Annotated in this window: 55 protein-coding genes, 1 tRNA gene, 4 pseudogenes and 1 riboswitch (2 of these 61 only partly in view); of the genes and pseudogenes, 46 read left to right on the forward strand and 14 right to left on the reverse strand. The window is 64.2% G+C overall.

All coding sequences use genetic code 11. The features are described from left to right. The 3 genes from AC629_RS27515 to boxB all read left to right on the forward strand — a co-directional run. Positions 1 to 270: the final stretch of an alpha/beta fold hydrolase gene (locus AC629_RS27515; RefSeq protein WP_143199483.1), read on the forward strand. The gene continues 546 nt to the left of window position 1, outside the view; the window shows 270 of its 816 coding nt (coding positions 547-816); its start codon lies beyond the left edge, outside the window; the stop codon is at positions 268 to 270. 231 nt (positions 271 to 501) lie between these two features. After that, on the forward strand, positions 502 to 2,190 hold the full coding sequence (boxC, locus tag AC629_RS27520) for a 2,3-epoxybenzoyl-CoA dihydrolase (protein ID WP_084808039.1): 1,689 nt from the start codon (positions 502 to 504) through the stop codon (positions 2,188 to 2,190). A gap of 148 nt (positions 2,191 to 2,338) precedes the next feature. Continuing rightward, positions 2,339 to 3,790, forward strand: coding sequence for a benzoyl-CoA 2,3-epoxidase subunit BoxB (gene boxB / locus AC629_RS27525; RefSeq protein WP_084808040.1), 1,452 nt, complete (start codon positions 2,339 to 2,341; stop codon positions 3,788 to 3,790). A 206-nt stretch (positions 3,791 to 3,996) separates the two neighbouring features. Here the strand turns inward: boxB and AC629_RS27530 are convergent, their stop codons facing one another. Both AC629_RS27530 and AC629_RS27535 read right to left on the reverse strand, forming a co-directional pair. After that, complete coding sequence (locus AC629_RS27530; protein WP_084808041.1) at positions 3,997 to 4,806, reverse strand: SDR family oxidoreductase; 810 nt, start codon at positions 4,804 to 4,806, stop codon at positions 3,997 to 3,999. 105 nt (positions 4,807 to 4,911) lie between these two features. Beyond that, positions 4,912 to 5,970, reverse strand: coding sequence for a polysaccharide deacetylase family protein (locus AC629_RS27535; protein WP_084808042.1), 1,059 nt, complete (start codon positions 5,968 to 5,970; stop codon positions 4,912 to 4,914). Between the two features lie 164 nt (positions 5,971 to 6,134). On the opposite strand from AC629_RS27535, the gene AC629_RS27540 reads away from it, so the two are divergent. From AC629_RS27540 to phoB, 13 genes are all read left to right on the forward strand, one after another. Further along, positions 6,135 to 7,529, forward strand: a complete 1,395-nt coding sequence (locus tag AC629_RS27540) for an OmpA family protein (RefSeq protein WP_084808043.1) — start codon at positions 6,135 to 6,137, stop codon at positions 7,527 to 7,529. 2 nt (positions 7,530 to 7,531) lie between these two features. Then, positions 7,532 to 7,828, forward strand: a complete 297-nt coding sequence (locus AC629_RS27545; RefSeq protein WP_084808044.1) for a hypothetical protein — start codon at positions 7,532 to 7,534, stop codon at positions 7,826 to 7,828. A 121-nt stretch (positions 7,829 to 7,949) separates the two neighbouring features. After that, the gene (locus tag AC629_RS27550; protein WP_084808045.1) at positions 7,950 to 8,540 is read left to right on the forward strand and encodes a TetR/AcrR family transcriptional regulator; all 591 of its coding nucleotides are present in this window, start codon (positions 7,950 to 7,952) and stop codon (positions 8,538 to 8,540) included. After that, complete coding sequence (locus AC629_RS27555) at positions 8,537 to 9,469, forward strand: haloalkane dehalogenase (RefSeq protein ID WP_084808046.1); 933 nt, start codon at positions 8,537 to 8,539, stop codon at positions 9,467 to 9,469. Before AC629_RS27550 ends, AC629_RS27555 begins: the two co-directional genes overlap by 4 nt. A gap of 11 nt (positions 9,470 to 9,480) precedes the next feature. Continuing rightward, entirely contained in the window at positions 9,481 to 9,708 is a 228-nt protein-coding gene (locus AC629_RS27560; protein WP_084808047.1) for an Rdx family protein, read from the forward strand. 475 nt (positions 9,709 to 10,183) lie between these two features. Beyond that, a complete protein-coding gene (locus AC629_RS27565; RefSeq protein WP_084808048.1) occupies positions 10,184 to 11,239 on the forward strand; it encodes a lysylphosphatidylglycerol synthase domain-containing protein in 1,056 nt (351 codons plus the stop codon). 32 nt (positions 11,240 to 11,271) lie between these two features. Next, positions 11,272 to 12,570 carry an ATP-binding protein gene (locus AC629_RS27570; RefSeq protein ID WP_084808049.1) on the forward strand — a complete coding sequence of 433 codons (1,299 nt, stop codon included), beginning with the start codon at positions 11,272 to 11,274 and terminating at the stop codon, positions 12,568 to 12,570. 144 nt (positions 12,571 to 12,714) lie between these two features. Next, positions 12,715 to 13,728 carry a phosphate ABC transporter substrate-binding protein PstS gene (gene pstS / locus AC629_RS27575; protein WP_084808107.1) on the forward strand — a complete coding sequence of 338 codons (1,014 nt, stop codon included), beginning with the start codon at positions 12,715 to 12,717 and terminating at the stop codon, positions 13,726 to 13,728. A gap of 128 nt (positions 13,729 to 13,856) precedes the next feature. After that, positions 13,857 to 14,846: a phosphate ABC transporter permease subunit PstC gene (gene pstC, locus AC629_RS27580; RefSeq protein ID WP_084808050.1), complete on the forward strand. Its 990-nt coding sequence runs from the start codon at positions 13,857 to 13,859 to the stop codon at positions 14,844 to 14,846. A gap of 1 nt (position 14,847) precedes the next feature. Beyond that, positions 14,848 to 15,693, forward strand: a complete 846-nt coding sequence (gene pstA / locus AC629_RS27585; protein ID WP_084808051.1) for a phosphate ABC transporter permease PstA — start codon at positions 14,848 to 14,850, stop codon at positions 15,691 to 15,693. Then, positions 15,690 to 16,511 carry a phosphate ABC transporter ATP-binding protein PstB gene (gene pstB / locus AC629_RS27590; protein ID WP_084808052.1) on the forward strand — a complete coding sequence of 274 codons (822 nt, stop codon included), beginning with the start codon at positions 15,690 to 15,692 and terminating at the stop codon, positions 16,509 to 16,511. Before pstA ends, pstB begins: the two co-directional genes overlap by 4 nt. 11 nt (positions 16,512 to 16,522) lie before the next feature. After that, positions 16,523 to 17,239, forward strand: a complete 717-nt coding sequence (gene phoU / locus AC629_RS27595; protein WP_084808053.1) for a phosphate signaling complex protein PhoU — start codon at positions 16,523 to 16,525, stop codon at positions 17,237 to 17,239. A gap of 22 nt (positions 17,240 to 17,261) precedes the next feature. After that, complete coding sequence (gene phoB, locus AC629_RS27600; protein WP_074122952.1) at positions 17,262 to 17,969, forward strand: phosphate regulon transcriptional regulator PhoB; 708 nt, start codon at positions 17,262 to 17,264, stop codon at positions 17,967 to 17,969. 229 nt (positions 17,970 to 18,198) lie between these two features. On the opposite strand, the gene AC629_RS27605 is transcribed toward phoB, so the two are convergent. Then, positions 18,199 to 18,711, reverse strand: coding sequence for a GcrA family cell cycle regulator (locus AC629_RS27605; RefSeq protein ID WP_084808054.1), 513 nt, complete (start codon positions 18,709 to 18,711; stop codon positions 18,199 to 18,201). A 457-nt stretch (positions 18,712 to 19,168) separates the two neighbouring features. Here AC629_RS27605 and AC629_RS27610 point away from each other — a divergent pair, with 457 nt between their 5' ends. The 3 genes and pseudogenes from AC629_RS27610 to AC629_RS27620 all read left to right on the forward strand — a co-directional run bounded on the left by AC629_RS27610 (position 19,169) and on the right by AC629_RS27620 (position 22,537). Further along, positions 19,169 to 20,377 carry an aspartate aminotransferase family protein gene (locus tag AC629_RS27610; protein WP_084808108.1) on the forward strand — a complete coding sequence of 403 codons (1,209 nt, stop codon included), beginning with the start codon at positions 19,169 to 19,171 and terminating at the stop codon, positions 20,375 to 20,377. Then, positions 20,377 to 21,298: pseudogene (argF, locus tag AC629_RS27615) on the forward strand (ornithine carbamoyltransferase). The gene AC629_RS27610 and the pseudogene argF overlap by 1 nt, the downstream one beginning before the upstream one ends. Before the next feature lie 231 nt (positions 21,299 to 21,529). Beyond that, positions 21,530 to 22,537, forward strand: a complete 1,008-nt coding sequence (locus AC629_RS27620; protein WP_084808055.1) for an Hsp33 family molecular chaperone — start codon at positions 21,530 to 21,532, stop codon at positions 22,535 to 22,537. A gap of 348 nt (positions 22,538 to 22,885) precedes the next feature. On the opposite strand, the gene apaG is transcribed toward AC629_RS27620, so the two are convergent. Then, a complete protein-coding gene (gene apaG / locus AC629_RS27625; RefSeq protein WP_084808109.1) occupies positions 22,886 to 23,278 on the reverse strand; it encodes a Co2+/Mg2+ efflux facilitator ApaG/CorD in 393 nt (130 codons plus the stop codon). A gap of 179 nt (positions 23,279 to 23,457) precedes the next feature. Here apaG and AC629_RS27630 point away from each other — a divergent pair. From AC629_RS27630 to AC629_RS27640, 3 genes and pseudogenes are all read left to right on the forward strand, one after another. Beyond that, positions 23,458 to 24,700: pseudogene (locus AC629_RS27630) on the forward strand (OpgC domain-containing protein). Between the two features lie 95 nt (positions 24,701 to 24,795). Then, positions 24,796 to 25,479, forward strand: a complete 684-nt coding sequence (locus AC629_RS27635; protein ID WP_502693057.1) for an SGNH/GDSL hydrolase family protein — start codon at positions 24,796 to 24,798, stop codon at positions 25,477 to 25,479. A 12-nt stretch (positions 25,480 to 25,491) separates the two neighbouring features. Further along, on the forward strand, positions 25,492 to 26,481 hold the full coding sequence (locus tag AC629_RS27640) for an SGNH/GDSL hydrolase family protein (RefSeq protein ID WP_084808057.1): 990 nt from the start codon (positions 25,492 to 25,494) through the stop codon (positions 26,479 to 26,481). A gap of 126 nt (positions 26,482 to 26,607) precedes the next feature. On the opposite strand, the gene AC629_RS27645 is transcribed toward AC629_RS27640, so the two are convergent. After that, complete coding sequence (locus AC629_RS27645; protein WP_084808058.1) at positions 26,608 to 27,795, reverse strand: O-succinylhomoserine sulfhydrylase; 1,188 nt, start codon at positions 27,793 to 27,795, stop codon at positions 26,608 to 26,610. Positions 27,796 to 27,868: 73 nt separating this feature from the next. Beyond that, positions 27,869 to 27,948: riboswitch (SAM riboswitch) on the reverse strand. A 108-nt stretch (positions 27,949 to 28,056) separates the two neighbouring features. Between AC629_RS27645 and AC629_RS27650 the strand changes: the two genes are divergently transcribed. From AC629_RS27650 to AC629_RS27670, 5 genes are all read left to right on the forward strand, one after another. Continuing rightward, entirely contained in the window at positions 28,057 to 29,163 is a 1,107-nt protein-coding gene (locus AC629_RS27650; RefSeq protein WP_084808059.1) for a 2'-deoxycytidine 5'-triphosphate deaminase, read from the forward strand. Positions 29,164 to 29,328: 165 nt separating this feature from the next. Beyond that, positions 29,329 to 29,742, forward strand: a complete 414-nt coding sequence (locus AC629_RS27655) for a PAS domain S-box protein (protein WP_084808060.1) — start codon at positions 29,329 to 29,331, stop codon at positions 29,740 to 29,742. A 103-nt stretch (positions 29,743 to 29,845) separates the two neighbouring features. Further along, complete coding sequence (locus AC629_RS27660; RefSeq protein WP_084808061.1) at positions 29,846 to 30,898, forward strand: hypothetical protein; 1,053 nt, start codon at positions 29,846 to 29,848, stop codon at positions 30,896 to 30,898. A 167-nt stretch (positions 30,899 to 31,065) separates the two neighbouring features. Next, complete coding sequence (locus AC629_RS27665; RefSeq protein WP_084808062.1) at positions 31,066 to 32,511, forward strand: MATE family efflux transporter; 1,446 nt, start codon at positions 31,066 to 31,068, stop codon at positions 32,509 to 32,511. 187 nt (positions 32,512 to 32,698) lie between these two features. Further along, entirely contained in the window at positions 32,699 to 33,409 is a 711-nt protein-coding gene (locus AC629_RS27670; protein ID WP_084808063.1) for a hypothetical protein, read from the forward strand. A gap of 50 nt (positions 33,410 to 33,459) precedes the next feature. Here AC629_RS27670 and AC629_RS27675 read toward each other — a convergent pair whose 3' ends face one another. The 5 genes and pseudogenes from AC629_RS27675 to AC629_RS49010 all read right to left on the reverse strand — a co-directional run bounded on the left by AC629_RS27675 (position 33,460) and on the right by AC629_RS49010 (position 36,203). After that, complete coding sequence (locus AC629_RS27675; RefSeq protein ID WP_084808064.1) at positions 33,460 to 33,930, reverse strand: hypothetical protein; 471 nt, start codon at positions 33,928 to 33,930, stop codon at positions 33,460 to 33,462. 170 nt (positions 33,931 to 34,100) lie between these two features. Then, positions 34,101 to 34,499 carry an SRPBCC family protein gene (locus tag AC629_RS27680; protein ID WP_084808065.1) on the reverse strand — a complete coding sequence of 133 codons (399 nt, stop codon included), beginning with the start codon at positions 34,497 to 34,499 and terminating at the stop codon, positions 34,101 to 34,103. Positions 34,500 to 34,635: 136 nt separating this feature from the next. After that, positions 34,636 to 34,995: a VOC family protein gene (locus AC629_RS27685; RefSeq protein ID WP_074118746.1), complete on the reverse strand. Its 360-nt coding sequence runs from the start codon at positions 34,993 to 34,995 to the stop codon at positions 34,636 to 34,638. A 55-nt stretch (positions 34,996 to 35,050) separates the two neighbouring features. Then, on the reverse strand, positions 35,051 to 35,890 hold the full coding sequence (locus AC629_RS27690; RefSeq protein ID WP_084808066.1) for a helix-turn-helix transcriptional regulator: 840 nt from the start codon (positions 35,888 to 35,890) through the stop codon (positions 35,051 to 35,053). 9 nt (positions 35,891 to 35,899) lie between these two features. Further along, a pseudogene (locus AC629_RS49010) lies at positions 35,900 to 36,203 on the reverse strand (hypothetical protein). A gap of 173 nt (positions 36,204 to 36,376) precedes the next feature. Here AC629_RS49010 and AC629_RS27700 point away from each other — a divergent pair. Then, positions 36,377 to 36,450: transfer RNA gene (locus tag AC629_RS27700), tRNA-Gly, on the forward strand. Between the two features lie 506 nt (positions 36,451 to 36,956). On the opposite strand, the gene AC629_RS27705 is transcribed toward AC629_RS27700, so the two are convergent. Then, positions 36,957 to 37,946, reverse strand: coding sequence for an LLM class flavin-dependent oxidoreductase (locus tag AC629_RS27705; RefSeq protein WP_084808067.1), 990 nt, complete (start codon positions 37,944 to 37,946; stop codon positions 36,957 to 36,959). Positions 37,947 to 38,259: 313 nt separating this feature from the next. Between AC629_RS27705 and AC629_RS27710 the strand changes: the two are divergent. Next, a pseudogene (locus AC629_RS27710) lies at positions 38,260 to 38,472 on the forward strand (ABC transporter ATP-binding protein); the annotation flags it as partial. A 503-nt stretch (positions 38,473 to 38,975) separates the two neighbouring features. Here AC629_RS27710 and AC629_RS45680 read toward each other — a convergent pair. Together AC629_RS45680 and AC629_RS27725 are read right to left on the reverse strand one after the other, a co-directional pair. Beyond that, complete coding sequence (locus tag AC629_RS45680) at positions 38,976 to 39,236, reverse strand: hypothetical protein (RefSeq protein ID WP_143199490.1); 261 nt, start codon at positions 39,234 to 39,236, stop codon at positions 38,976 to 38,978. A 258-nt stretch (positions 39,237 to 39,494) separates the two neighbouring features. Continuing rightward, the gene (locus AC629_RS27725) at positions 39,495 to 39,782 is read right to left on the reverse strand and encodes a recombinase family protein (protein ID WP_084808069.1); all 288 of its coding nucleotides are present in this window, start codon (positions 39,780 to 39,782) and stop codon (positions 39,495 to 39,497) included. Positions 39,783 to 39,899: 117 nt separating this feature from the next. On the opposite strand from AC629_RS27725, the gene AC629_RS47115 reads away from it, so the two are divergent. The 17 genes from AC629_RS47115 (at position 39,900) to AC629_RS27805 (ending at position 54,642) form a co-directional block, all read left to right on the forward strand. Further along, positions 39,900 to 40,058 carry a hypothetical protein gene (locus AC629_RS47115; RefSeq protein ID WP_168195597.1) on the forward strand — a complete coding sequence of 53 codons (159 nt, stop codon included), beginning with the start codon at positions 39,900 to 39,902 and terminating at the stop codon, positions 40,056 to 40,058. 457 nt (positions 40,059 to 40,515) lie between these two features. Further along, a complete protein-coding gene (locus AC629_RS27730) occupies positions 40,516 to 40,725 on the forward strand; it encodes a hypothetical protein (protein ID WP_084808070.1) in 210 nt (69 codons plus the stop codon). After that, positions 40,722 to 41,126, forward strand: a complete 405-nt coding sequence (locus AC629_RS27735; RefSeq protein ID WP_084808071.1) for a hypothetical protein — start codon at positions 40,722 to 40,724, stop codon at positions 41,124 to 41,126. Before AC629_RS27730 ends, AC629_RS27735 begins: the two co-directional genes overlap by 4 nt. Positions 41,127 to 41,545: 419 nt before the next feature. Next, positions 41,546 to 42,079, forward strand: a complete 534-nt coding sequence (locus AC629_RS27740) for a DsrE family protein (RefSeq protein ID WP_143199491.1) — start codon at positions 41,546 to 41,548, stop codon at positions 42,077 to 42,079. A 24-nt stretch (positions 42,080 to 42,103) separates the two neighbouring features. After that, positions 42,104 to 43,174 carry a TAXI family TRAP transporter solute-binding subunit gene (locus tag AC629_RS27745; RefSeq protein WP_084808072.1) on the forward strand — a complete coding sequence of 357 codons (1,071 nt, stop codon included), beginning with the start codon at positions 42,104 to 42,106 and terminating at the stop codon, positions 43,172 to 43,174. Further along, positions 43,171 to 44,016 carry a type VI secretion system-associated protein TagO gene (locus AC629_RS27750; protein WP_084808073.1) on the forward strand — a complete coding sequence of 282 codons (846 nt, stop codon included), beginning with the start codon at positions 43,171 to 43,173 and terminating at the stop codon, positions 44,014 to 44,016. Before AC629_RS27745 ends, AC629_RS27750 begins: the two co-directional genes overlap by 4 nt. Before the next feature lie 159 nt (positions 44,017 to 44,175). Continuing rightward, positions 44,176 to 44,757, forward strand: coding sequence for a helix-turn-helix domain-containing protein (locus tag AC629_RS27755; RefSeq protein ID WP_084808074.1), 582 nt, complete (start codon positions 44,176 to 44,178; stop codon positions 44,755 to 44,757). Further along, complete coding sequence (locus AC629_RS27760) at positions 44,757 to 45,269, forward strand: GNAT family N-acetyltransferase (protein WP_084808075.1); 513 nt, start codon at positions 44,757 to 44,759, stop codon at positions 45,267 to 45,269. The genes AC629_RS27755 and AC629_RS27760 overlap by 1 nt, the downstream gene beginning before the upstream one ends. A 2-nt stretch (positions 45,270 to 45,271) precedes the next feature. After that, positions 45,272 to 45,736: a GNAT family N-acetyltransferase gene (locus AC629_RS27765; RefSeq protein ID WP_084808112.1), complete on the forward strand. Its 465-nt coding sequence runs from the start codon at positions 45,272 to 45,274 to the stop codon at positions 45,734 to 45,736. A 101-nt stretch (positions 45,737 to 45,837) separates the two neighbouring features. Further along, on the forward strand, positions 45,838 to 46,911 hold the full coding sequence (locus tag AC629_RS27770; protein ID WP_084808076.1) for a LacI family DNA-binding transcriptional regulator: 1,074 nt from the start codon (positions 45,838 to 45,840) through the stop codon (positions 46,909 to 46,911). A gap of 92 nt (positions 46,912 to 47,003) precedes the next feature. After that, positions 47,004 to 48,458: a xylulokinase gene (gene xylB, locus AC629_RS27775; RefSeq protein ID WP_084808077.1), complete on the forward strand. Its 1,455-nt coding sequence runs from the start codon at positions 47,004 to 47,006 to the stop codon at positions 48,456 to 48,458. Then, positions 48,459 to 49,781: a xylose isomerase gene (gene xylA, locus AC629_RS27780; protein ID WP_084808078.1), complete on the forward strand. Its 1,323-nt coding sequence runs from the start codon at positions 48,459 to 48,461 to the stop codon at positions 49,779 to 49,781. Between the two features lie 12 nt (positions 49,782 to 49,793). Next, positions 49,794 to 50,558, forward strand: a complete 765-nt coding sequence (locus AC629_RS27785) for an ATP-binding cassette domain-containing protein (protein WP_084808113.1) — start codon at positions 49,794 to 49,796, stop codon at positions 50,556 to 50,558. Continuing rightward, positions 50,558 to 51,640: an ABC transporter permease gene (locus AC629_RS27790; RefSeq protein WP_084808079.1), complete on the forward strand. Its 1,083-nt coding sequence runs from the start codon at positions 50,558 to 50,560 to the stop codon at positions 51,638 to 51,640. Before AC629_RS27785 ends, AC629_RS27790 begins: the two co-directional genes overlap by 1 nt. Before the next feature lie 91 nt (positions 51,641 to 51,731). After that, a complete protein-coding gene (locus AC629_RS27795) occupies positions 51,732 to 52,664 on the forward strand; it encodes a sugar-binding protein (protein WP_084808114.1) in 933 nt (310 codons plus the stop codon). A 121-nt stretch (positions 52,665 to 52,785) separates the two neighbouring features. Continuing rightward, complete coding sequence (locus AC629_RS27800; protein ID WP_084808080.1) at positions 52,786 to 53,790, forward strand: aldo/keto reductase; 1,005 nt, start codon at positions 52,786 to 52,788, stop codon at positions 53,788 to 53,790. Positions 53,791 to 53,793: 3 nt separating this feature from the next. Beyond that, a complete protein-coding gene (locus AC629_RS27805; protein ID WP_084808081.1) occupies positions 53,794 to 54,642 on the forward strand; it encodes an amidohydrolase family protein in 849 nt (282 codons plus the stop codon). A gap of 138 nt (positions 54,643 to 54,780) precedes the next feature. On the opposite strand, the gene AC629_RS27810 is transcribed toward AC629_RS27805, so the two are convergent. After that, a protein-coding gene (locus AC629_RS27810) for a nuclear transport factor 2 family protein (RefSeq protein WP_084808115.1) crosses the window boundary here: on the reverse strand, positions 54,781 to 55,136 show its 3' portion. Its footprint extends 10 nt past the window's final position; the window shows 356 of its 366 coding nt (coding positions 11-366); its start codon lies beyond the right edge, outside the window; it ends in the stop codon at positions 54,781 to 54,783.

Consider the following 55,136-nt stretch of genomic DNA (forward strand, 5'->3'; position numbering starts at 1 on the left):
CCGGCGTTCCGCGACTGGGACATCTCGGAATATCTCGCCTACATCCGCGTTCCGGTCATGGTCCTGCAGGGTGAAAACGACCAATACGGGACGCTGCGCCAGGTCGAGATTGCGCAGGAAGAGTGTTACTGTCCGGTAGATCTAAAAATCATTTCAGGCGCGGGGCATTCCCCGCAGCGTGAAGCGCCGGAGGCGGCGCTTGACGCGATTGAGCAGTTTGCGAAGGCGGCCCTGCGCGACGATCGGGGACTCCAGGGACGCGCCGCGTGAAGCAGCGGAGGCACATCAATGAATGTGCCGCCGAATGCGGGCAGCTCGCTTCCGTGGCCGCAGCTCTCCAAGGCGGACTGGGGCGCACTCGGGGCGATTGCGCGGTCTCGATAGGTTTCATGAAACAAAGTGCATGCATTGGCCGTTATGGACTAGACGCACCCTAAAAGATGCATTATTGTGCATCTAACGCTACAGCCAAAACCTCATAATCAAGCTCAAGGGTGGCCCATGGCCGGGGAAGATCGGCGCCTCGCAGGCGGTGCGACATTCATCGATTTCCAGACCGAACCGTCCCGCTACCGGCACTGGAAGCTCGCGGTCGATGGCGACGTCGCGACCCTGACCATGGATGTCGACGAGAATGGCGGCCTGTTCGAGGGCTATCTGCTCAAGCTCAATTCCTATGATCTCGGCGTCGACATTGAGCTCGCCGACGCGATCCAGCGCCTGCGCTTCGAGCACCCGGAAGTGAAGGTCGTGCTGATGCGTTCGGCCAAGAACCGCGTGTTCTGCGCCGGCGCCAACATCCGCATGCTTGCGGGCTCCACTCACGCCCACAAGGTCAACTTCTGCAAGTTCACCAACGAGACCCGCAACGGCATGGAAGATTCTTCGGAGAATTCCGGCCAGCGCTTCATCACGGTGGTGAATGGCTCCGCCGCTGGCGGCGGATATGAGCTCGCGCTCGCGACCGACCATATCATTCTTGCCGATGACGGCTCGTCTGCTGTCGCTTTGCCCGAAGTGCCGCTGCTCGCGGTGCTGCCGGGCACCGGGGGTCTGACGCGCGTCGTCGACAAGCGCAAGGTGCGCCGCGACCACGCCGATTTCTTCTGCACCATCGAAGAGGGCGTGAAGGGCAAGCGTGCCGTGCAGTGGCGCCTGGTCGACGAGATCGCGCCGAACTCGAAGTTAGAGGCCAGGATCGCCGAGCGCGCCAAGGAATTCGCCGGCAGCTCGAAGCGCAAGGGCGGCGGCAAGGGCATTACGCTCTCGCCGCTCAAGCGGGTGATCGACGAGACCAGCATCCGCTACGGCTTCGTCAGCGTCGATATCGACCGTGCCGCGCGGATCGCCACCATCTCGATCAAGGCGCCGGAAACTGCGCCGCCCGCTGATATCGACGGCATGATGGCACAGGGGCCTTCGTTCTGGCCGCTCCAGGTCGCGCGCGAGCTCGACGACGCCATCCTGCATCTGCGTATCAACGAGCTCGAGATCGCGATGCTGGTGTTCAAGAGCCACGGCGATCGCGCCCATGTGCTCGCCAGCGACGCCTTCCTTGAAGCCAACAAGGCGCACTGGCTGGTCAACGAAATCAGGCACTACTGGAAGCGCGTCTTGAAGCGCATCGACGTCACCTCGCGCACGCTGGTGACGCTGGTTGAGCCGGGTTCCTGCTTTGCCGGCACGCTCGCCGAGCTCGTCTTCGCCGCGGACCGCTCCTACATGCTGATCGGCACACGCCAGGGCGACAACCGGCCGTCGCCCTCGATCGAACTCTCGGCGATGAACTTCGGTCCGTATCCGATGAGCCATGGGCTGACGCGGCTGGAGTCGCGCTTCCAGGCCGATCCGTCCGACGTGGAACGCGCGGAAGCCACCGTCGGCACGACGCTCGACGCCGAACAGGCCGAAGAGCTCGGCCTCGTCACCTTCGCGCTCGACGACATCGACTGGGACGACGAGGTTCGCGTATTTCTGGAGGAGCGCGCCAGCTTCTCGCCCGACAGCCTGACCGGCATGGAGGCGAGCCTGCGCTTCGTCGGTCCCGAAACGATGGAATCAAAAATCTTCGCGCGCCTGACCGCGTGGCAGAACTGGATCTTCCAGCGCCCGAACGCAGTCGGCGAGGAAGGCGCGCTGCGCCGCTACGGCAGCGGACAGAAGCCGAAATTCGATATGACGCGGGTGTAACGGTTTCGCGTCCCGGGCGCGCTGCGGCACGAAGTGACGCTGCGCAGAACCGGGACCCTGGCGGACCAGACAATAGGTCCCGGCTCTGCAGCGCACCGCTTCGCGCTGCGCAGCGTCCGGGACACGAGACAGACCAAGGAGCACGGCCATGAACATGAACATCATGAACGTCGACTACTCGACCAAGATTCCGAACAACGTGAATCTCGCCGAAGATCGCCAGGTGCTGAAGGCGCTCGAAGGCTGGCATCCCGGCTACATGGACTGGTGGAGCGACATGGGGCCGGAAGGCTTCCAGGAATCGCTGGTGTACTTGCGCACCGCCTACTCGGTCGATCCGCGCGGCTGGGCCAAGTTCGACTATGTGCGGATGCCCGATTATCGCTGGGGCATCCTGCTTGCTCCCCAGGAAGAGAACCGCGTCGTGCCGTTCGGCGAGCATTATGGCGAGCCGGCCTGGCAGGAAGTCCCGGGCGAGCATCGCGCGATGCTGCGCCGCCTGATCGTGATCCAGGGCGACACCGAGCCGGCTTCGGTCGAACAGCAGCGCCATCTCGGCAAGACCGCGCCCTCGCTGTACGACATGCGCAACCTGTTCCAGGTCAATGTCGAGGAAGGTCGTCACCTCTGGGCGATGGTCTACCTGCTCCAGAAGTATTTTGGCCGCGACGGTCGTGAAGAAGCGGATGATTTGTTGCGCCGCCGCTCGGGCGATGCGGATGCGCCGCGTATGCTGGGCGCCTTCAACGAAGCGACGCCGGACTGGCTGTCCTTCTTCATGTTCACCTACTTCACCGACCGCGACGGCAAGATGCAGCTGCACTCGCTGGCGCAGTCGGGCTTCGATCCCCTATCGCGCACCTGCCGCTTCATGCTCACGGAAGAAGCGCACCATATGTTCGTCGGTGAGACCGGCATCACCCGCGTCGTGCAGCGCACCTGCGATGCGATGCGCGAAGCCGGCATCACCGATCCGACCGATATCGCCAAGGTCCGTGCGCTCGGCGTGATCGACCTGCCGACCATCCAGAAGAAGCTGAACCTGCACTACACGCTGTCGCTCGACCTGTTCGGCTCGGAGGTCTCGACCAATGCGGCGAATGCCTTCAACGCCGGCATCAAGGGCCGCTACCATGAGACCCAGATCGAGGACGATCACCAGCTCAAGAACGCCACTTATCCGGTACTGAAGTTCATCAATGGCGAAATCAAGCTGGTCGACGAGCCGGCGCTCACCGCGCTCAATATGCGCCTGCGCGACGACTACAGCCAGGACTGCGTGAAGGGCATGCTGCGCTGGAACAAGGTAATCTCGACCGCGGGCTACGACTTCAAGCTGACGCTGCCGAACGTCGCCTTCCATCGCCACATCGGCGAATTCAAGGACGTCCATGCGACGCCCGATGGCATCCTGATCGACGATGCCACTTGGGCCAAGCGCAAGGACGAATGGCTGCCCTCGGCCAGCGACGGCGACTTCATCACCTCGCTGATGCAGCCCGTCACCGAGATCGGCAAGTTTGCGTCCTGGATCTCGCCGCCGAAGGTCGGCATCGACAACAAGCCGGGTGACTTCGAGTACGTGAAGATCGAGTCGTAAGCGCCTTCACCTCTCCCGCTTGCGGGGAGAGGTCGGATCGCCCCCGGCGATGCGAAGCATCGTCCGGCGCGATCCGGGTGAGGGGGTACAGGTCTCACGTCGATCGCACGTGGGGAGAGAGGCCCCTCACCCCAACCCTCTCCCCGCAAGAGCGGGGCGAGGGAGCGCAGCATCCGCGCCGCAAGCAGCGTGACAGTTAGCAGTCCTCAGCTATCCCACCCGCTCCCCTTGATCCCCGGATTGGCATAAACAATCCCGCCATCCACCGCGATGGTAGCGCCGACCACGTAATCGCCCGCGCGCGAGGCGAGATAGATCGCGGCGCCCGCCATGTCCTCGTCGGTGCCGATGCGCCCCGCAGGCACGCGCGTTGAGACCTCGTCGCCATGGTCGCGCGCGGCGCGGTTCATGTCGGACTTGAACGGGCCTGGCGCAATCGCCGTGACCACGACATGGTCGGAAATCAGCTTCACCGCCATGCGCCGGGTCAGGTGGATCAGTCCGGCCTTGCTCGCGGCATAGGAATAGGTCTCCATCGGATTGACGAAGATGCCGTCGATCGAGGCGATGTTGATCACCTTCGCCGGTCGCTCGGCAGAAGCCGCCGCGCGCAACGGCGCGGCCAGCGCCTTGGTCAGGAAGAACGGCGCCTTGACGTTGAGGTTCATCACCTTGTCCCAGCCGCTCTCCGGAAATTCATCGAAATCCGCGCCCCAGGCCGCACCGGCATTGTTGACGAGGATGTCGAGTTTTTGCTCGCGCTTTTTGAATTCGCTTGCCAGTAATTCGGCGCCGGCCAACGTCGAGATGTCGATCGGCAGCGCGATGCATTCGCCGTCATATCGCGCGGAGAGCTCCTTGGCCGTCTCCTCGCACGGTCCCGCCTTGCGCGCGGTGATGTAGACCTTTGCCGCGCCGGCGCTGAGAAATCCTGCGGCGATCATCTTGCCGATGCCGCGCGAGCCGCCGGTCACGAGCGCGACGCGGCCTTTGAGCGAGAACAGATCGTTGAACATGATGCCTCCCTTGATTGGCGCTCGTTGTGAGCGGGGCGCGGAGGTGAGTCAAGGAACCGTCGCCAGCTCCGCACTCGTCAGGATGAGCCTGACTGTGCGGATGGATCAAGCCGCAGCGATCCGGCGGAAGCCGTTCCACATCGCCGTCGCAGCGCCGGAGGTCAACACCGGCAGGATGCGGGCGTCCTGGTAGTTGCCGTTGAGCGAGACGCGCGGCAACGCGGTCAGTTGGCCGGCGTTCTCGGCGAACAGCATGCCGGGCCGCGTCGTCACCGCGGTCTTGAAGCCGGCGGATGCAGCGAGTGCGAATTCGCGTTCGCCCGCGGCCTGGCGGTCGCCATAGGGATAGGCAAAATGCTGCACGGTGCGGCCGAGCGCGTGCTCGATCCGCGCGCGGCTCAAGGTCATCTCCTGTGCAGCGATCTCCCCGCTTTGCTTGGCGAGATTGCAATGGCTGATGGAATGGGCGCCGATCGTGACCAGCGGATCGGCGGCCAGCCGCTCCACCTCGTCCCACGACAGGCAGAGGCTGCGGCAGAGCGCGGCCATGTCGACGTCGTGTCTGGCGCAGAGAGCCTCGATCTCACGCTCGAGATCGTGCTCGCCGGGCAGCGCGCGCAGCCAGTCGTGCAGGCGGTCGAACGCCGCCTGTTTTGCGGCCGGCGTCGTCGCATCGAGCCGCAGCGCGGCGTTGCCGATCTGCACGTCGATTTGTTCGGTCTTGGCGATCGCGGCTTCGAGCGCGGTCCACCACAACCGTCCGGTGCCCTCGGCAAAATCGCTGGCGATATAGACGGTCAAGGGCGCGTCAAATTCGCGCAGTACCGGCAGCGCGAATTCCAGATTGTCGCGATAGCCGTCGTCGAGGGTGAAGGCAGCGAAGCGGCGGGCGAACCGGCCCTGCGCCAGCCGCTCTTGCAGCTCGTCCATGCTGACAATATCGATGTCGCGCGAACGCAAATGGCACAGCGTCGCGCGCAGGAAGTCGGGCGTGACTTCGAGATGCCGATTCGGTTGGAACGCAGCCTCGCGCGCCGGCCGCACGTGATGCAGCATGAAAATTGCGCCCACGCCGGACAAAAGCGGACGCAAGAGGTGGTGCGCCCCGCTGAAATAGAGTGCTCCCAGCCCGGCGCGGATGACGTTGTTACGGAGTTGTTTCATTTCCGGCGGGCCGACCCCTGGCATTCCGCCCTCAACTTAAGGACGGACCCTTGAAGAAAAAGTTATTCCATTGTCCACGGAGGTCCTTCGGAAGGACGCCATTTCCGGTTTGACAGCCTGCCAAGGGTTTGTTTTGTCTCCGGTTCCAGAGTTCGGGTCGTCGAATGCAGAAGCTTTTCAGGTGGGCCAGCAAATGGTGGCCGGGATTGATCCCCCTGGCCGTCATGTGGGGATTTGCGGCCTGGAATAATACCTTGCCGGTCGAGGCGGACCTGTCCGCCCGCAGCTCGGCCGCCCTCAAGGACACTGTCCTGGACAAGACCCGGATCGCGGTCGACGGCCGCGACGTCAGCCTCGCCGCCGATGCCTTCTCCGAGGAGGGGCGCCGTGACGCCGTGATGGCGGTTGAGACCGTCCCCGGCGTGCGCCTGGTTGATGACCGCACCCGCCTTGTTCCCGAGGCCAAGCCCTTCGTCTGGAACGCCGAGCGTGATGTGGTGCGGGTGACGCTGTCGGGCTCCGCGCCGCTGCCGTCGATGAAGGCTCGCCTGACCGAGGCGGCCCGCAAGGAGGTCGCCGGGGTCGAGGTGGCCGATCAGATGGGGCTGGCGCGCGGCGCGCCGCCGCGTTTCGAGGCGGCCGCGATGCTCCTGCTTGACCAGATCGGCAAGCTGAAGGAGGGCAAGATCACGATCTCCGACACCAAGGTCAGCCTGTCTGGCATGGCGCGCGAGCTCGGCGGCCGCGAAGCGATTGCGGCTGCGCTCAAAAACCTGCCCGAGGGTTTCTCGATCGCCGCGAACGAGGTCAAGGCGCCGCCCTACATCTTCCAGGCCTATAAGGATCCGGTTGCCGCGACCGTAACGCTGACCGGCTACGTGCCCGACAACAACGTGCACTCAGCGATCGTAGCCAGCGCGTCGCGAAAGTTCTTCAATGAGAAGATCGTCGACAATCTCAAGGCCAGCATCGGCGCGCCCAGCTCCTTCAACACCGCCGTGGTCGCAGCGCTCGGCGCGCTGTCGCGATTGTCGACCGGCACGCTCGTGGTCTCGGATCGTGAGGTGAAGCTGTCGGGCGATGCGCTCTATGAAGGCGCCGCCAACGACATCCGCGCAGGCCTGGGCAAGGACTTTCCAAAATACTGGCAGTTCAAGCCGGAGATCACGGTGAAGCCCGCGGCGGGCCCGGTCGACGGCACCGTCTGCCAGCAATTGTTTTCCGAGCTCCTGACCAAGGGCAAGATCCGCTTCGCGCCGAAGCGTGCCGACATCGATCCGGATTCCGCAGGAATCCTCGACCATCTCATCGAGACGGCGCTGCGCTGCCCCACGACGAATATCGAGATCGCCGGCCACACAGATTCCGACGGTGAGGACGCCTTCAATCAGGCTCTCTCGGAGAAACGCGCGCAGGCGGTAATCGACTATCTGGTCAAGGCCGGTCTGCCCGCCACCCGCTTCACCGCGGTCGGCTATGGCAGCACGCAGCCCGTCGCCGGCAACGACACCGACGATGGCAAGGCGCAGAACCGTCGCATCGAATTTCTGGTGAGGTGACGATGCCCTATCTCGTTTCGTTCCATCTGGGTTGGCTGGTCGGCTCTTTGCTGCTGGGCTTTTGCATGGGTTGGATCTCGGTGGTCCAGCGCGGCAACGGCACCTCGAAGGTGACCGCGCGCTGGCTCGCCGTGTTCGCCGCCGCCCTGGTCGCGGCCTCGTTCGCGCAGGTGGTCCCCGGCCGCTTCGGCTACTGGCTCGACCTCGGGCTGATCATGTTCGCCTGCTACCTCGTCGGCTGCACCATCGGCGCGTGGCTGCGCGACCGCGTGGTTTCGCGGAGCTCGCCGGCGGGCTGAGGCGTCGGCTCGCTCGGAGGCGGGCCTCAACGGGACATCGGTAACGGTTTGATTGGCAAGAATATTGTCGAATGGTACGACGGCGCTTGACAATAATACGTACGTACGTATTTTGGCGCTCATGCCAAAGCCCTCGCTCAAAGACGCCATCCTCGACGCCGGCCTGAAGGTCATGTTTCGCACCGGCTATCACGGCACCAGCGTGCGCGACGTCACCACTGCAGCGGGCGCGCCGCAGGGATCTTTCACCAACCATTTCCGCTCCAAGGAGGCGTTTGCCTCCGAGGTGCTCGACCGCTACTTCGACGTTACCCGGGGATTGGTCGCGGAGGCGCTGGAGGACAGCTCGCTGACGCCGCGGGCGAGGCTGCGGCGCTATCTCGACATCATCACCGGCAGGCTGGAAGCCGACGGCTTTGGCCGCGGCTGCCTGATCGGCGACCTCAGCCTCGAGGCGACCGGAAGCAGCGAAATGCTGCGCAAGCGCCTCGCTGAAATTTTTGCCGAATGGCGTGTGCCGTTTGCGGCCTGCATTGCGGAAGCCCAGGCGCGCGCCGAAATCTCATCCGATTTCGAGCCCGAAGAGCTTGCCGATTTCCTGCTCGCATCCTGGCAGGGCGCGATCCTGCGGATGAAGGTCGATCGCAATCCAAAAGCGCTCGAACGTTTCAAGACCATCGCATTCCAAACCGTGTTCAGGGAGCCGACATGAGCAAGTCCATCGAGATCGAGATTCGCAAAGCGTCCGTGCTGGGAAGCAGCATGGCTTATCGCGAAACGGATGCGCAGGATGCGCCGGTCGCGCTGTTCCTGCACGGCAACCCCACCTCGTCGCACATCTGGCGCAACATCCTGCCACTGGTCGCGCCGGTGGCGCATTGCATCGCGCCCGATCTGATCGGCTTCGGCCAATCCGCCAAGCCCGATATCGCCTACCGCTTCTTTGATCACGTCCGCTATCTCGACGCGCTGATTGATGAGCTCGGCATCTCCTCGGCCTATCTCGTGGCGCAGGACTGGGGCACGGCGCTGGCGTTTCACCTTGCGGCGCGCCGGCCGGATTTCGTGAAGGGCCTCGCCTTCATGGAGTTCATCCGGCCGATGCCGACCTGGCAAGACTTCCACCACACCGATGTCCCGGAGGAGCAGGATCACGCCGAGGCGGCGAGGGCCGTGTTCCGAAAATTCAGGACGCCGGGCGAGGGCGAGGCGATGATCCTCGAGGCGAATGCGTTCGTCGAACGCGTGCTGCCAGGGGGCATCGCGCGCAAGCTGCGCGACGAAGAGATGGAGCCCTATCGCGCGCCGTTCCCGACGCCCGAGAGCCGCCGTCCCGTTCTTGCTCTTCCCCGCGAACTGCCGATCGCAGGCGAGCCCGCGGATGTCTACCAAGCCCTGCAGTCAGCGCACGCGGCTCTCGCTGCATCGTCCTATCCCAAGCTGCTCTTCACGGGCGAGCCGGGTGCGCTTGTCTCCCCCGAATTTGCCGAGCAGTTCGCAGCCTCGCTGAAGCACTGCGCGCTCGTTCGCCTCGGATCCGGGCTGCACTTTCTCCAGGAGGATCATCCCGAGGCGATCGGCCGCTCCGTAGCCGGCTGGATCGCCGGCATCGAAGCTGTGAGCCCGCAGCTTGCGGCCTGAAGGAGAGCCTGATGTCTGAGGTAACGATCATCTATTGCCGACCGTGCGGCTACGAGAAGCGTGCAAAGGATGCTGCCGCGGCGCTCCACCAGCAACTCGCCATCGAGTCTGATCTCGTGCCGGGCACAGGCGGCATCTTCCAAGTCAAGCTTGGCGACCAGATTGTCGCCAGCCGCAGCAAGGGCCATTTTCCTGCCACCGACGAAATCGTGGCCGCCGTAACCGCTGCGCGCCATTGACCGCCGGGAGGCTTCGTCGGTGCCCGCGGCCGCGGCTACCTGACCGCTCTTTGAGGCGTCCCGGCGCCGCGGCCTTTCGGCGCATCGAAAACCTGAACAAGCGCTCCGCTAGCCCCCTCTTTCAACGGGCCGGCGCGCGCCATAGATTGACGTCGGCTTAATCCGTGAAGGAACATTGCGCGGTTGAAATCATCAAAACTTCATGGCCCCTGCGCAGGATTGCCAAGGAGATTCGCGTCAGTCCCGCCGCCGCAAGCGTCAAACCGTCCATCCGGAGCCCGCAGCCCTGTCTAAAATATTGAAGGCACGTGTTTTTGTTCGAATTGGCGAATTCCACTCCGCCCGAAAACGCGCTAGTGGAAGGGCAGGGGGGTAGGTGCGATGCTGGAGCCGGCGGCGAGGTTCATCGAGTGCCTGTGCGTCGTCCGCCTGTTCGCCGGCCACCCCGGCCGCTAAAGCGTTGTTTGAGGTCTAGATGCTGGAAGCCATACGCAGGGCGATGTCGTTTCTGCGCCAGAAGCAAATCCTGCATAAGCTTGGAGTTGTGATCAGCGTCGCGGTCATCGGCATCGCTTGCTATGTGCTCTACCACATGCTGCGGGGCATCGACTTCAACGAGGTGATCGAAGCGATCAAGAGCACTGAGCCGCGCCAGATCGCGATGGCGGCGCTGTTCGTCGCCGCCGGATATTTCACCCTGACCTTCTACGATCTGTTTGCCGTGCGCGCGATCGGCCACTCCCACGTGCCCTACCGCATCAACGCACTCGCGGCCTTCACCAGCTACTCGATCGGGCACAACGTCGGCGCCAGTGTTTTCACCGGCGGCGCGGTACGCTACCGCATCTATTCGGCCTATGGCCTGAACGCGATCGACGTTGCAAAGATTTGCTTCCTCGCCGGCCTGACCTTCTGGCTCGGCAATGCCGCCGTGCTAGGTCTCGGCATCGCCTACCATCCGGAAGCCGCCGCTGCGATCGACCAGCTTCCGCCCTGGCTGAACCGGGCGATGGCGATGATGATTATCGTGGGGCTGGTCGCCTACGTGGTCTGGGTCTGGACCCAGCCGCGCGTGGTCGGCCGCGGGCCCTGGACCGTGGTGCTGCCGGGCGGGCCGCTGACGCTGCTCCAGATCGCGATCGGCATCCTCGATCTCGGCTTCTGCGCGCTCGCGATGTACGTGCTGGTCCCTGACGAGCCCAATCTCGGCTTCGTCGTGGTCGCGGTGATCTTCGTCTCGGCGACGCTGCTCGGCTTTGCCAGCCACTCTCCCGGAGGGCTCGGCGTGTTCGACGCCGCCATGCTGGTCGGCCTCTGGCAGATGGACCGCGAGGAACTCCTCGGTGGCATGCTGCTGTTCCGCGTCCTCTATTATCTCTCCCCCTTCGTCATATCTGTAATCTTGCTGACGTTTCGCGAGGTTATAATCGGCGCCCGATCGAAGCGCTTGCAGCAGGCGGCGCTCAAGCTCGACCCCGGCCCGGCGCCTGAAGCCGCCTATGTGAGAGAGCGCAGCGATAGTGGCGCCTGACCGGCGTAAGCCCTTAGGAGAAGCCCGCCCCAATGGCGATCGACGCCCCATCCTCTCCCGCCACCGCGCCGTGGTCTGACCGGCTGCGGCACTCGACCGTTATCCTGATCGCTGCGGCGCTGGCGCTGTCGGTGGTGGTCTCGCTCGGCGAATTATCGGTGATGCATGCGGCGACGGTGTTCCTCTGTATCGCGGCCGCGGCGCTGATCCCCTGGCGGCTGCACGATACCGCCGCCTCACGCGACGACACCCGCCGCATCAATCCGGTCGAGAGCGCGGCGGTCGCCGCGGTCGTCGCCGGCATGCCGGATCCGGCGGTGCTGCTCGACCGCGCCGGCCGGGTCATCCACCTCAATGCCGCCGCAGCCCAGCTCGCGCCGGCGCTGCGCAAGAGCGAGCTCGCCCAGTTCGCGCTGCGTTCGCCGGAGATCATCACGGCGTTGCGCGAGTCGATCGCGACCACCGAGCCACGACGCGCGACCTATCTCGATCATGTCCCGGTCGATCGCTGGATGGAGCTCATGATCACGCCGGTGCCGGTCCCGACCACCTTCGGCGGCGCCGATAAATGCATGCTGATGACCTTCCACGACCAGACGCCGCTGCGCCGGGTCGAGGAAATGCGGGCCGACTTCGTCGCCAATGCCAGCCACGAACTGCGCACGCCGCTCGCCGCGCTGTCGGGCTTCATCGACACGCTCCAGGGGCAGGCCAAGGACGACCCCAAGGCGCGCGAGCGCTTCCTCGGCATCATGCACAACCAGGCCACCCGCATGGCGCGGCTGATTGACGACCTGCTCTCGCTTTCGCGGGTCGAGCTGTCCGCCCATGTGCGGCCCGACACTCTGGTCGACCTCCTGCCGATCATCCGCCAGGTCGCCGACGGGCTTGAGCCGCTGGCGCGCGAGCGCCAGGTCGAGGTCGAGATCGATCTGCCGGAGCCGCCGGTGATGATCGCGGGCGATCGCGAGGAATTGCTCCGGCTGTTCGAGAACTTGATCGAGAACGCCCTCAAATACGGAGCATCGGGCGGACGCGTCATCGTGTCGTTGACTTCCAGCCCCGCCACCGATGGAGCTCAGGAAATCCGGGTCATGGTCCGGGATTTCGGCCCCGGCATCGCGCCGGAGCATCTGCCGCGGCTGACCGAGCGCTTCTACCGGGTTGACGTCGGCGACAGCCGCTCGCAGGGCGGGACGGGGCTCGGTTTATCGCTGGTGAAACATATTCTTAACCGCCATCGCGGCCGGCTTTTGATCGAAAGCGTGCCCAGGCAGGGCGCCACTTTTACCGCCTGTTTTCCCCAGACCCGGGCTCCCGGCGCCGCCTGAAAATCAAGCGATTTCAATCGCTTGGTGGCGTCATCCGACTGTCACGAAACCTTCGTAAAAGCACAGCCGGCCGCTCCTAAAGGGGCGGCGCGGGGAGCGCGATCGGGCGCGGATGGTGCTTCGCTCCCCTGTATGGAGACCAGCATGAATTTCATCAAAACTATCGTCGCTGCTGGCTTGGTCGCCGCATCGGCGACGGCAGCCTTTGCTGCCGACATCACCGGTGCCGGTGCGACGTTCCCGTTCCCGATTTATTCGAAGTGGGCTGACGCCTACAAGAAGGAGACCGGCAACGGCCTGAACTACCAGTCGATCGGCTCGGGCGGCGGCATCAAGCAGATCCAGGCCAAGACCGTGACCTTCGGCGCCAGCGATGCGCCGCTCAAGGCCGAGCAGCTCGAGAAGGACGGTCTCGTCCAGTGGCCGATGGTGATGGGCGCTATCGTTTCGGTCGTCAACATCGAGGGCGTGAAGCCCGGCGAGATGGTGTTCGACGGCGAGACGCTGGCCAACATCTATCTCGGCAAGATCACCAAGTGGGACGACGCCGCGATCAAGAAGCTCAATCCGAACGTGAAGCTGCCGTCGGACGCGATCACCGTGGTTCGCCGGTCGGACGGTTCGGGCACCACCTTCAACTTCACCAATTACCTCTCCAAGGCCAGCGCGGACTGGAAGAGCAAGGTCGGTGAGGGTACCGCCGTCGAGTGGCCGGTTGGCGTCGGCGCCAAGGGCAACGAAGGCGTGTCGGGCAACATCAGCCAGACCAAGAACTCGATCGGTTACGTCGAGTACGCCTACGCCAAGCAGAACAAGCTGACCTACACCGGCCTCGTCAACAAGGCCGGCAAGACGGTTCAGCCGACGGTCGAAGCCTTCCAGGCGGCTGCTTCCAACGCCGACTGGGCCAAGGCTCCCGGCTACTACGTCATCCTGACCGACCAGCCCGGCGACAAGTCCTGGCCGATCACCGCGGCGACCTTCATCCTGATGCACAAGGAAGCCACCGACAAGGCGGCCTCGCAGGAAGCCATCAAGTTCTTCCGCTGGGCCTTCAAGAACGGCGGCAAGGCGGCTGAAGAGCTCGACTACATCCCGATGCCGGACAGCGTCGTCCAGCTGATCGAGAAGACCTGGGCTGCCGAGATCAAGAGCTAAGGCGCTCTCGTCCCGGACATCGCGCCGGGATCTGCAAGACTTCCGCTCCGGATCGGCATCCGCCGATCCGGAGCGCCGAACCGACAATAAGCGTATATAATCGGGTGCAGGGGATCGGCGTGGCTGAGATGGCTGTTGAGAGCAATGTAGTTGACGCCGCCGGACCGTATGATCGCGCCAAGGCTTTGAGCGCGTTCAAGCTCGGTGACCTCACCTTCTATTGGATCACGCGGTTGAGTGCGATCTCCGTGCTGCTGATCCTTGGCGGCATCATCGTTTCGTTGATCGTCGGCGCCTACCCGGCGATGAAAGAATACGGCCTGCCGTTCCTGTGGACGCAGCGCTGGGCACCGTCGGCGGATCCGCCCGTGCTCGGTGCGCTCGGACCGATGTACGGCACGCTCGTTACCTCCTTCATTGCGATGCTGATCGCCATTCCTGTCGGCCTCGGCATTGCGATCTTCCTCACCGAGCTCTGCCCGCAATGGCTGCGCCGTCCGATCGGCATGGCGGTCGAGCTGCTCGCCGGCATTCCCTCGATCATCTACGGCATGTGGGGCTTCTTCGTGCTCGGCCCGTTCCTGGCCAACACCTTCCAGCCCTTCATGATCAAGATCTTCGACGGCGTTCCCGTACTTGGGGCGATCTTCGCCGGCCCGCCGTCCTATCTCAGCCTGTTCAACGCCGCGCTGATCCTCGCGATCATGGTGCTGCCCTTCATCACCTCGATCTCGGTCGACGTGTTCAAGACGGTGCCGCCGGTTCTGAAGGAGGCCGCCTACGGCGTCGGCTGCACCACTTGGGAAGTCGTCCGCAGCGTCGTCATCCCCTACACCCGCGTCGGCATCATCGGTGGCGTCATGCTGGCGCTGGGCCGTGCGCTCGGCGAGACCATGGCGGTGACCTTCATCATCGGCAACTCGTTCCGCATCTCGTCATCGATCTTTGCCCCGGGCACCACGATCTCGGCGGCGATCGCCAGCGAGTTCGCCGAGAGCGACGGCCTGCATCAGTCCGGTCTGATCCTGCTCGGCCTCCTGCTGTTCGTGCTGACGTTCATTGTGCTCGCAGCCGCGCGGCTGATGCTGCTGCGTCTCGAAAAGAAGGCGGGGAAGTAACATGAACCCGATCTATGCACGCCGCCGCCGCAAGGACATCGCCATCCGCGGCCTTTGCTTCGCCGCCGCCGCCTTCGGCGTCACCTGGCTTGCGCTGATCCTGATCACGCTGCTCTACAACGGCTTGACCGGACTCAATCTCCAGCTCTTCACCGAGAACACGCCGCCGCCGGGATCGACCGAGGGCGGCCTGCTCAACGCCATCGTCGGCTCGCTGATCATGACCGTGCTCGGCGTCGGCATCGGCGCGCCGCTGGGTCTGTTCGCCGGTACCTATCTCGCCGAGTACGGCCGCAACGACAAGCTGACCTCGGTGATCCGCTTCATCAACGACATCCTGCTCTCGGCGCCCTCGATCATCATCGGCCTCTTCATCTATGGCGCGGTGGTGGTGCCGATGCGTGGCTTCTCGGCGATCGCAGGCGCGCTCGCTCTCGCCGTCATCGTGATCCCGGTGGTGCTGCGCACGACCGAGGACATGCTGCTGCTGGTGCCGAACGCGCTGCGTGAAGCAGCCTCCGCGCTCGGCCTGCCGCGCTCGCTGGTGATCAAGCGCATCGCTTATCGTGCCGCGCGCTCCGGTCTCATCACCGGCGTGCTGCTCGCAACTGCCCGCGTCGCCGGTGAAACCGCGCCGCTGCTGTTCACGGCGCTGTCGAACCAGTTCTTCAGCCTCAGCCTGAACAAGACGATGGCGAACCTGCCGGTCACCATCAACAACTTCGTGCAGAGTCCCTACGCCTACTGGAAGCAGCTCGCCTGGAGCGGCGCGCTGCTGATCACGCTCACCGTGCTTGCCCTGAACATTGGCGCTCGCATTCTTGGCGCCGAGAGGACCGCAAAATGACCGACCTGTCCGTATCCGTGAGTTCCAACGGTCACCTGGCGTCACAGCAGCCGCTGCCGGAAGCGCCTGCCAAGGTGACGGCGCGCAACCTCAACTTCTATTACGGCGAGCACCAGGCGCTGAAGAACATCAACCTGACGCTCGGCACCAACCGCGTCACGGCGTTCATCGGCCCGTCGGGCTGCGGCAAGTCGACCCTGCTGCGCATCTTCAACCGGATGTACGACCTCTATCCGGGTCAGCGCGTCACCGGGCAGCTCATGCTCGACCAGACCAACATCCTCGACCCCAAGCTGGACCTCAATTTGCTGCGCGCCCGCGTCGGCATGGTGTTCCAGAAGCCGACGCCGTTCCCGATGACGATCTACGAGAATATCGCCTTCGGCATCCGTCTCTATGAGAAGATCTCGAAGTCCGAGATGGACGACCGCGTCGAGAAGGCGCTGCGCGGCGGCGCGCTGTGGAACGAGGTCAAGGACAAGCTCAATGCTTCCGGCCTGTCGCTCTCCGGCGGCCAGCAGCAGCGTCTCTGCATCGCGCGCACCGTCGCGGTGCGGCCCGAGGTGATCCTGTTCGACGAGCCCTGCTCGGCGCTCGATCCGATCTCGACCGCCAAGGTCGAGGAGCTGATCCAGGAGCTGTCCGAGAGCTACACGATCGCGATCGTCACCCACAACATGCAGCAGGCGGCCCGCGTCTCCGACAAGACCGCCTTCATGTATCTCGGCGAACTGATCGAGTTCGACGACACCAGCAGGATCTTCACGTCGCCGACCGACCGGCGCACGCAGGATTACATCACCGGCCGGTTCGGCTGAGGAGACAGGACATGGGTTCTGAACATACCGCAAAGGCCTTCGACACCGACCTCCAGGAACTCACCCGCCTGGTCGCCGAGATGGGCGGGATCGCCGAGCGCATGATCGTCGATTCCGTCGACGCGCTGATCCGCCGCGACGTCGCGCTCGGCCAGCGTGTCGTCACCACCGATGCGGAGCTCGACGCGCTGCAGAAGCGGATCGAGGAGCGTGCCGTGCTCACCATCGCGCGCCGCCAGCCGATGGCGGTCGACCTGCGCGAGATCGTCGGCGCCATGCGCGTCGCAACCGATCTCGAGCGCATGGGCGACCTCGCCAAGAACATGGGCAAGCGCGTCGCGGCGCTGGAGACGGACTTCCATCCGCTCAAGCTGTTCCGTGGCCTGGAACATATGACCGACCTCGTGCAGCAGCAGGTCAAGTCAGTGCTGGACGCCTACGCCGCGCACGACCTGCCAGCGGCGATGGCGGTGTGGAAGGGCGACGAGGAAGTCGACGCCATCTGCACCTCGCTGTTTCGCGAACTCCTCACCTACATGATGGAGGATCCGCGCAACATTTCGTTCTGCATCCACCTGATGTTCTGCGCCAAGAACATCGAACGCATCGGCGACCACGCCACCAACATCGCCGAGACCGTATTCTACATGATCGAGGGTCAGGCGATCGCCGACAAGCGGCCGAAGGGCGACATGACGACCTTCACCGCGACGGTCCCGAATACCTGATTACGCAAGGAGCGACGACCCAATGGGCGCACGCATTATGGTGGTTGAAGACGAGGAAGCTCTCACCGAGCTTCTTCGCTACAACCTCGAGGGCGACGGCTATGACGTCGAGACGGTGATGCGCGGCGACGATGCCGACACCCGCCTCAAGGAGCACATCCCCGACTTGATAGTGCTCGACTGGATGTTGCCGGGACTATCAGGCATCGAACTGTGCCGCCGTCTGCGCACCCGTCCCGAGACCAAACAGCTCCCGATCATCATGCTCACCGCGCGCGGCGAGGAGAGCGAGCGGGTGCGCGGTCTTGCGACCGGAGCCGACGATTACATCGTCAAGCCGTTCTCGGTGCCGGAGCTGCTCGCGCGCGTGAAGGGCCTTTTGCGGCGCGCAAGCCCGGAGCGGCTCGCCACCGTGCTGGCCTATGGCGATATCGAGCTCGACCGTGAGAAGCGCCGCGTGGCGCGCTCGGGCCGGCCGATCGATCTCGGCCCGACCGAATATCGCTTGCTGGAGTTCTTCCTGGAGCATCCCGGCCGCGTGTTCTCGCGTGAGCAGCTGCTCGACAGCGTCTGGGGCCGCGACATCTATATCGACGAGCGGACCGTCGACGTGCATATCGGCCGCCTGCGCAAGCTGCTCAATCTCGGCCGCGAGCAGGATCCGATCCGCACCGTCCGCGGCGCCGGCTACGCGCTGGATGATCGTTTCGCGAAGGCGGAGCAGACGTAAGTCTGCCGGCGATTTTGATGTGATTGGCGAGCTGTCGCCACAATCTCCGCTGTCGTCCCGGCGAAGGCCGGGAGACCCATAACCACTGGGCGTGGTTTGGCGAAGACTCGGAGTTGCCCCTTCACGCAACAACCAGGGGCTCGGAGTACGGGTCCCTGCTTTCGCAGGGACGACATCGAGTTTGTTGAGCCGTCACCGCGTGACGGCGCCGTCTTTGCAGTCAGCTAACTCACCGCGTGCCCGGCTTCGCCGACGGTCGGCGCCGATCCGCCGCCGGCTGGTACGCGACGCGCGAGTGCTGGGCGCAGTAGGGCAGGCCGGAGAGCGCCCTGCCGCCGCAGAAGAAGAAATCCGGGCTCGAGGGATCACCGACCGGCCAGTGGCAGGTTGCCTCGTTCAGCTCCAGCAGCGACAGCCGCTGGCTCATCGGCACCACGTTGTCGTAGGTGACCGGATCGGGCTCAACCTCGACCTCGAAGGCCTGGGCCAGCGCGGTGTTGCCGCGCGAGATCGGACGGCTCACCCGCATCATGTGCTGCGCGGGGCGGGCCTTGCGCGGCCGGGGAGCGGCAGATGAGGGGCTCTTGGCGCGGCCGGACAGGCCGAGCCTGTGCACCTTGCCGATCACGGCGTTGCGGGTCACATTGCCAAGCTCGGCCGCAATCTGGCTGGCAGAAAGTCCTGCTTCCCAGAGCTTTTTCAACTGCTCGACGCGATCGTCGGACCAGGTCAAAACCGTCATTGGCACCCTTTCCTTCGCCCGCGCCTGCCATACTGGGGCCGCACAGCGAATGCCTAAGCTTCGAAAAACCCGTGCCGCCAGAATCCCTTAAGGCTCGCCGGGCGCACCTAGAACGCCCGAACGTTTACGCCGGTACATGAGGACTTAGAGGATCAGAACTGCTGCACGAGATGTCGTATCTGACAGGCCAAACGCTACAATATGGCGTGACTCACGCGCAAGAGTCCGCCGACTCGCGTCCACATGTTCCGTGGCGAAATTACGCAAAATCGTCACCGCAAGACTACGGATTCAGCGTTTCGCGAGGCTTTCCGGGCAGCATTGACACCGGTTCTCCCGAGCATAAGATAGTGTCACGTGCCGCCCTTAAAAGGCGGCACGTTTCGTTTTCCGGGCCGGTCAATGGTGCGCTGCGCAATGCACGCTTCACACCGTCCGCAGCACCCAAGTGATCGTCATGACCAACAGCGCCGCGCCGCATCTGCTTCCCGTTTTCGCCAGAGCCGACATCGGTTTCGAGCGCGGCGAAGGCTGCTGGCTCATTGCCACCAATGGAGATCGCTATCTCGATTTCACCTCGGGCGTGGCGGTGAACGCGCTCGGACATGCCCATCCTGCGCTGGTCAAGGCGCTGCAGGAGCAGGCCACAAAACTCTGGCACATGTCGAACCTGTTCCAGAGCCCGGATGGTGAACGTCTCGCCGCGCGTCTGTGCAACGAAAGCTTCGCGGACTTCGTGTTCTTCTGCAATTCCGGCGCCGAAGCGCTGGAATGCGTGATCAAGGTCGTGCGCCGCTATCACGCTGCGAAAGGCCATCCCGACCGCTATCGGATGATCACGTTCGAGGGCGCCTTCCACGGCCGCACGCTGGCGACGCTGGCCGCAACCGGCTCCGCCAAATATCTCGAAGGTTTTGGTCCGCCGATGGATGGTTTCGACCAGGTCCCGCATGGCGACATCGAAGCCGTGAAGAAAGCGATCGGTCCGCAGACCGCCGGCATCCTGATCGAGCCGATCCAGGGCGAGGGCGGCGTGCGTTCGGCGACACCCGCTTTCCTCAAGGCGCTGCGCCAGCTCTGCGACGAGCGCGGCCTGTTGCTCGCATTCGACGAGGTGCAGACCGGCATGGGCCGTACCGGCGATCTGTTCGCCCATCGCCGCTTCGGCGTCACGCCCGACGTGATGTCGCTGGCGAAAGCGCTCGGCGGTGGCTTCCCGATCGGCGCCTGTCTTGCGACCGCGGAAGCAGCGTCCGGCATGACGCCCGGCTCGCACGGCTCGACCTTCGGCGGCAATCCGCTCGCGATCTCAGCTGCGAATGCGGTGCTCGACGTCATGCTCAAGCCCGGCTTCTTCGATCACGTGCAGAAGATGTCGCTGCTGCTCAAGCAGAAGCTCGCCTCCGTAATCGATCGTCATCCCGAAATCGTCAGCGAAGTGCGCGGCGAGGGCCTCCTGATCGGCATCAAGGCCGTGGTGCCCTCCGGCGATCTCGTCGCGGCGCTGCGCGAGCAGAAGCTGCTCACGGTGGGGGCCGGCGACAATGTCGTCCGCTTCCTGCCGCCCTTGATCGTCACCGAAGCCGAGATCGAAGACAGCGTCGGGCGGCTCGAGCGCGCCTGTGCTGCGCTGTCGTCCGCTCAGGCCAAGCAGGCAGCAAGCTGATGAGCAAGCCCAAGCATTTCCTGGATATCAACGAGCTGCCGCTGTCGGAGCTCAAGCGCATGCTCGCCGCGTCCTCCGCGATGAAGGCGAAGCAGAAAGCGCACCAACCGGTCAAGCCGCTCGAAGGCAAGACGCTGGCGATGATCTTCGAGCGTCCGTCGACCCGTACGCGCGTGTCGTTCGATGTCGGCATGCGCCAGCTCGGCGGTGAGGCGATCATGCTCACCGGCGCCGAGATGCAGCTCGGTCGCGGCGAAACCATCGCCGACACCGCGCGCGTGCTCTCGCGCTATGTCGATGCCATCATGATCCGCATCCTCAACCATGATGCGCTGCTGGAGCTTGCGGCGAACGCCACGGTGCCCGTCATCAACGGCCTGACGCGACGCTCGCATCCCTGCCAGGTGATGGCCGACCTGATGACCTATGAGGAGCATCGCGGCCCGATCGAGGGCAGGACAGTGGCCTGGACCGGCGATGACAACAACGTGCTGGCGTCCTGGGCGCACGCGGCCGAACGGTTCAAGTTCAAGCTCAACGTCGCAACGCCCCCCGGAGCTCGCACCGAAGAAGGTGATGCGCGACTGGATCAAGGCGACTGGTGCGCCGATCGTGCTCGGCACCGATCCCGAGGCCGCCGTGAAGGGCGCCGATTGCGTGGTCACCGACACCTGGGTGTCGATGGGCGACAAGGAGGGCGAGCACCGTCACAACGTGCTCAAGCCCTACCAGGTCAATTCCAAGCTGATGTCGCTGGCCAAGCCCGACGCGCTGTTCATGCACTGCCTGCCTGCCCATCGCGGCGAGGAGGTCACCGACGAGGTGATCGACGGCCCGCAATCGGTCGTGTTCGACGAGGCCGAGAACCGCCTCCATGCGCAGAAGGGCATCTTGGCCTGGTGCTTTGACGCGGTGAAATAGCGCGGCGACGGAGTGGATGGCTGCGCCGGCGGTCCCGTCCTCCGCTGTCGTCCGGCGAGGACTCGGAGCTATCATCTCGGGCTACAACGTAATCCTGTGGTTATGGGTCCCGGGCTCGCGCTTCGGGACGACATCGAATTTGCGGTATCGTCGTGCGCTCCATAGCTGCATCCGGAACACATCGCCTCGCGCCCCTTCCATTTCACCTCCTCCGACCCCAGATAGAGCGCCATGGTTTCCCAATCCCCCGACATGAAAACCGGGCCTGAAGGCCCGGTTCGCGCACCATCATCGGTTCCCGTCGATAACGCCGTGCTGCCCTATGAGGTCGACGCGCTCGACGTGCGCGGGCGCCTGGTTCGGCTTGGTCCTGCGCTCGACGAGATCCTGACCAAGCATGACTATCCCGCGCCGGTCGGCAAGCTGCTCGGCGAGGCCATCGTGCTGACGACGCTGCTCGGCTCGGCGCTGAAATTCGAAGGACGCTTCATCCTTCAGGCGCAGACCGATGGTCCGGTGTCGTTCCTGGTCGTCGACTACATGGCGCCGGATCGCCTGCGCGCCTATGCGCGCTACGACGCTGCGCGTCTCGGCGATGCCAGGGATTCCGGCACGCTGCTCGGCCGCGGTCATCTCGCCATGACCATCGACCAGGGCCCCGACATGAGCCGCTACCAAGGTCTGGTCGCGCTCGACGGCGGCAGTTTGGAAGACGCCGCCCACGAATATTTCCTGCGCTCCGAGCAGATCCCGACGCGCGTGCGCCTCGCAGTCGGCGAGGAGTGGCGCTCGAGCGACGGCGGCAAGCATCGCTGGCGCGCCGGCGGCATGCTGATGCAGTTCTTGCCCAAGGCGCCGGAGCGTGCGCGGCAGGCCGACCTGCATCCCGGCGATGCGCCCGAAGGCGTCGAAGCGCACAGCGTCACTGAAGACGATGCCTGGGTCGAGGCGCGCTCGCTGATCGAAACCGTCGAAGACGTCGAGCTGATTGATCCCGAGCTCTCCAGCGAGCGGCTGCTGTTCCGCCTGTTCCACGAGCGCGGCGTGCGCGTGTTCAAGCCGCTGGTCCTCAAGGCACAATGCTCCTGCTCGCGCGACGCGGTCGCCTCCATGCTCAAGAGCTTCTCGCCCGACGACCGCACCGCTATGGTCAAGGACGACAAGGTCGTCGTGACCTGCGAGTTTTGCTCGTCAGTCTACCACTTCACGCCGCACGAGGCGGGCGTCGAGGACGCGTAGCCTATCCATTCTCCGTCATTGCGAGCGCAGCGAAGCAATCCAGAATCTTTCCGCAGTAACAGTCTGGATTGCTTTGCTGCGCTCGCAATGACGAGGTGGAGGCAGCGGGCGCCTTACTCTCCACTCGTGCCCCGGACGCACGCAGCGTCCCTTCGACGGTGCGCTGCAGAGCCGGGGCCCATCTCACCGTGTCTTACCGTGTCGCCTTCTGGGGCCCGGCTCTGCGCAGCAACGCCGTAAGCGCGTTTACGCGCGTCTTCGACGCGCTATGGCGTTGCAGCGCGTCCGGGACACGAGAGTGAGTGATCGGCAAACTGCTCGCCAAAGGCTAAGGCAGCGCCGCCTGCCTCAGTTCAACACGCGTTTGTTGTCCGGGCTGTCCAGCGAAAAGGTCGGCACGTCGATCTCGAAGCGTTCGCCGCTTTCGCTGACCATCTGGTAGCGGCCGGTCATAAAGCCCGAGGCGGTCGAGAGCGGTACGCCCGAGGTGTATTCGAAGCGTTCGCCGGGGGCCAGGATCGGCTGCTCGCCGACCACGCCCTCGCCCTTCACCTCCTGCTGGCGGCCGGAGGCGTCGGTGATGATCCAGTGCCGCGTCTTGAGCTGCACGGTCTCGTCGCCGGAATTGGTGATGACGATGGTGTAGGACCAGAAAAAACGGGACCGGTCGGCCGACGACTGTTCCGGAACATAGTTCGGCTCGACGGTTACTTCGATCTGGCGGGTCACGGCGCGGTACATGGCTGCCATCATAACGAAAACCCGGCCGGGAACCAATCGCCGCAGGCGGCTTTCGCGACATCGTCCCGCCAGAATTCGCGAAGAATAGAGCCCAAACTGATCCGGCCGCTTTGCGAGACGACGACCGGACCGGTACAATCCATTCAGCATCGCAATTTGCGGAAGGGTTTCAGGCCCCGATGACCATTGCCGATCAAGTGACGGGATCGACGATCGCGGGAACCGCGGAGGCCAAGCCGCGCGCGGCCGCGCCGGCCATCTCGCTCCCCGCCATCGGCGAGCGCGAGCTCCGGCTCGACCTGTTCCGCGGCCTCGCGCTGTGGCTGATCTTCATCGACCATCTGCCGCCGAGTCTTCTGACCTGGTTCACGATCCGCAACTACGGCTTCAGCGACGCGACCGAGATCTTCATCTTCATCTCTGGCTACACCGCGGCCTTCGTCTACGGCCGGGCGATGCTGGAAAGCGGCTTCGTCATCGCCACCGCGCGCATCCTGCGGCGCTGCTGGCAGATCTATGTCGCCCACGTCTTCCTGTTCACGATCTTCCTCGCCGAGATCTCCTACGTCGCGACCAGCTTCGAGAACCCGCTCTACACCGAAGAGATGGGCATCATGGATTTCCTCAAGCAGCCCGACGTTACCATCGTGCAGGCGCTGCTGTTGCGCTTCCGTCCCGTCAACATGGACGTGCTGCCGCTCTACATCGTGCTGATGCTGGCGCTGCCCTTGATCCTGTGGTCGATGAAGTGGCGGCCCGATGTCACGCTCGGCCTCTCGGTCGTGCTTTACGCGGTGACCTGGGAATACGACCTTTATCTCTCGGCCTATCCGAACGGCTTCTGGGCGTTCAATCCGTTGGCCTGGCAATTGCTGTTCGTGTTCGGTGCGTGGTGTGCGCTTGGAGGTGCGCGACGGATGTCGCGCATCCTGGCGTCACGCGTGACGATGTGGATCGCGATCGCTTATATCGTCGCGGCGTTCTACGTGACGCTGACCTGGTATGTGCCGCAGCTCTCCCACTTCATGCCGAAGCGGCTCGAGCAGTGGATGTATCCGATCGACAAGACCGATCTTGACGTGTTGCGCTTCACGCATTTCCTGGCGTTGGCCGCGCTCACCGTCCGCTTCCTGCCGCGGGACTGGCCGGGCCTGAAATCGCCCTGGCTGCGGCCGCTGATCCTGTGCGGCCAGCATTCCCTCGAGATCTTCTGTCTCGGCGTCTTCCTCGCCTTCGCCGGCCATTTCATCCTGGCCGAAGTCTCCGGCGGCGCAGCCATGCATGCGCTGATTAGTCTCTGCGGAATCCTGATCATGTGGGGCATGGCCTGGGTGATTTCGTGGTACAAGCGCGTGGCTGACAAGAGCGGTGCTAAAACCAAAAAACGCAGTCGGCAACGCCGACATGGCGGGAGGGGGCTGATGAAGGCGAAGGTTCTCCTGAGCCTGATCCTGCTATGCGGTGGCCTCGCCGCGCCGGCGGCGCGCGCGGGCGATGCTGCGCCTGCTGCTCCGGCCATGCCCGCAGCCTGCGAATTGCCGTCCTATCTGCTTACCACCGAAAGCCAGCTTCCGAAGGTTGCCGATGTCGTCAAGGCCGGCAGGCCGCTTGAAATCCTGGTCATTGGCAGCGGTTCGACCAGGATACCGTTCTCCGAGGACAGCTCCTATCCGGCGCGGATGCAGGCCATTTTGAAGGACAAGCTGCCGCCGTCGGAGGCCGTGAACGTCTCCGTAGAAATACAGAGCAAGAAGACGGCCGAGGAGGCGGCTGGAACCTTTGTTAAGCTGATGGAAGCAAAAAGGCCTACCTTGGTCATCTGGCAGACCGGGACTGTGGATGCTATCCGAGCCATCGATCCCGAGGAATTTCGCGGCGCGGTGACCGGAGGGGTTGCCGCATTGCAAAATGCAGGGGCTGACGTCGTGTTGATGAACTTGCAGTACAGTCCGCGTACCGAGACCATGATCTCGGCGCCGCCTTATCTCGACAATTTGCGGGTGGTGGCGCAGGAGCATGAAATCCCGCTGTTCGACCGTTTCGCGATCATGCGGCAATGGAATGATCAGGGTCAGTTCGACCTGTTCAGCCCGTCCCGCGGCCCAGAACTGGCGAAACAGGTCCATGATTGCCTTGGCCGGGCGTTGGCTCAGTTCGTGATCGACGCTGCCCATCTGGGGCCGGCCCAGCAGCAAAATTGAGGTCTAGCGTTAATGAGTTCTCTTCGCCCTTTTTGCCCGACGACATGGTTGGCCGCGCCCGCAGCAGCGGCGGTTCTGGTACTGACACTGCTGGCGCAGTCGCCCGCGCAGGCGCAAGCCGCGCAGGCAACGGCCGCCCCCACCGCTAATTCCGCTCCCGCATCACCCTCCCAGACCACGGTCGCCGCGACGCCGTCCGCTGAGCAGCGCGGCCTCACTGCGCGCGCCATAGACAAGGTGAAGCAGGTTGCGAAATCCGCTGGCGACATCTTCAGCCGCGTGCCCTGCCTGGCGCCGAAGGACAGCTCGAAGGCGATGGGCTCGCTGCCGCATGTCGCGGGCAAGCTCGTCGCTGGCAAGCCCGTCATCATCGTTGCGTTCGGCTCGTCGTCGACGGCCGGCTATGGTGCCAGCTCACCCGATTTCAATTATCCGACCCGCCTCGCCGCGCAACTGCGCCGGCACTATCCGACAGCCGACATCACCGTCATCAATGCCGGCGTCGGCGGCGAGGATGCGCCCGAGATGACCAAGCGTCTCCAGAAGGAGGTGATCGACGTGCATCCGGATCTCGTGATCTGGCAAGTCGGCACCAACGCAGTGCTGCGCAATCTCGATCCCGGCGATACCGCAAAAATGGTCGAGGACGGCATCGCCCGCATCCAGGCTGCCGACGAGGCCGACATCGTGCTGGTCGATCCGCAATATTCGCCCGCCGTCAATCAGCGCGCGGAGAGCGCGGGCAAAATGGTGAAGCTGCTCGGCAAGGTCGCCGAGCTCCGCCACGTCGGCATCTTCCCGCGCTTCGAGGTGATGCGTGACTGGCACGAGAAGCAGGCGATCCCGGTCGAGAGTTTCGTCATCGCCGATGGCCTGCACATGAACGATTGGGGCTACGCCTGCTTCGCCCAGCTCCTCGGCGACGACATCATCCGCTCCGTCGGTCAGATCAAGCTCGGCGTGAATGTGCCGCCGGACGTGCGCACGTACCGGCCGATGTAGATGTCGTAGGGTGGGCAGAGGCGCGCTCTTCGCGCGCCGCGCCCACCATCTATCGGCGCCGGGATCGTGAACGGTGGGCACGCTTCGCTTTGCCCACCCTTGTATTAGCCCGACCGCTCGATCGCCTCACGCCTTCTCCAGCGCTGCCGTCAGATCCTCGATCAGATCGTCCGCGTGCTCGAGCCCTGCCGAGAAGCGGATAAAGCCCTCGCTGATGCCGAGCTCGGCGCGCACTTCCGGCTTCAGGCGCTGATGCGTCGTGGTCGCCGGATGCGTCACGAGGCTCTTGGCGTCGCCAAGATTGTTCGAGATCTTCGCAAGCTTGAGCTCGTTGAGCACGCGGAACGCCGCGGCCTTGCCGCCCTTGACCTCGAAGCCGACCAGTGTCGAGCCGCCGCGCATCTGCTTCTTCACCAGCGCCGCCTGCGGATGATCGTCTCGGCCGGGGTAGACCAGCCTCGAAATCTTGGGGTGGCTCGCCAGCACGTCCGCAATGCGCGCTGCGGTGTCGGTCTGCGCGCGCACGCGGACGCCAAGCGTCTCCAGGCCCTTGAGCAGGACCCAGGCGTTGAACGGCGAGATCGACGGGCCGGTCTGGCGCATGAAATTGTGGATGTGCTCGGCGATGAAGGCTTCCGACGAAAGGATGACACCGCCGAGACAGCGGCCCTGGCCGTCGATGTGCTTGGTCGCGGAATAGACCACGACGTCAGCACCAAGCGCGAGCGGGCTCTGCCAGATCGGGGTCGCGAACACGTTGTCGACGACGAGCCGCGCGCCACCCTTGTGCGCGATCTCGGCAATGCCGGGAATGTCGAGCACGTCGAGCGTCGGGTTGGTCGGACTCTCCAGGAAGAACGTCTTGGTGTTCGGCTTCAGCGCGCGCTGCCACTGGTCGAGATCGAGCCCATCGACGAGCGTCGTCTCGATGCCGTAACGCGGCAACAGATCCTGCACGACATAGAGGCACGAGCCGAACAGGGCACGCGAGGCCACGACGTGATCGCCAGCCTTCAGCGGCGCTAGGATCGCGGTGGTCACCGCGGCCATGCCGGTCGCGGCCGAGCGGGCGGCTTCGGCGCCTTCGAGCTCGATCATGCGGCGCTCGAACATCGCGATCGTCGGGTTGGAGTAGCGCGAATAAATGAAGCCGGGATCTTCGCCCTTGAACCGCGCTTCGCACTCCTCGGCGCTGTTGTAGACGTAGCCCTGGGTCAGAAACAGCGACTCCGATGTCTCGCCATATTGCGAGCGCAGGGTGCCGGAATGGACCAGGCGGGTTTCGGGACGGTAAGCAGCAGGCGACTTCGACATAGGTACCTCCGACATGACCACGCGAGCGAAATGGTCACAAAAAAACCGGCCTGGAAATCTCCACTGGCCGGGATCACAGAGGTCCCCGGCCTGTTTAGCGACTTATTTAACGTGGCTGCAAGCCGGCCGGCTCAAATCACCACGGGATAAGTCATGCTCATATTCCGCAATGCCCTTTCCGTCAAGGCGTCCATCGGATAGCCGTAAAAGGTTCATTTTTCCGCGTTTTCGGATGCGTTTGACCCCGAAGAGGACCACCGTTTGACGTTCACGGTCGCTGCCGACGCCAATGGTATCCTGCCCGACCGCATGATCGCGGCGATGGCGGAAGCGGGGCTCATTCTGCCCGCTTACGACTTTGTCGAGAGCCAGATCCAGCCGGCGAGCCTCGACCTGCGTCTCGGCGACATCGCCTATCGCGTCCGCGCCAGCTTCCTGCCCGGCCCCGGCGCCACCGTCGCAGAGCGTATCGACGAGTTGAAGCTGCATGAGTTCAGCCTCGCCGACGGCGCGGTGCTGGAAACCAACTGCGTCTATATCGTGCCGCTCCTCGAAAGCCTCGCGCTGCCGCCGGAGATCGTCGCGGCCGCGAACCCGAAGAGCTCGACCGGCCGGCTCGACGTCTTTACCCGCGTGATCGCCGACGGCACCCGCCGCTTCGACATGATCGGCGCCGGCTATCACGGCCCACTCTACGCCGAGATTAGCCCGAAGACGTTTCCTGTGCTGGTGCGCGAGGGCTCGCGCCTGTCGCAGGTGCGCTTCCGCACCGGTGATGCCATTCTCAATGCCGATGAGCTCGATGCCTTGCATGCGACCGAGCGCCTCGTCGACATCGACGATGCCGATCTCTCCGGCGGCGTCGCTGTCTCCGTCGATCTCTCCGGCGAAAAGGCGAACGGCTTCGTCGGCTACCGCGCCAAACGCCACACCGGCGTCGTCGACGTCGATCGGCGTTCCGGCTATTCGATGGAGGATTTCTGGGAGCCGATCTCGGCCCGCCCCGACGGCAGCCTGATCCTCGATCCCGGTGAGTTCTATATTCTCGCTTCGAAAGAGGCGGTGCAGGTGCCACCCGATTACGCCGCGGAGATGGTGCCGTTCGATCCACTCGTCGGCGAGTTCCGCGTTCACTATGCCGGCTTCTTCGATCCCGGCTTCGGCTATGCCGGCGCCGGCGGGCAGGGCGCGCGCGCCGTGCTGGAGGTGCGCTCGCGCGAAGTGCCCTTCATCCTCGAACACGGCCAGATCGTCGGCCGCCTGGTCTACGAGAAGATGCTGGCCCGCCCCGACGCGATGTACGGCCAGCGGATCGGCTCGAACTACCAGGCGCAGGGCCTCAAACTATCGAAGCATTTTCGGGTGTAGCGATCTGTAGCTCGCCCCGCTGTCATTCCCCGCGAAGGCGGGGAACCCAGTAGGCCGCGGCGTATCAGGCTCGATAGCAGGCGCATCGCCCGATCAAGTCGGGCGGTGACGCCGAATGTGTGGCAGGATACGTAGCGAAGTCCGAGCTACATGCGAGGTAGTGGAATGGCCAATCCATCCGAACTTGATGCAAAGATCGTCGAAGACGTCGCGGACGCGCTGATCTATTCGGATCGCTCCGGCACGATCGTGCGCTGGAATCGTGCATCGACGGGCTTGTTTGGTTTTTCGGCGGACGAGGCGCTGGGCCAAAATCTCGATCTGATCGTTCCCGAACATCTGCGGGCCGCGCACTGGAAGGGTTTTGAAGCCGCGATTGCGAGCGGCAGCATGAAGCTCGCCGGCCGGCCGACGCTCACCCGCGCGCTGCACAAGAGCGGACGCAAGCTCTACATCGAAATGACCTTCGCGCTGGTGCGAGCTGCCGGCGGCGCAGTGCTCGGATCGGTCGCGATGGCGCGCGACGTCACCGAGCGTGTCGAGCGTGAGCGAGCCGCCAAAGCTGCGCAAAATTCGTGATGCGGAATTGACGGGCTGTCATGCAGGGCGCCCTGCATGGGCGTCAGCTTGCCTGTCACCGGGTGCAGTGACACACTCGATCAAACAACGATCGGGAGCGAACATGACCGCGACGGCTGATTCTGCGCAGGAAGCCCAATGGAAGCGCTGGCGCGCGGTCGCCGATCTCTATCATGCCTACTTCACCGGCCTCATCCTCACCGTGGTCACGCGGCGCGGCACCGCGGATGCGGCCGAATTCGTCTTCCGCGTGTTTCGCCGCCAGCAGCAGGAGCGCTTTCTGCCAGGGCTCGAAAAGCTCGGCCTCAGCCATCTGCCTCCGGCGGTGGCCGCCGCGCAATACCACTATCTCTCCAACTGGATCGGCGGCGTGCATGTCGAATACATGTATGAGAGCGATGTCAAAGCGTGGATCCGCTATCCGCCACCGCGCTGGATCTGGAGGGGCACTGCGATCTGCGGCGTGCCGGGCGAGGTCAGCCGCGCGATGCTGCGCGGCTGGCACGCGAACAACGGCGTCGCGCTCGGTGATACCAGACTTGGCTTCGTCTGCACCAAGCAGAGCGTCGACGGCCAGGACGGGCTCGAAGGCTACTACTTTCAATACGACCATCCGCTCGAACTCGAGCAGCGTCTGGTGTTCGCGCGACATCTGGAAGCGCCGCTGTTCGACGCCAAGACTGCGCCGGCGCTGCCTGTCTCGAGTTGGCCGAAGCCGCGGCTCGAAAAAGCCTATCGCAACTACGCGATGGAATATGTGCGCACCGCCGCGCCCGTGATGGTGCAGCTGTTCGGGCTGGAGGATGCCGGCTATCTCCTGCACCTCACCGGCAAGCTGATCGGCATGCAATATTTCGACGAGGTCGCAGCCGCGCTCGCGATGAACCGCGGCGGTGCGCGCGAATTCGCATCGTTCCTCAATGCCCTGTTCGCCGCGCAGGACGATACCGCCGGGACCTCGCAATCCGAAGGCACGTTCGAGATCCGCCAGCAGAGCTGGAAGCTGATGGAAGATGTCGCCGACTATCACCGCGCCTGCGCCAGGGTGCTGGAGGGCCTGTTCGAAGGGCTGGCCGCGGGATGCGGCCGGCACATCGGCGTGCATCTGCGCCCGACGCCAAGCGGCCGCCCGCCACTGGTCTGGACCATCGGGTAATTCCATCTCTTGAAATGCGCTGCCGCAGGGCACGCCTGCACCTGGCGCAGGAGGAATCGGCGCGCACCGTGCTAACAAGCCTCTCGCCGCGCCTTTCGCGCGATGAAATTGATTGGCACACCTAGTCATTGCCGCGCCGCAAATGGCGCTTGTGCCCGGGAGAGGAAATGTCCGACATCGCCGAAATCCCGGTCGATGAACAAGAACGTCCGCTGCCACCGCCCCCGCGACCGGTCAAGAGCGCGCTGACCGACGGGCCGATCCTGCGCACGCTGGTGGGGCTGGCCTGGCCCAACGTGGTCGCGCTCTCCGCCGGCACCTGCGTGGTGATCGCCGAGACCTCCTATATCGGCCGGCTCGGCGTCGAGGCACTTGCCGCGATGGCGTTGGTGTTTCCGACAGTGATCCTGACCATGACGATGTCGGGCGGCGCCATGGGCGGCGCGGTGGCCTCAGCCATCGCACGTGCGCTCGGCGCCGGTGATCGCGAGCGCGCCGGCACGCTTGCCGCGCATGCGCTCTTGATCGGCGTCACCTTCGGCCTCGTCTTCATGCTGGGCATGCTGGTCTTCGGGCGGCGCGTGCTTGAGCTGCTCGGTGGCCGCGGCGATGTGCTCACGCATGCGGTCGCCTACACCCAGGTATTCTTCGGCGGCGCCGTGCTGCCCTGGCTGCTCAACACTATGGCCGGAGTCCTGCGCGGCACCGGCAACATGAAGCTGCCGTCGCTGCTGATCCTCAACTCCGCGGTCTGGCAGGTCGTGCTCGGCGGCACGCTGGGGCTCGGGCTCGGGCCGGTGCCGCAACTCGGCATGCGCGGCGTCGCGGCCGGCGCGCTGATCGCCTATTCCATGAACATCTGTGTGATGGGCTGGTACCTGTTTTCGGGGCGCGCGCGCGTTGTGCCGAAGTTGCGCGGACTTCGCGTCCAATGGGCGATGTTCTTCGACATCCTGAAGGTCGGTGCGATCGCCTGTTTCTCGCCGCTGCAATCGGTGCTGACGATCTCGATCTTCACCCACATGCTGGCGAAGTTCGGCACCCCGATCCTCGCTGGCTACGGCATCGGCGCGCGGCTGGAATTCCTGCTGACCTCGATCGCGTTCTCGTTCGGCATCGCCTCGGTACCGATGATCGGCATGGCGGTCGGCGCCGGTCGCATCGCGCGCGCCCGGCGCATCGCCTGGATCGCGGGTGCCAGCGCCTTCGTTGCCGTCGGCGCGCCGGCATGTCTGGTCGCGATCTTCCCCGATCTCTGGGTCAACATCTTTACGGACAGCGTGACCGTGCGCGCGGCCAGCCACCAATATCTGTCGACGGTGGCGCCATTCTACGCTTTCATTGGCCTCGCCTCGACGATGTACTTCTCCTCGCAAGGCGCGGCGAAGGTGATCGGCCCGGTGCTGGCGCAGACTGCGCGTCTCATCTACATCGCTGCGTGCGGCTGGTGGCTGTCCACGCATGACGCCACCGCGCAGAGTTTCTTCTGGCTGGCTGCAAGCTCGATGGTCGTGCTCGGCCTCCTCTCGTGCTCCAGCGTGGTGCTGACACGCTGGGGACCGCGCGAGAGCAAGCCCGCAATCAGACCGGCTCTTTCGGCCGCGGCGGACTAGGACGTGTACGAATAAGGGCGCGGTGCACGCTTGTGAGGTAGGTGAAGTCGCCTTGCCGGATTTTTGTTTCTGAATGTTCCTAGCCGACCTTTGGCAACTTCGAGTAACCGGAGCTGGTCTTGCCGAATGCTCCGCGCCAGCTCTTGGGGACAACGTCGCATCGAGTCCATCAAAAGCGGAAAGCCACATGACCTCGATTTCGGCGCTCTCCTCCCACCACCATCACGCATCACCATTGCAGCGACTACAAGATGAACTGCAAGCGGAAGTCAGTTCAGGCGCGATCAGTTCGTCCGATCAATCGGCACTGTCGTCCGCGCTCAGCGACATTGACTCCGCCTTGCAATCAAGCAGTGCGAGCGATCAGTCCAGCGGCAGCAAATCACCGCCTGAAGCCTTCAAGTCGAAGATCGATGATCTCATCCAGCAGGAAGTTTGGGCCGGCAAGCTGACCGACCAGCAGGCCACCGAGCTGCAAGGTATCTTCAAGGCAGCGCTCTCCCATGGACCGGGTGGGGCAGGTGGACCGGGCGGAGCAGGCGGACCGCCGCCATCCGACGGACCTCCTCCCGCCAACGGCGCGGATCGTTCGTCAAGCGGCAGTTCGGCGACGGACCTGCTTCAACAATTCCTCGATTCGTTCAAAAGCCTGCTCACGGATTCGACCTCTTCCGGTGCGATGGGATCAAGCGACACGACGAATGCGAGCGGGTCTTCTGCGGCCAGCGGCGCGGACACTTCGTCGAGCGGCAATTCGGCGACGGACCTGCTTGAACAATTTCTTCAGTCGCTGAAAAATTCGCTCGCGGATTCGACCTACAGCGCGACGCGACCAAGCGACCCGACGAAGGCGAGCGACCCTTCGCTTTCCGGCATCCTTATCAACGATCGGATCTGATATCAGCGACGCATCATCCGCTTGGCGCGGCGGCTGTACGCTGCCGCGCTTCAGCGATGCATGTGGCGGCGATGACCGCCACTGCCGCCGACATTGGCGAGCCGCATCAGTTGCGGGATCATCGCCATCATGTCGCCGCCGCCGGAACCAGCGAGCATGCCCATGATATCGCCGCTGCCCATGCCGCCGATCCCGGTCGGCATGGTGACGCCTCCACCCATCGGCGCAGAGCCGCCATAATTCGGCGGGCCAAAACCGCCGCCCATCATGCCGCCGAGCCCGCCGCCGTTCTCCATCATGCGGCCCATCATCGGGCCCATGGTCTGCATCAGCAAGGCGAAGCGGCGCTTGCCCATCTTCGCCTTCATCATCTCCAGCATTGGCGCCATCTGGGTCATCATGTCCTCGCCGCCGGCACCTCCGCCGCCGCCGAGGAACTGCGCCTTCGCCGGCGCGCTTGCGATCGATAACAACAGCAGTACGGCAGCTGCCTGGCAGATCACCTTGTCAGCACCTCTCATGGCATGCTCCTCGCGTGCGTGGCTTCGCGGGGAGAGCTGAGCCAACCGGACGCACGGTGCCATCGTTAGGACTGAGGCGGGGATGGCTCTGTGAAAAAAGTCACGCAGGCGCGAGCATGATCCGGAAAAGCGTGCGGCGGCTTTTCGAAAGGATCATGCTCAACAGAAGCCTAGGCGGCTGGCGGAAACGCCCTGTGCATGGCGGACACGGCCTCCTTCGCCTGTCCCTGGATGTAAGCCGCAAGTTCGTTCGGCAGCATGTCGATGATCCAGAGCAGCCGGCACCTCGTCTCGCCTTCGGCGATTACCTGCACCGAAGCGCTGTAATACTTCAGCTGCTCGTTGTTGATGGCATAGACCAGGCGCTGCCGCGCATCGTCGCAGTCGACGAGCACCTCGCGTAGGACGGAGCCGTTGGCGAACGTGATGATCCGTGCATCGCCGTCGAGCGTGCACGCGGTGACGAAGCCCGGCACCAGCCGCTGATGCAGCGCGCCGAAATCGCGAACCGCGTCCCAGACGTCGTGCGCGGAGGCGGAGAGGGGGATGTCGTTGTGGATGGAGGCCATGAGAGTTCCTCAAAATGCAGAATTGGGTGGGCAAAGGCGCGTAGCCCCGTGCCCACCATTCATCGCATTGTCGCGAGCAATTGGTGGGCACGCTTTCGCTTTGCCCACCCTACGAGATCTCGTACGCGGCTAACGCTCATGCGCAAACCGCCTCGACATTGTTGCCGTCGGGATCGATCAAAAACGCCGCATAGTAAGTCGGGCTGTAATCCTTGCGCGGGCCGGCGCCGCCATTGTCGCGGCCGCCGCTCTTCAGCCCTTCGCTGTGAAACGCCTTGACCGCATCGTGGTCCTTGGCGCGGAAGGCGATGTGCGCGCCGTCGGCCTGCCGTCCCTTGTTCAGGTGCAGCCAGAGCGCCGGCTCGCCCTTCGGCCCGAAGCCGGCATAGCCGTCGCCGCTGGAGCAAAGGACATAACCGAGCGGCGCCAGCACTGCGGTGTAGAAGCGCGTGGCCGCGTCGAGGTCGGTAACGCGAAGGCCAATGTGGTCATACATGATCGTCTCCGTTGCAAAGCGCGCCGTGAGTGGCGCGCGCCGGAGACGACCCTAGTCAGTTGAGGGCGAAGTGCTCTTGGAGAATCTTGCGCTCCCCCCGTGAGGCCTGGCGGAATTTCGTCGGCGACACGCCGGCGGCGCGGTGGAAGGTGCGGACGAAATTGGAGAGGTCGCCGAAGCCGACGTCATAAGCTATGTCGGTGACCGCGATGTCGTCATCGGCGAGCAGGCGCGCCGCATGCCGAAGGCGCGAGCGCACCAGATATTGATGCGGGGTGACGCCGAGGACGCTCGAGAACAGCCGCAGGAAATGGAACGGGCTCAAACCAGCCTGTCGTGCGGCCTGTTCGAGGTCGACCTCGGCATGCGAATTGTCGTCGATCCACAGCGCGGCTTCCACCGCGCGGCGGCGGTCGCGCGCGGTGGGCGTAGCCTGCTTGCGCGCCTTACCCGAGACGACATCGACGAAGCGAGCTGCGAGAATCTGTCCGACCTCATCGAGACCGAGATCGCTGTTGCCATCTGCTGCCGTCTGGGCCAGCTCCCCCAGCACCATCAGCTCGGGCAGCGGCGGCGTCGCGCCGACCTGCCAGATCTCGCGACGTCCCCCGAGAGCATCGACGAGATCCTCACCGAGGAAGAAGGACAGGCAGACGTCGCCGCTGACATGCTCATGCGTGCATGTGTATTCGTCGCCGGGCGCGCCGACCAGCATCGAGCCCGCCACCAACTCGAAGAAGCCGGCGCGGCAATGGCAACCAAAACTGCCCGAGCGGACATAGGCAATGGAATGGCCAGTGCGGCATTCGGCAAACGGCAAGTCGTCCGGTCCCGCATCGCAGCGAAACTCGGAGACGGTCATCAAGGGCGTCGTCAGCAGCGTGGTGTCTTCCATGCCACCTATCTAGGTGGACGGCCTCGGCGGGGCAACGGGCAGCAACACCTCGAACAGCGTCTTGCTGGCGATCGGATGGGCGCCCTCCAGCGCCAGGAGCCGTCGCGTGGAAGCCTACGATGCCCTCGATCGCAAGCTCGGCATTGCCGGACGGCCGCTGCTCCCGCGCCTCGGGATGAACCGCAAAAATCCGGCGGCGCGTGTCGATCTCCCGCGCCTCCGGCAATTGCACGGCCACCACGCCGGTGCTGCTCCAAATGATGCCGCAGCGCCCTATGGCCGTGTCGAATATCGTGTAAGTAAGCCCCACCATGCACACGCCCCACTCAGTGCACGTCTCTCCCCAGACCCGAAATCATAACACCGCCACAATTCGGCGCACCTGGAATCTTACCAGGAAGTTAACAACTGTTCGGCTAGGCACGCCAAAGCGCTTGGCGCGAGGCGCCGTCTCGGCTAATCAGGGTGGGCGCGGAGCGCACGTCCGCGGGCGTAGTTCAATGGTAGAACGGCAGCTTCCCAAGCTGCATACGAGGGTTCGATTCCCTTCGCCCGCTCCAAAGCACGTTTTCCTCGTAGAATTAAGTTTGCGTGGCCTTGTAGGCGCCGAATTTCTCGTTCTCCTGTCCTTCCGATACAACGCCCCTACAAATCTGTAATCGAAGTCCTCGGATCACGGGCGGCAAATCGCCCGTCGGTCGGCCTGCTGGAGCTACAAGTGTGTCAACGGCGGTCCCGAGAACATCCGGAAGCGCCGAGTAGCCATGACCGGCGAATGTTTCGGACCAAAATTCCACCTTACGCGAGGGCGTGGGAAAGCCCCGCCTGTATCCAAGTTCGTCCAGTCGCTCGTGCTTTGAATGAACCGTCGTCAGTTGTGCCGATGCGCTAGTGAAGATAGTCAAACGAAAAGCCGGATATGGCTTCATAAGTTACGAGTACGAGCGACTCGAGCGACCCTCTCGCTTTCCCAAACTGTGCATGGGGATGCGCCGTCAGTACCCAGGTCACAAATCGTATGGTCTCGGAAAGCTCTGTGAGCAGCACCCGTTGGACTTGCTTCGGCTCAAATCTCGTTGCGCATCGTGTCTGCGATTATCTCGAATGAGCGCAGACGCATCGAATGGTCGTACACGTCCGACACAACCATCACCTCGTCAGCTCCGGTTTCCGCCACCAATGCTTTTAGACCCAAGCGGATAGTGTCCGGTGATCCGACGATCGAACGCGCAAGCATACCCATCGCCTGCAGCTTCTCCGCGGGCGACCAGTAGGTCTCGATATCATCAATCGGCGGCTTGCTCAGTCCTCGCTGACCGCGAAAAATGTTGGTGAACGACATCTGCTGCGTCGTCGCCAGCCTGCGCGCCTCTGCATCCGTGGGCGCCGCGATGACGTTCACGCCGACCATCGCGTAAGGGCGGTCGAGCTGTTCCGAGGGCTTGAAGCGCGTACGGTAGATCTGAAGGGCAGGGATGAGCAGTTCGGGTGCGAAATGGGAGGCGAAGGCGTAAGGAAGGCCGAGCTCCGCCGCCAGCATGGCGCCAAAATTGCTCGAGCCGAGGATCCACAGCGGGACTTCCGTGCCCGCCGCCGGGACGGCCTGGATGCGCTGGTTTGGCCCGGCCGGAGCCAGGAAGGCTTGAACCTCAAGAACGTCTTGTGGGAAGTTTTCCGCAGCTTCGGGCGTGCGCCGGAGCGCGCGCAGCGTAAGCTGGTCGGTCCCGGGCGCACGGCCGAGGCCGAGATCAATGCGCCCGGGAAACAACCGGGCCAGAGTGCCGAACTGTTCGGCAATGACGTATGGCGCGTGATTGGGCAGCATGATGCCACCCGCGCCCACTCTGATTGACTTCGTTCCGGCCGCAATGTGCCCGATCACGACAGCAGTCGCAGCGCTGGCAATGCCAGGCATGTTGTGGTGTTCGGCCACCCAGATGCGCCGGTACCCCCACCGTTCGGCATGAATGGCGACGTCGCGAGCGTTGGCGAGCGCACCCCGCGCGTCGGTGCTCTCCGTGACACGAACCAGATCGAGAATGGAAAGAGCAGGCATCAGTTGTCCGGGCATGGTGCGTTGAGACGCGATGGATGCGGGCCTATACCCCGTCCGTATGCGTCGGCGGAAGTACCGCTACAGCAAAACCTTCGGCATCACCACCACGACGTCGACGGTGCGGTTGAGCACTTTCGCCGCCACGGCGATCTGGGGCGAGAACCCGTCCTCAATCTCGGCCACACGTTCATCATCGTTAGCGAAGGCATAGATGGTACGACTACATGCTGGATTGGTGTTTCGATGAGCAGCCGCAATGGTTCAAGACGGAGAACGGGCGGATTTACGTATTGTTCGGTTTCCTCCAGGCCGGCTGGCGGAGCAGAACACCAATATGGCGTTGAAGTACGCCACCTACGGCTACATCCTGGAAAATGGGCGTGTTGTCATGGAGGGGCCGGCGACGGCATTGCGCGAGAATGAGGATGTGAGGGAGTTCTATCTCGGTACGGCAGGAAAAAGCCGCAAATCCTTTCGAGACGTGGTGACGGATCGTCGTCCAAAACGATGGCCCACGGATGGTTAAGTTCAGAAATGCGCGATCGAACTCTGGTAGTGTCAGGTAACGCTCATAGGCCTTTCTGTACTTCGCTTTGAGCTTTGGATTTTTGTATGCGAGGAATTCTTGAGTCAGCAGACCCCAAGTCCAGAAGGGAGGCGTAGGTAGCGTCCTCGCTCGCTCTCGATCGGCAAGCATACGATCGAGTAACTCCGCGTTGTCGCCGGGGGCAGGCCGAAAATCTCTATCGCTCGGACGAAACGCGGCCCCCCACGAGAAGGTGGGTCATCGCGCGCAAATCACGCTTACGCCAGCGGCGAGTCGGATTTGTTCGCCTACGTATCGAGCGTCGTCTCCTGTTTGCGGACGTGCCAGACGGGCTTACCCGGGATAATGCGGATCGTAAGACCGACGGTCTTCGCGTCCCGCCATGCAACGACCGTCTTCGCGAAATGCTCGTCATTATTTATGCAGGAATCGTTTTCCCAAGCTGCATACGAGGGTTCGATTCCCTTCGCCCGCTCCAAGCCTTAGTCGAAATGTGGCGGATGGTTTTGCAGGGTTTGTTCGCTCTTTGGCCTCGAGCTTACTGATCCGCGCCTTGATGGCGGCGTTCCGTCCGACGTATCGGCGGATGATCTCTCGACCGACTCCTCCTCCCGCGCGAGCGTTTTGGCGATCTCGCGCATGGTGAGGCCAGCGATGTAGATGGCGGAAATCGGGCGTAGAATTGAACTTTTCACCGATCCGTCGGTTTTCTTTCGGGGCAGGGCCGACTGGAGGTTTGCCATGCTCAAGGCACTCATTGCGGGAGCTGTGGCCATCGGCCTAAGCGTCGCTCCAACAGCCACAAGCGCCATGTCGAAGTCCCACCAGACGACCCACAAAGTTCACCATGCAGGGAAGAAGATGGCGCCTGGCACAACGACCGGCATGTCAACCGGAACGACGACCGGAAAAGCGACCAGCGGTGCAAAGGCCAAGTCAGGGTACTGAACTGCGCACGTCGAATCGACAGGATCGAGATCGAGATCAGCTAAGTCGCGATATCATGCTGATGTCGATGGCGTAGCCCTTCGCGATCCCGGCCAGCGTCTGCCGGCAGTACGGCGCTTGAGCGCTTCCTTGCGCTGGAAGTCAAACAGCTTCGGCTTCCGGCCGAAGTTGACGCCTGTCGCCATGGTGCGCTTCCGACCCTCTCCGGTGCGCTCGCGGATCAGATGGTGCTGAAACTCGGCCATTGCCGCTAGCAGGGTCGATAACAACCGCCCCTGCGAGGTGGTGGTGTCGAATAGCGCGGCGCCGGCCTTGCCGATGCGCTCGATCAGGCCCAGCAGCTCGCGAGGCGGATGGGCGTGGTGGTGCTTGTTAGGTCAATTCGCCCTATCGCCTAATGAGCACCCTTAAGCTACGGACCGTGACATGACACCTCCAGAACAGGCAGGAGGAACGGCTTGGAACGGTACATCCACAGCGAGAACATCGCTCTCTTCAAACGAAGACTCGCGGATCCCAACACGACCGACAGCGAGCGCAAGACCATTCAAAAGCTGCTGGCCGAGGCGGAAGCGAACGAAGCTCAGGGGTCGAATCGCCCGCACAAATCAGGCTAATAGAACCCGCGCGTCACCGCCCACCTCTCACAACATGGCAGACTCGCATGGCTGCGTGTCCGATCTCATGTCCCGCTGCGAACCCGGGACAACGCGCGGAGCCCATCCGTGCACGATGTCCCGGCCCGCTTGCAGAAAACACTGGAAGAAGCAGGCAGGCGTTCGCTTCCAGTTCCGCGAAATGACTGTGCGCTTAGGAAGCCGCTCCAGCTTCGTCCCGCCTGCTTAATGAACCAAGAGTCCGGGAACAAGCTTTCCAAACATATCGAGAAGGCAATCGAGAAGAGTCTGAAGCCACGATTTTGAATTCGTACGCTGGGATCATCTGTGGCAGCGCACTGATGGTCTAGCCTCGGACTAAGTCAGTTTTTCTGACCCATTGCAGTGTCTAACATTTCTTGAATTTCACGCCGAAGCAGCGAAGATAAAGTGGAGCTTTCCCGCTGAGGGGCGTCCCATGTTCGACACGGCCACCACTTCGCTGTTGCGCGCGGTCCTCGATGAAGTCTGCGAGAGCGTTTCGCGGCGTGAAACCGGAGTGCGCACGCACGTCGCCTCGAAGATTCTGGAAGCCGCGACCAACGGCAATGTCTCGCCCGAAGCATTGAGGACGCAAGGCCCTCTTGCAAGCGTCCATGTGGTGTTAACCGGACGAGGGGCGCCGTGAATTTCCAGGTTACGGTCCTGAAAATCTTGGTCAGCTACCCGGAGGGCTTCGCCGTGATGACCGACCTCAAGCGGGACATGGCGTTCCTGGCGACCAGCGGCCGGGACTGGGCCGACCGGACCAAACGGCTCGCCTCGCGCGTTCCGAACCTGGACATCTTCTCGCAAGGCCTCGTCACGCGCGAAAGCGGCGGTTGGAAGATCACCGAGAAGGGGCGGCTAGTGTTGGAACTCATGGAGGCACGCCCGGGAGCCGATGAACTGCTCGCGGGGGCTACCACCGAAAGGGTAACTGTACCTGTGCTCCCGCGGCGCTTGACCGTCGAGCGGGCTAAACGGCGGAGGGAGCGCAGCGAGCGGCGCCGTGAGGCTCCCGAACTTGCACGGGCTAACGCCTCCTGAACGCGTCGGCGCTGAAAGCATCGGACCTTACTGTCGTCTTGCGCAAGGGATATCGGCTCGGCGCTCAGTCGATCGCTGCGGGCGGCTTGCACTCGCCAGTATTCACCGTTGCATGGCCGACGGGCGAGGTCGGCGGCATGGGCATCGAGGGCGCCGTTCGACTGGGATAGTGAGATCTGTCTTTGACGATCCACTGTGGCACAACGGTACGTAGAAATGCTGCACTTTGTGCTTAGTCCATTGTGCTTAGCACGAACTGGTGGCTGTCGAGGGACAGGCGCGGAGTTCATGCTTTTGCGGTTCTCGGCGCCGCTCACGCAAATTCAAGCGTAACGTCAACACGTCAGGTCAACGCCTCGGATCGAGGTAAGGCGCGTTGCACCGCATGCGGAGCGCAAAACGCAGACGGGAGATGGTCCATGCCTGATGCACGAATCCATATCGTCGCAACCATGCTTGCCACATTCGCACTCAGCTCGGCGTGTGCCATGACCTCAATGCAGCAACAGCCGGGCCCTGCGATCTCGGCACACGCCATGATCCCGAAGAAGCACATCGCCGCGCGCCCGGCCAAGCCGGCGCAGCATCGGCTCGTGATCCAGGTCGACCAGAACGACCCGGCCGTGATGAATCTCGCGCTCAACAACGCCACCAATGTGCTAGACTACTACCGCAAAAAGGGCGAAGAGGCCGATGTCGAGATCGTGGCATTCGGTCCGGGGCTGCATATGCTGCGCAAGGATACGACGCCCGTCGCAGATCGCATTCACGCGATGGCGGACCTCGCCTTCCCGAACAAGGTTCGCTTCGCTGCATGCGGCGTCACCAGGGAAGGGATGGAAAAGAAGGAAGGCAAGCCGCTCGAGTTGCTGCCGGAAGCGTCCATGGTTCCCTCGGGCGTCGTGCATATGATGGAGCTGCAGGAGAAGGGCTGGAGCTACGTCCGGCCGTAGGCAGGCGAACGAGGGGAGGCTGCGATGATGCGCAAGCTGCTGTTCATACTGGCCTTGTCGCTGCTCGTGCTGCCCGCTTCCGCGGAACATGCCAACAGGACCGGCGGTGAAAAACGGCACGCTGAGCGGGCGGCACCTGCGCCGACGCGCAGTAGCCACGCCACGCGCCCCGTTCAGCCACGGAGCGCAGAAACAGAGGTGCGGGATCGCATCAATGCGGGTTCGGTCGGTCTCGCCGCCGGACTGCTGGAAGGCGCGCCGCTCCGCTTCGCCACCGAAATCTCACGTGTCGTCAACGATGGCGGAAAGGTGCATGTGCTTCCGATCGTGACGCGCGGGCCGACCGAGAACGTCAATGATCTGCTCTATCTCAAGGGGGTCGACCTCGCGATCATCAACAGCGATTCGCTCGACGAGTACCGCGCCCAGGTGCCCGAGATTGGAAGCCGTATCGTCCAGGTGATGAACCTGTTCCCGTCCGAGCTGCATGTCTTCGTGCGTCCCGAGATCAAATCGCTCGCCGACCTCGCGGGCAAGAAGGTGAACTTCAACACGCAGGGCACTGCCGCCGCCTATTCGGGTCCACTCATTTTCAGCCGCCTCGGTATCGAGGTGGAGAAGACTTTCGTGCCTCACCCGGTTGCGCTGGAGCAGATGCGCAAGGGCGAGGGCGAGATGGCAGCCGTGGTCTTCGTCACCTCCAAGCCGGTGGACGCGTTCGTCAAGCGCAAATGGGACGAGGGCTTCAAGTTCCTGCCGGTGCCGTTTGATCCCAGGCTGGCCGACTATTACGTGTCGGCTTCGCTCACATCGGCCGACTATCCCGCGCTGGTGCCGGCGGGACAAACTGTCGAAACGATCGCGGTGCCGACGGTCCTGGTCGCCTATAACTGGAATCCCGGCTCGCCGCGTTATGACCGTGTCAAGGCCTTCGTGAACGAGCTGTTCGGCAAGCTCGATCAGCTGCGTACGCCAGGCTTCGATCCGAAGTGGAAGGACGCCAATCCGTCTGCCAGTGTTCCGGGACTGCAGCGCTTGAAGGCGGCCCAGAATTGGCAGGATCCCCACATGGCCAATCGGACGGGACGTCCATGAGGTGGCTCGTCGCCATCCTGTTCGCCAGCCTCGAGATCGCGGAAGCCCACGGTCAACCCGCTTCCAGCACGCTGAAGGGGCTGGACGAATGCGTTGCCCAAACGCGAGCAGCCGAAGCGGTCTGCGATCAGGCCGGTAGCGACACCGCGGCTAGTCTCGCTTGCAGGTTGAAGGCGCTCAGCGCGGAGGAGCAGTGCCTCGATAGCTTGTTCGGCAACAAAAACAAAGAAGAGGCCAGGCAGCCGGGCGATACACCCACCAAACCGCGCGCCCGCACGCCGCCGGGGCCACCGCCACCACCAGCGCCCGAACCGCCACCGGCGCCCGAACCGCCGCCAGTGGCCGCCCAGCCCAATACGGACGACACCACCGCGGCACTTCCAGCCGGCAAAGGTTGGCTGGTCAGCGAGACCACCTCTCCGAGGGACTTCTCTCCGCTCTTCGTGGCCAAATTGTACGCGCTTCCCCCGGTCGCGGCCGACGCGCCGGAGACGCTCGTGCTGCGTTGCCGCAACCTGCGGACCGAGATGTCCCTTGGCGCCAACGGCGTCTGGCGCGCCTTGCGCGGTGGAAGCGTCGAGGTCGTGATCTCCCCCGATCAACCGGCGGCACGGCCGATGCGCTGGCGATTGGCGGTCGACGGTCGCACTGCCGTCATGCCGGACGAAACGGTCGAACTGGTGCGCGGGCTCGGCGGTGGAAGGACGTCGATATCCGTGACGGACGATGCGGGACGCATCAGCAGCGCGATCTTCGACCTGGCCGGCATCGATACCGTCCGCGCCAGGCTTGCAAATGCCTGCCGCTGGCCGAATGCGACGGTCGAATCGAGAGGGCGGTGACGCCATCGGGCTTTGCAGCGCTCGTGTGTCGCGCCAAGATTCTAATATATTAGCCCTTCGCTCCCGGCACTCACCGCTCCATCGGCCTAAGCTTCTCCTGGCCGGCGGCTGCGGTCCTTGCGCCGGGCGATGCTTGGACGAAGGCCAGGACCAACAAGAATGGACCAGCAAAAACTCGATCGCGCGATCGGTCGCCGCTTGAAGACGCTGAGGACGCAGGCCGGGATGACGCTGAATGAACTCGCTGCACGGTCCGGTGTCAGCCGGGCCATGATCGGACGGGTGGAACGGGCGCAGAGCAGCGCGACTGCTGCGCTGCTCGGCAAGCTTTGCGCCGCGCTCGACGTGTCGCTAAGCGACGTGGTCGCGCTCGCCGAAAAGCCGCCGGAGCGGCTGGTCCGGCTGGCCGATCAGCCGCACTGGCGTGATCCCGAGAGCGGCTATCGCAGACGTCATGCCTCGCCGACGGGTGCGGCGAGCGGCATCGAGATCATCGTCGTCGACCTGCCGGCCGGCGCGCGGGTGCCGTACAGCCCCTGGGGCCGCAACGCCTTCACCCAGCAGCTCTTGATGCTGGAAGGCGCGATCGCCGTTCACATCGATGCCAAGGCAGTGCGCCTGCGTGAGGGCGACTGCCTGGATTTCGATGTGATGCGTGCGGTCATCTTCGAGAACGAAACCAAACAGGATGCGCGCTACGTCATCATCACGCGGCGCGGCACCTCTTACGGGAAAACGTGATGTCACTGATCGTGCGGGACGCAACGCTGGAGGATGCGGCCGATATCCTCGCCATCTATAATTTCGCAGCGATCAACACCACGGCGGTCTGGACCGACGGCCCGGCCGACCTCTCCTCGCGACGCGAGTGGATCTCCGCGCGACAGGAAGCCGGCTATCCCGTGCTGGTCGCGATGAAGGGCAAGGATGTCGTCGGCTTCGCATCCTTCGGCGATTTCCGCCCCTTCCCCGGCTATCGCCACACGGTGGAGAATTCGGTCTATGTCGACGAGCGGCATCATCGGCTCGGCGTTGGCCGCAGCCTGCTGGCCGCGCTGATCGAGCGCGCCACAGCGCTGGACAAGCATGTCATGGTCGCCGGAATCGAGGCCGCCAACGCCGCCTCGATCAACCTGCATGCCTCGCTCGGATTCGTCGAGGTCGGCCGCATGCCGGAGGTCGGCTCCAAGTTCGGCCGCTGGCTCGATCTCGTCTTCATGCAGAAGCGGCTCGCGAGTAGCGTGAGACCGTGACGATGCAGATCCGCACCGGCGACACCTTTGATCCGCGCGTCATTGCGTTGCTGGATCACCACGTCACCGCCGCTCGGGCGCAGACCGCGCCGGGCAGCGCGCATGCGCTCGATCTCTCCGGATTGCGCGCGCCGGATATCGCGTTCTGGACCGGCTGGGACGGTGACACGCTGGTTGCGACCGGTGCGCTCAAGACGCTTTCGCCTGATCATGGCGAGGTGAAATCGATGCACACGCTGCAAGCCGCGCGGCGGCGCGGCTTTGGCGGTCAGATGCTCAGCCACATCTTCGCCGCGGGCCGCGCGCGCGGCATGGCGCGGCTCAGCCTCGAGACCGGCTCGTGGGACTATTTTAGGCCGGCGGTTGCGCTCTACCAGGCGCATGGTTTTGTGCTCGGCGGCCCGTTCGAAGGCTATGTCGAAGATCCCAACAGCCTGTTCCTGACGCTCGACCTGAGCGGTAGGTGAAACTGCCGGTTCGCGGCTCCAGTGCAACCGGGGCTCGAAAACGCCGACTGGCCCCTCAAAATGAGTTGCGTACCTCAAGGCGCCTCTGCTAGCCTTCAGCCATGGCCGAGGACGCATCCACCACCGCGCTGACGCTGAAGGACATCGCCCGCGAAGCAGGCGTGAGCCTCGCGACGGTGGACCGCGTTCTGCACAACCGCCCGGGCGTGCGGCCGGACACGGTCCTGCGCGTGAAGGAGGCGATCGCGCGCAACGCGTTCCAGCCGCATGTCGCTGCCGCCGAACTCGCCCGCGGCCGCGCCCGCCGCTTCGCCTTCGTGATGCCCTCGGGGCCGAACCCGTTCATGCAGCAGATCGAGGCCTATCTCGCCGAGATGTCGGGCTGGCTCTCGGCCCGCCGCCTCAGCGTCGAGATGGTCGCCACGGATGTGTTCGATCCCTCCGTGCTCGCGGCTTCGCTGGAGGCGCTGTCGGGCGACTACGACGGCGTCGCCGTGGTGGCGCTGGACCATCCGAGCGTCCGCGCCGCCGTCAACGACCTCGTCGAGGCCGGCACCAAGGTGGTCACGCTGGTCTCGGACGTGCCGTCGTCGCGCCGCCACCATTATGTCGGCATCGATAACATCGCCGCGGGGCGCACCGCCGGGGCGCTGGTCGGGCGGCTGATCGGCCAACGATCCGGCAAGGTCGCGATCGTCGCGGGATCACAGGGCCTGCGTGACCATGCCGAGCGCATATTCGGCTTCAACCAGGTGATGGCGTCGGAATTCCCTGATCTCAGCGTGCTGCCGGTGCTGGAGGGGCGCGACGAGGACGACCGTTCGGAGCAGCTCCTGGCGCGGCTGTTCGGCAGGCATGCTGACATTGTCGGTCTTTATAACGTCGGCGCCGGCACGCAAGGCGTCGGCAAGGCGTTAACCGACAAGGCGTTAACCGATAAGGTTTCGAGCGATTCCGGGCGCGAGAAACGGGTGGTGTTCGTCGGACACGACGTGACCTCGCTGACGCGCCGTCTGCTGTTGCAGGGCGTGATGGATGCCGCGATCTCGCAGAACCCGGGACATGAGGCGCGCGCCGCTGTGCGCGTGCTGCTCGCGCTTGCGCGGGGCGAACCGATCCTGCGCGAACAGGAGAAGATCAGGATCGACATCGTGATGCGGGACAATCTGCCCTAGGTCGCAAGGCCGAACGGCGGGAATTCTGGAAGGCCCGTTGCGAGGAAGGCGACGCAAGCTCGCACATCGCGACGGGCGAAGGGGAGGATGCCGTGTATCTCGGAATGGACATCGGCACGTCCGGTGTGAAGGCGGTGCTCGTGAGCGAAGCCGGCGCGGTCGTCGCGACGGCGGCGCGCGAGCTTGCGCTGTCGCATCCAGCGCCGCTGTGGTCCGAGCAGGATCCTGACGCCTGGGTCGACGCCGCGACCGGCGCTGTCGACGATCTCGCCGCCCGCCATCCTCGCGAGGTCGCGCAGGTGCGCGGCATCGGGCTGTCAGGCCAGATGCACGGCGCAACCCTGCTCGGCGGGGACGGCCGCCCGCTGCGTCCCGCCATCCTCTGGAACGATGGACGCTCGCAGGCCGAATGCGTCGAGCTGGAGCAGCGCTGCCCCTCCCTGCGCACGCTAGCCGGCAATCTGGCGATGCCCGGCTTCACTGCGCCAAAGTTGCTCTGGGTCGCACGACACGAGCCCGGCATTTTCGCGCGCGTGGCAAAGGTGCTGCTGCCGAAGGCCTATGTGCGTTATCGCCTGACCGGCGAGATGGCCGAGGACATGTCGGATGCCGCCGGCACGCTGTGGCTCAATGTCGGTCGGCGCCACTGGTCCGCCGCGCTGCTGCAGGCCACCGGGCTCGATCTCAATCACATGCCGCGCCTCGTCGAAGGCAGCGAGGTGAGCGCCGTGCTAGCGCCGGAATTTTCGCGGCGCTGGGGTATGGCGAAGGACGTGGTGGTCGCCGGCGGCGCCGGCGATTGCGCGGCGAGCGCGATCGGGCTCGGCGCGATCGCGCCTGGTGATGCGTTCCTGTCACTCGGCACATCCGGTGTGGTGTTTCGGGTCACAGATCGGTTCGCGCCTGCGCCGGCTTCGGCCGTGCACACCTTCTGCCACGCGCTGCCCGGCCTTTGGCACCAGATGGGCGTGATGCTGTCAGCTGCGGCCTCGCTCGCCTGGCTCGCCGGCGTGATGGAGACGCCTGCGGCTGCACTGCTGGCGCCGCTCGGCGCGCACGTCGACGCACCAAGCTCCGTGTTCTTCCTGCCCTATCTCGATGGCGAGCGCACGCCGCACAATGATGCCGCTGCTAGCGGCGCGCTCGTCGGTCTGCGCGGTGCGACCGGGCGCGCGCAGATTGTCCAGGCCGTGCTCGAAGGCGTCGCCTTCGCTGCGCGCGACAATCTGGCGGCGCTCAGCGCGGCGGGCGGGTCGATCGCCGAGGTCGATCTGGTCGGCGGCGGCTCGCGCTCGCCGCTCTGGGCGCAGATCTGCGCCGACGTGCTCGGGATTGCCGTGCACCGCGTCGAGGAAGGCGAGGTCGGGGCGGCACTCGGTGCCGCGCGGCTCGGCCGGCTCGCCGCCACAAGCGAAGATCCCGCAGCGGTCTGCACCCGACCGCGCCGGCTCGCGAGCTTCGCGCCCCGTGCGTCCGTCGCCGCGGCCTATGACGAGGCCTATCGGCGTTGGCGCAGGCTTTATCCCGCATTGAAGGAGACCGCTTAAGTGAACGCGTCAACCAAGTTCTTCGATGCAAGCACCCCTGTCGCCTTTGCCGGCAAGGATGCAGGAAACACGCCCGCCTTCCGCTGGTACGACAAGGACCGGGTCGTGCACGGCCGCAGGCTGGAGGATCATCTGCGCTTTGCGGTCTGCTATTGGCATTCGTTCTGCTGGCCGGGAGGCGATCCCTTCGGCGGCGAGACTTTCCTGAGGCCGTGGCACCACGGCAGCGATGCGCTGGCGCTGGCGCGGGCCAAGGCCGATGTCGCCTTCGAGCTGTTTCGCCTGCTGGATGTCCCATTCTTCACTTTCCACGATGTCGATGCGGCGCCCGAAGGCGCCTCGCTAACGGAGTCCGTCGCGAACCTGAATGCGATCGCCGATCTCTTTGAAGCGAAGATGGCCTCGGCGAAAGTCCGCCTGCTGTGGGGTACCGCCAATTTGTTCACGCATCGCCGCTACATGGCGGGAGCCGCGACCAACCCCGACCCCGAAATCTTCACCTACGCCTCCGGTCAGGTCCGCGCCGCGCTGGAGGTGACGCACCGGCTCGGCGGCCAGAACTACGTGCTCTGGGGCGGGCGCGAGGGCTACGAGACGCTGCTCAACACCGATCTCAGGCGCGAGCTTGATCAGCTCGGCCGCTTCGTGTCGCTGGTCGTCGAGCACAAGCACAAGATCGGCTTCAAGGGGCCGATCCTGATCGAGCCCAAGCCGAAGGAGCCGACCAAACATCAATACGATTTTGACGTCGCCACCTGCTACGGCTTCCTGCAGCGCTACGATCTCCTGAATGACGTCAAGCTCAACATCGAGCAGAACCACGCCATCCTCGCCGGCCATTCCTTCCATCACGAGGTCGCGCTCGCCAAGGCGCTCGGTGTCTTCGGCTCGCTCGACATCAATCGCGGCGACGATCTGCTCGGCTGGGACACCGACCAGTTCGCGATGAACGTGCCGGAGCTTGCTCTGGTGTTCCACGAGATCCTGAACCGCGGTGGCTTCACCTCGGGCGGGCTCAATTTCGACGCCAAGATCCGGCGCCAGTCGATCGACCCGGACGATCTGATCTACGCCCATGTCGGCTCGATGGATGCGTGTGCGCGGGCGTTCCTCGCCGCAGCCGACATGGTCGATGCCGGTGTCCTCACCGCGCCGCTCGCCGAGCGTTACGGCGGATGGGCTACCCCCGAGGGGCGCGCCATTCTCGGCGGCCAGCGTTCGCTCGCCGAGCTCGCCGACAGTGCGCTCAGGCCCGGCTTCGACCCGCAGCCGCGGTCGGGACGGCAGGAATATCTGGAATCCCTGGTCAACCGTTACGTCTGAGCGAGGCTGATGATGGTAGGCAGCGAAGCAACACGGCAGCCGGTGCTCCAACTGACCGGCATCGGCAAGGAGTTCGGCGCAATCCGCGCGCTGCATGGCGTCGACATGCAGGTGTCGCCGGGCGAGGTGGTCGGCCTGATGGGCGACAACGGTGCGGGCAAGTCGACGCTGGTCAAGATCATTGCCGGCAATTTCCGCCCCAGCCACGGCGAAATTCGCTTCGCCGGCAGTGCGGTTCAATTCAGTCGTCCGGTCGATGCCCGTGCGATCGGCATCGAGGTGGTCTACCAGGACCTCGCGCTGGCCGACAATTTGACGGCGGCGGCCAACGTGTTTCTCGGCCGCGAGCTGAAGCGCAGGTTCGGCCCGCTTGCCCTGCTCGACCACAAGGCAATGGCGGCGCGCGCGCTGGAGCTGTTCGGCGAGCTGCGCTCGGAGACGCGCCCCGACGATCTCGTCAAGCAGATGTCCGGCGGCCAGCGCCAGGCCGTCGCGATCGCGCGGACGCGCCTGTCCAATGCGAGGCTCGTGATGATGGACGAGCCGACGGCCGCGATCTCGGTCCGTCAGGTCGAGCAGGTGCTTGGCCTGATCCATCGGTTGAAGGAGCAGGGAGTCGCGGTCATGCTGATCTCGCACCGCATGCCCGACGTCTTCGCGGTCTGCGACCGGGTGATCGTCATGCGTCGCGGCGAGAAGCGGGCCGACAAGCCGATCCACGAAACATCCCCCGAGGAAGTCACCGCACTCATCACCGGCGCGAAGGAGGCTGCGTGATGGCCATGCCCATGGAAAGCCCGATCAGCTTCACCAATATCGGCAAGGCGAAGTGGTGGCAGCGCGGCATCTTCGCTTCCCAGACCGGCTATGTGTTGATCGCGCTGGCGGTGCTGCTGGTGATCATGCATTTCGCCAGTCCCTATTTCTTCACCGAAGGCAATATGCAGAACGTGGCGAAGAACTTCTCCTTCATCGCCATCGCCACCCTCGGCGTCACCTTCGTGATCATCACCGGCGGCATCGATCTCTCGGTGGGCTCGATGATGTGCTTCTCCGCCATGATCACCTCGATGGTCATGACCGAGCTGTCGACGCCGGGCTCGTACGGCGCTTCGTTGTTCGTGCACATGGCGGCCGACGGCAAGACCGTGCTGGCCAATGTGCCGGGCCTGATCCTGCTGGTCTCCGTCGCCGCGGGTCTCGGCGTTGCGCTGATCGCTGGGCTCGTCAATGGCTTCTGCATCGCCGTGCTCGGCCTGTCACCCTTCGTTACCACGCTCGGCATGCTCTCGATCGTGCGCGGGCTCGGCTATGTCGTCTCCAATGGGCGCGGCAGTTTCCCGGGCGGACCGGACGCCGACTATTTCTACGCGCTCACCTCGGGCGACGTGCTCGGCCTGCCCGTGCCTTTCATTTATCTGGTGGTCCTCGCGCTGGCGATGGCCGTGGTCCTGCACCACACCTCGTTCGGCCGCCATGTCTTCGCGCTCGGCGGCAACGAGAAGGCGGCCGAATTGACCGGCATCCCGGTCGTGCGGGTGAAGATCGAGGTCTATGTGATCTGCGCGCTCGCCGCCGGGCTCCAGGGCATCATCATCTCCGGCTGGCTGGGATCGGCGCCGGCCAACATGGCGACGTCCTACGAGCTCAACGTGATCGCGGCGGCCGTCATCGGCGGTGCCAACCTTGCCGGCGGCATCGGCGGTCCGCTTGGCGCCATCGTGGGCTGCGTGCTGCTCGAGGTGATCCGCAACGGCCTCGTGCTGGCGCAGGTCAGCTCCTACTGGCAGCAGACGCTGGTGGGCGTGATCATCATCCTGGCGGTACTGGTCGACCGCGTCCGCTCGCGGATGATCTGAAGTGACGCGTTCCGGGAGGGCAACGTAGATGCCTGTCCGCTTCCCGGGGCGATCTTGAGAGGATGGGCACCAGAGAAGGGTGGAGGAGACAATGAGGAAACTTCTTCTTGCCGGCATCGCCGTTGCGATGATGGCAACGCCGGCGTTTGCCGCGAACTACCGCTTCGTGATCGTGCCCAAGGCGATGAACAATCCGTTCTTCGACTTCGCGCGCGACGGCTGCGAAAAGCGCGCCAAGGAGCTCGGCAACATCGAGTGCATCTACAAGGGGCCGGTGGAGCATGAGCCGGCGACGCAGGCGCAGATCATCCAGGACTTCGTCACCCAGAAGGTCGACGGTCTCGCCATCTCGGTCGCCGACGTGGCGGCCATGACCAAGTCGATCGAGGCGGCGACTGCTGCGGGCATCCCCGTCATCACCTTCGATGCGGATGCGCCGGGCTCCAAGCGCATCGCCTATATCGGTACCAACAACAAGGAGTTCGGCCTCGCGCTTGGCAAGCAGCTGCTGAAGCTGCGACCCGACGGCGGCAAATACGCCATGGTCTCGGGCGGTCCGGGCGCCAAGAACCTCGCCGAGCGCGTCGACGGCGTCCGTGAGGCGCTGAAGGGCTCGAAATGGACCGAGGTCGCGGGCTCTCCGACCTTCTGCAACGATGATCCGGCGCTGGCGGTCCAGCAGATGACGGATATGCGCACTGCAACGCCCGACCTCGCCGCCATCGTTCCCGTCGGCGGATGGCCGATGTTCGCTCCCGAAGGCTTCAAGGCGTTCGCCACCCGGTACAAGAGGGAGATCGATTCCGGCAAGTTCACGCTGGTCGTCGCCGATACGCTGAAGATGCAGCTCGAGCTGCTGCGCGACGGCTATGCCAATGCGCTGGTCGGCCAGCGTCCCTTCGAGATGGGCGAGAAGGCGATGGACACGCTGCTCGCCATCAAGAAGGGCGAAAAGGTGCCGGAGATCGTCTATACCGGCCTCGATCTCGTGACCAAGGACAACGTTGCGCAGATGTTGAAGTAGCAGCGCTGCCAGCCCCTTGCTCCTGCATGCCTCTCTCGCTTGCGGCCTTCGCAAGCGGGAGAGATAATGCGGGTAGGAAGGGCCAAGGGCCGGAAGAGATTGGGGTTGGAAGAATATGGGAATGAAACGGTCGCGGCTCGGCTCTATCGAGGTCACTTCAAGGCTCGGCTCTATCGAGGTCACTTCAATAGGTCTCGGTACCGCCCCGCTCGGCGGATTGTTCACCTCCGTCAGCAACGCCGATGCGGAAGCGACGATCGAACGCGCCTGGTCGCTGGGCGTCCGCTTCTTCGATACTGCGCCGCTCTATGGCTTTGGCCTCGCCGAGCGGCGGCTGGGCGCATTCCTGCGGCGGCAGCCGCGCGAGTCCTACGTCATCTCGACCAAGGTTGGCCGCCTGCTGCGCGCGCCCGATGGCGCTGCCGCGGAGGACGACTATTACAAAAACGGGCAGCGCGAGCGGCCGGTGTTCGATTTCAGTCATGACGGTGTGATGCGTTCGGTCGAGGAGAGCCTTAACCGCCTCGGGCTCGACCGCGTCGATGTCCTGCTCGTGCACGATCCGGATGACCACTATGACGACGCCGTCGCCGGCGCCTTCCGCGCGCTCGAGCGTCTGCGCGCCGACGGAACGGTCAAGGCCATCGGGGCCGGCATGAACCAGTCGGAAATGCTGGTCCGTTTTGCGGAAACCGTGCCGGTCGACTGCTTCCTGCTCGCCGGCCGCTACACGCTGCTCGACCAGGGCGCGCTGGATGCGCTGTTTCCGGTCTGCCAGTCGAAAAACATCGGCATCCTGCTCGGCGGCATCTACAACAGCGGCATTCTGGCCAATCCCGGGACGGGCGCGAAGTTCAATTATCAGGATGCCGATGCGGCGCTCGTCGCGCGCGCGCTCGAGCTCGACGGGCTCTGCCGCAAGCACGGCACCGAGCTGAAGGCCGCAGCGCTCCAGTTCTGCATGGCTCATCCGGCGGTGACGGTTGCCGTGATGGGCGCGCGCAATGCCGGTGAGGTCGCCGACAACATCGCGATGTCGGGGACGGCGGTGCCGCAAGCCTTCTGGCAAGAGCTGCGCGCGCGAAAACTCGTCGACGCGCGGGCACCGCTGCCAGGCGGAGCGTAAGGCATGATCATCGACGGCCATCAGCATTTCTGGGACCCCGCGCGCGCCGACTATCCCTGGATGGAAGCGCCTGAGTTCACACCGATCCGGCGCGCCTTCGGCCCCAGCGATCTCGCGCCGCTCCTGAAAGCAAACGGCGTCGACGCGAGCATCGTAGTGCAGTGCCGCTCCGCGCTGGGTGAGACTGAGGAATTTCTGCAGGTCGCCGCCGCGAATCCATTTGTCGTCGGCGTGGTCGGATGGGCCGATCTGACCGATAGCGGTCTTGGTGACTCACTTGATCGGCTGCGCGGCGCGCCGGGCGGCGGCAAGCTGGTCGGCATCCGCCACCAGGTCCACGACGAGCCCGATCCCGATTGGTTGCTGCGCGAGGACGTTCGCCGTGGGCTGGCCGCGGTATTCGCCCGCGATCTCGCCTATGATTTGCTCGTCCGAACCCGCGAGCTGCCCGCCGCGATCGCGACCGCCCGGGCCTTTCCGCAAGCGCATTTCGTCCTCGACCACGCTGCCAAACCGCCGATCGCCGATGGCGGCAGCGCCGAATGGGCCGACCGCATCGCCGCGCTCGCGGCTTGCGGCAATGTCTGGTGCAAGGTCTCGGGGCTCGCGACGGAGGCGGTCTGGAACGATTGGGACGCGGAGCGGCTGCTTCCATTCGTCGAGCACGCCGCGCAATGCTTTGGCGAGGACCGCCTGATCTTCGGGTCAGACTGGCCGGTGTGCCTGCTCGCGGGGAGTTATGGCGAGATCAAGAACGCGCTGGAAGCGTGCTTGGCGAAGGTCGGGCCGAGGGTGCTGGAGAAAGCGTTCGGAGTGAATGCGAAGGCTGCGTATCGGTTGTCGGCTAGCTGAGGTGACACACCGGCGTTTCCACATCGTCATGGCCGGGCTTGTCCCGGCCATCCACGAACTCGAGTCGCCAGCTGTACGAACAACGTGGATGCCCGGGACAAGCCCGGGCATGACGAGTTTGGGCATCCTAGGCGTATTTTACGCGCCCGCGGGCACCTGATCCAGGAACCCCGTGATGCTTCTGATCCGGCCGTCCTTCAGCACGGCGAAATCCGTCCCCTTGATCGGGCTGTCGACACCATCGGGGCCGAGGCCCCAGGAGAAGCGGATGTGGTCGCCGTAGCCGTTGGGCTCGCCGATCAGCTTGAACCTGAATTCCGGAAAGCGCTGCTGCACGCCTGCGATCAGCGCGTCGATGCCGTCCTGGCCGTCACCCTTCATCAGGGGATCGATATAGCTCGCATCCGCCGTCCAGTGCTCGCTGAGCAGTTCGCGCCGGCGGCCGGTCGCGCGCTCGTTCCAGAGCTCGATGTAGCGGCGGGCGATGGTGACGT

The sequence above is a fragment of the Bradyrhizobium sp. NAS80.1 genome, from assembly GCF_001908205.1.
Classification (GTDB): domain Bacteria; phylum Pseudomonadota; class Alphaproteobacteria; order Rhizobiales; family Xanthobacteraceae; genus Bradyrhizobium.

Bases quoted from the DNA above. Each gene is read 5' to 3' on its own strand.
- boxC (WP_084808039.1), top strand. From the start codon at position 502: ATGGCCGGGGAAGATCGGCGCCTCGCAGGCGGTGCGACATTCATCGAT.
- boxB (WP_084808040.1), top strand. From the start codon at position 2,339: ATGAACATGAACATCATGAACGTCGACTACTCGACCAAGATTCCGAAC.
- AC629_RS27530 (WP_084808041.1), bottom strand. From the start codon at position 4,806: ATGTTCAACGATCTGTTCTCGCTCAAAGGCCGCGTCGCGCTCGTGACC.
- AC629_RS27535 (WP_084808042.1), bottom strand. From the start codon at position 5,970: ATGAAACAACTCCGTAACAACGTCATCCGCGCCGGGCTGGGAGCACTC.
- AC629_RS27540 (WP_084808043.1), top strand. From the start codon at position 6,135: ATGCAGAAGCTTTTCAGGTGGGCCAGCAAATGGTGGCCGGGATTGATC.
- AC629_RS27545 (WP_084808044.1), top strand. From the start codon at position 7,532: ATGCCCTATCTCGTTTCGTTCCATCTGGGTTGGCTGGTCGGCTCTTTG.
- AC629_RS27550 (WP_084808045.1), top strand. From the start codon at position 7,950: ATGCCAAAGCCCTCGCTCAAAGACGCCATCCTCGACGCCGGCCTGAAG.
- AC629_RS27555 (WP_084808046.1), top strand. From the start codon at position 8,537: ATGAGCAAGTCCATCGAGATCGAGATTCGCAAAGCGTCCGTGCTGGGA.
- AC629_RS27560 (WP_084808047.1), top strand. From the start codon at position 9,481: ATGTCTGAGGTAACGATCATCTATTGCCGACCGTGCGGCTACGAGAAG.
- AC629_RS27565 (WP_084808048.1), top strand. From the start codon at position 10,184: ATGCTGGAAGCCATACGCAGGGCGATGTCGTTTCTGCGCCAGAAGCAA.
- AC629_RS27570 (WP_084808049.1), top strand. From the start codon at position 11,272: ATGGCGATCGACGCCCCATCCTCTCCCGCCACCGCGCCGTGGTCTGAC.
- pstS (WP_084808107.1), top strand. From the start codon at position 12,715: ATGAATTTCATCAAAACTATCGTCGCTGCTGGCTTGGTCGCCGCATCG.
- pstC (WP_084808050.1), top strand. From the start codon at position 13,857: ATGGCTGTTGAGAGCAATGTAGTTGACGCCGCCGGACCGTATGATCGC.
- pstA (WP_084808051.1), top strand. From the start codon at position 14,848: ATGAACCCGATCTATGCACGCCGCCGCCGCAAGGACATCGCCATCCGC.
- pstB (WP_084808052.1), top strand. From the start codon at position 15,690: ATGACCGACCTGTCCGTATCCGTGAGTTCCAACGGTCACCTGGCGTCA.
- phoU (WP_084808053.1), top strand. From the start codon at position 16,523: ATGGGTTCTGAACATACCGCAAAGGCCTTCGACACCGACCTCCAGGAA.
- phoB (WP_074122952.1), top strand. From the start codon at position 17,262: ATGGGCGCACGCATTATGGTGGTTGAAGACGAGGAAGCTCTCACCGAG.
- AC629_RS27605 (WP_084808054.1), bottom strand. From the start codon at position 18,711: ATGACGGTTTTGACCTGGTCCGACGATCGCGTCGAGCAGTTGAAAAAG.
- AC629_RS27610 (WP_084808108.1), top strand. From the start codon at position 19,169: ATGACCAACAGCGCCGCGCCGCATCTGCTTCCCGTTTTCGCCAGAGCC.
- AC629_RS27620 (WP_084808055.1), top strand. From the start codon at position 21,530: ATGGTTTCCCAATCCCCCGACATGAAAACCGGGCCTGAAGGCCCGGTT.
- apaG (WP_084808109.1), bottom strand. From the start codon at position 23,278: ATGTACCGCGCCGTGACCCGCCAGATCGAAGTAACCGTCGAGCCGAAC.
- AC629_RS27635 (WP_502693057.1), top strand. From the start codon at position 24,796: ATGCCCGCAGCCTGCGAATTGCCGTCCTATCTGCTTACCACCGAAAGC.
- AC629_RS27640 (WP_084808057.1), top strand. From the start codon at position 25,492: ATGAGTTCTCTTCGCCCTTTTTGCCCGACGACATGGTTGGCCGCGCCC.
- AC629_RS27645 (WP_084808058.1), bottom strand. From the start codon at position 27,795: ATGTCGAAGTCGCCTGCTGCTTACCGTCCCGAAACCCGCCTGGTCCAT.
- AC629_RS27655 (WP_084808060.1), top strand. From the start codon at position 29,329: ATGGCCAATCCATCCGAACTTGATGCAAAGATCGTCGAAGACGTCGCG.
- AC629_RS27660 (WP_084808061.1), top strand. From the start codon at position 29,846: ATGACCGCGACGGCTGATTCTGCGCAGGAAGCCCAATGGAAGCGCTGG.
- AC629_RS27665 (WP_084808062.1), top strand. From the start codon at position 31,066: ATGTCCGACATCGCCGAAATCCCGGTCGATGAACAAGAACGTCCGCTG.
- AC629_RS27670 (WP_084808063.1), top strand. From the start codon at position 32,699: ATGACCTCGATTTCGGCGCTCTCCTCCCACCACCATCACGCATCACCA.
- AC629_RS27675 (WP_084808064.1), bottom strand. From the start codon at position 33,930: ATGAGAGGTGCTGACAAGGTGATCTGCCAGGCAGCTGCCGTACTGCTG.
- AC629_RS27680 (WP_084808065.1), bottom strand. From the start codon at position 34,499: ATGGCCTCCATCCACAACGACATCCCCCTCTCCGCCTCCGCGCACGAC.
- AC629_RS27685 (WP_074118746.1), bottom strand. From the start codon at position 34,995: ATGTATGACCACATTGGCCTTCGCGTTACCGACCTCGACGCGGCCACG.
- AC629_RS27690 (WP_084808066.1), bottom strand. From the start codon at position 35,890: ATGGAAGACACCACGCTGCTGACGACGCCCTTGATGACCGTCTCCGAG.
- AC629_RS27705 (WP_084808067.1), bottom strand. From the start codon at position 37,946: ATGCCTGCTCTTTCCATTCTCGATCTGGTTCGTGTCACGGAGAGCACC.
- AC629_RS45680 (WP_143199490.1), bottom strand. From the start codon at position 39,236: ATGGCAAACCTCCAGTCGGCCCTGCCCCGAAAGAAAACCGACGGATCG.
- AC629_RS27730 (WP_084808070.1), top strand. From the start codon at position 40,516: ATGTTCGACACGGCCACCACTTCGCTGTTGCGCGCGGTCCTCGATGAA.
- AC629_RS27740 (WP_143199491.1), top strand. From the start codon at position 41,546: ATGCCTGATGCACGAATCCATATCGTCGCAACCATGCTTGCCACATTC.
- AC629_RS27745 (WP_084808072.1), top strand. From the start codon at position 42,104: ATGATGCGCAAGCTGCTGTTCATACTGGCCTTGTCGCTGCTCGTGCTG.
- AC629_RS27750 (WP_084808073.1), top strand. From the start codon at position 43,171: ATGAGGTGGCTCGTCGCCATCCTGTTCGCCAGCCTCGAGATCGCGGAA.
- AC629_RS27755 (WP_084808074.1), top strand. From the start codon at position 44,176: ATGGACCAGCAAAAACTCGATCGCGCGATCGGTCGCCGCTTGAAGACG.
- AC629_RS27760 (WP_084808075.1), top strand. From the start codon at position 44,757: ATGTCACTGATCGTGCGGGACGCAACGCTGGAGGATGCGGCCGATATC.
- AC629_RS27765 (WP_084808112.1), top strand. From the start codon at position 45,272: ATGCAGATCCGCACCGGCGACACCTTTGATCCGCGCGTCATTGCGTTG.
- AC629_RS27770 (WP_084808076.1), top strand. From the start codon at position 45,838: ATGGCCGAGGACGCATCCACCACCGCGCTGACGCTGAAGGACATCGCC.
- AC629_RS27785 (WP_084808113.1), top strand. From the start codon at position 49,794: ATGGTAGGCAGCGAAGCAACACGGCAGCCGGTGCTCCAACTGACCGGC.
- AC629_RS27790 (WP_084808079.1), top strand. From the start codon at position 50,558: ATGGCCATGCCCATGGAAAGCCCGATCAGCTTCACCAATATCGGCAAG.
- AC629_RS27795 (WP_084808114.1), top strand. From the start codon at position 51,732: ATGAGGAAACTTCTTCTTGCCGGCATCGCCGTTGCGATGATGGCAACG.
- AC629_RS27800 (WP_084808080.1), top strand. From the start codon at position 52,786: ATGAAACGGTCGCGGCTCGGCTCTATCGAGGTCACTTCAAGGCTCGGC.
- AC629_RS27805 (WP_084808081.1), top strand. From the start codon at position 53,794: ATGATCATCGACGGCCATCAGCATTTCTGGGACCCCGCGCGCGCCGAC.